Genomic DNA, 54,505 nt, shown 5'->3' with positions numbered 1-54,505 from the left:
GCACGATCCAGGCGCCGCCATTGAGCAGGCCCTTGCTCTTGTCGTTGCGCAGGCAGACCAGCTTCTCGCCGACGACCGGCACGTTCGAGCTGTGGCCCATCAATTGCCGCATCCGCGCATTGTAGTTCCGGCGGGTCTTGTTCAGGCCGACGAGCACCTGCCCGGCCGCGAGCACGATCTCGGGCGTGATCGCGTCGCGCCTGATCACGCGGCTTTCGCCGTATTCGCCGACCTCGAGCCGCCCGCCCTCGCGCACGATCATCGACATCCGCACGATCGGATTGTCGGCGGCCTGCCGATGCACCTCGGTCAGCATGATGTCGGGCTCGGCCTCGGTGAAGAAGCCTCCACCCTTGACCGGCGGCAGCTGCGCCGGATCGCCCAGCACCAGCACCGGTGTTCCGAAGGAGAGCAGGTCGCGGCCGAGCTCCTCGTCGACCATCGAGCATTCGTCGATGATGATCAGCTTGGCCTTGGCCGCAACGCTTTCGCGGTTGAGCACGAAGGTCGGGCTTTCCTCGTCGACGCCGCGCGAGCGGTAGATCAGCGAGTGGATCGTCTGCGCGCCCTCGCAACCCTTGTTGCGCAGCACGAGCGCCGCCTTGCCGGTGAAGGCGGCGAAAACGACCGTGCCCTCGACATCCTCGGCGATGTGCCGGGCGAGCGTCGTCTTGCCGGTCCCGGCATAACCGAACAGGCGGAAGAGCTGCGGCGAGCCACTCTTCAGCCAATCGGCGACGGCACGGAGCGCATCGTCCTGTTGCGGCGACCAGTTCATGATGAGGGGCGTTCTATTGCGGACATGGCGCCCAATGGCCGCGAGTCGCAGGCTTCCGGCAAGTGCCGATCACGCAGAGCGCAGGCGCCGTGCGAACTGGTTCGCCTCGACCTGCAGCGAGCCGATGCGCTCGTCCAAGAGCTTCGCGCCGCTCGCGCCCTGCTCGGCGCGGCTCACACTGAGCGAGTTGGCTTCGACGATCGTCGTCATCGCCTCGACGCCGGCGCGCGTCACCTCCGAGATGCGGGCGATGGTCTCGCCGAGATTCTGCAGCAGGCCGCTATGCGAGGCGACCATGCTGGAAATCTCCGTGCTGGTCTGCTCGACGGCGCCGACGCGCGTGACGATGCCGGAGATCGCGGTCGCCGCCTGCGACAAGGCCTCGTCGACGGCCGCGATGCGCGCCGCGACCTGCGCCGTGGCGTCCGCCGTCTGCGCCGCCAGCGCCTTGACCTCGCCCGCGACCACCGCGAAGCCGCGGCCATGCGCGCCGGCCCGCGCCGCCTCGATCGTTGCGTTCAGCGCCAGGAGGTTGGTCTGGCGCGCGATCGCCTCGATCAGGGCGACGACATCGCGGATCTGCCCGGCATTGTCGGTCAGCCGGCCGACCAGGCTCGCCGTGCCGGCAGCATCGCGCGTCGCTTCGGTCGCGGTCTGCGAGACGCGCCGGACCTCGTGGTTGATCTGCTCGACCACATCCTCGAGGCGCAGGGCGGCATCGGAGATTCGGTTCGCCTCCTCCGCCGCGTCGATCACTGCCCCGGCAGCGGCACCGCCGCTCTGCGAGATCTGCTCGGCCTGGACGGCGGAATCGCCGAGCGCCGCCCGCAGGCCTTCGCTCAACCCGGCGATATCGGCGAGCAGACGCCCAATCCGTGTCTCGAACTCCTCGGCGATCCGGTGCAGCTCGTCTGTGCGGCGCGCCTGATGCGCCTGCGCCTGCTCCGCCTCGGCATCGCGCGTCACCAGCGTGGCGCGCGCCTCGCTCAGCGTCCGCACGGTGCGGGCGAGCTCGCCGATCTCGTCGCGCCGGCGCCGATGCGGCACCTCGATGACATGGTCGCTGGCCATGGTGGCGTCGATCGCCGCCATCAGCTCGCGCAGCGGCCGGGTCAGATGGGCGCGCAGCAGGGCGATGGCGAGCGCGCCGCCGCCGAGCAGCAGGCCGACGGCGATCAGGATCACCCGCTGCCTGACCTGCTGTGCCAGCGCCTCGGCGCGCGAGGCCGCCTGCCCAGCCTGCCGGTCGAGATCATCGCGGATCGTCGCGGTGACACTGATGATCTCGCGGACATTCTCTCTCGCCGCTTCCGCCGAGGCCTCGATCAGCGCAGCCTTGGCCGAGACGCGCCGACCGATGTCGACGATATCCCGCTGGAAGTCGATGAAGGTGCGGATGCGCGCATCGAGCGTCGGATGGGCCTGCAGCAGCGCAGGCGGCAGGGCCGAGATCAGGCTGGCACGGGCAGCATCGACGAGCTCGACGGCCGCGTCGAGCGCATCGATGGCTTCCTCGACCTGTTTCGGACCGGCCCCCTCGTCGAAACGGCTGAGCAGGGAGGCCTGCGCCACCCGGCTCGACAGCAGCGAGGCGCGATTGGCGAGCTGGAGGCCGTTGAAGGCCTCGCGATCGATCTGATGCACCGAGGCGAGGCCGCCCAGCGCGCTCGCCAGTCCCAGTGCCGCCGCGATTCCGAACAGGGCGAAGAGCAAGGTGATCTTCGCCGTCAAACCGAACCGCCGCATCTCGCCTCACCGCATCGCCGATGCGGCTCTTCTCGCAGCCGCGAACGAACAGATCCTTAATGAAGCCAACTAAGTATTTGAAAGAACGATATTTTTCTAAAAATCGCGTGATCCGCGGCAGTTCATGCCATCAGGCTGTCGAGCCCACGGCGCAGGCCGATTTTCTCGCCGACGCGACGCGCCGCCAGCAAGGTGCCGCCGACATAGGGCGCCGCCGAAGTACCGGCATCATGCCGGATCACCAGCCGCTCATCGGCGAGGCCGAACACCGCCTCGCAGGAGAGCACGAAGCCGGGCATGCGCAGCGAATGCACCTGCACCGGATGCGGCGCGCCGATCGCGCCGCCGCGCGTCTCGCGCACGCCCCCGAGTTCGGCGACCGGCAGCGAGGTCGCGGCCATGCGCTCGGCTGCGAGCGTCTCTGCCAGTTCGAAACCCGTGCCCGAGGGTGTGTCGGGCTTGGAAGGCGAGGCATAGTCGATGATCTCGACATCCGGCACGTATTTCACCGCCTCGCGGGCGAAGCGCCGTAGCAGTGTCGCGGTGATCGAGAAATTGCCGGCGGCGAGCACCCCGACCCCGGCAACGCGCGCGGCTTGCTCGATCTCGGCATAGTCCTCGCCGGACATGCCGGAGGTACCGACCACGACATGACGCCCCGCGGCGATCGCTGCAAGCACATTGCCCTTAACACTGCCCGGCTTGGTGTAATCGATCAGCACATCGCTCGGCGCGCTCAGCGCCTCCGCGACCGTCGCGAAGACCGGCAGCCCGTTAGCGGGAAGATCGGCCGCCTCGCCGAGATCGCGCCCTGCCGCCTGCCGCGAAACACCGGCGACCAGTTCAAGATCGGGTGCGGCCATGATCGCGGCGACGAGCGCCTTGCCGACCCAGCCGATGCAGCCGGCAAGCGTGATGCGGATCATGAGCGTTTCCTCGCAAATCTCGAACAAGCAAGGATTAGGCGAGCGCTATGCCCAGGTCCATCGGGGCCGGCCGCGCGGGCAGCGCAGCTAGAGCACCAGCCGCAGCAGCGGCCGGCCTTCCTTGTGGCGTGCGACCTCGACGAAGCCGACGCGTCGAAAGACGCTTTCCGGCCCGACATAGAGCCCCTCGCCGCTGCGCTTCGTATCGTTCGCCATCGGTGCGGCTTCGACCAGCCGGGCGCCGCTGCGGCGCGCAAAGTCGACGCCGCCGTCGAGCAGCGCGGCGGTGACGCCCCGGCCGCGAAAGCCCTTGCGCACGAAGAAGCAGGATGCCGCCCAGTTGCGCTCGTCCTGCGCCGGCGCGTCCGCCAGCGGCGTCGAGGCGCGACGTGGATTGTTCCATTCGGGCACATGCGCGCGCGGGCCGATCTGCAGCCAGCCGACCGCAACCTCGCCGGCGAAGGCGAGCACGCCCGGCGGCGGCCCCTGCTTCACCCGTTGCTCGAACAGCCGCCGCGCGCCCTCGCCGAGAAGCGGCTTCCGAAGCTTGGGCGGCATGCGGAAATGGTTGCACCAGCAGCCATAGCAGGGCCCGTGCGGGCCGAAGAGATCCTCCAGCGCCGGCCAGTGCTCCGGCGTGAGCGGGACGACGTGAAACCCGGTGCTCGCCACGCGTCTTCTCCCCTCCCTCGACAGGCTTCCGCAAACAGGCGAGGAATGAAGCGTCGCCTCCAAGGCGGCCGCCAAGCCTCGGGAGGCTTCACCCATGTCACTCGAACTCTTCGCCGCCTATCTCGTCGCCTGCGTCGTCATCGTCATCGTGCCTGGACCGACCGTGACGCTGATCATCGCCAACAGTCTGAAGCATGGTAGCCGCGCCGGGCTTCTGAACATGGCAGGAACGCAGGCCGGGCTCGTGATCATGATCGCAATCGTCGGCATCGGCCTCAGCTCGGTCATCGCCGCCATGGGCCACTGGTTCGACTGGGTCCGGCTGGCAGGCGCGGCCTATCTGATCTGGCTGGGATGGAAGATGTACCGCAGTGCCGGCAACGGCAGCGAAGGCGCGACGCCAGCACTGCCGCCGCGCGGCGGCTTCTTCCTGCAGGGCGTGCTGGTCGCGCTCAGCAACCCGAAGACGCTGCTGTTCTTCGGCGCCTTCTTTCCGCAGTTCCTCGACCCGACCCGCGACTACGCGACCCAGATCGCGATCATGGGCGCGACTGCGATGCTGTTCGCCGCGGTCAGCGACAGCGCCTATGCCGTGCTCTCCGGCCGGGCCGGCCGCTTCCTGTCGCAGCGGCGCGTGCGCCTGCTCTCGAAGTTCAGCGGCGGCTTCCTGATCGGCGGCGGGCTCTGGCTCGCCTCGGCCCGCAGCAACTGAGATCCAGCGGCCCCGCCTACCAAGGGATCGTTTCGCCCTTCCAGGTCCGGAAGCTGTTGGTTTCCGCCATGCCGGAGGCGTCGATGGTCTCGATCAGCCCGGCGGCGCTCTCAGTCGCCGGGATATCGGCCCCGCCGCCGCCCATATCGGTCTGCACCCAGCCGGGATGGAACAGCAGCACGGCGATCTCGCTGGCACGCACCGCATTGCCGAAGGCGACCATCACCATGTTCACCGCGGTCTTCGAGGATCGGTAGGCGATTGCGCCGGACGGGTTGCCGCCGAGCGAGCCCATCCGGCTGGAGATCGTCGCGATCTTCCGTCCGCTACCCGCCTCGATATTGGGCAGGAAGGCCTGCGCCACCCGCAAGGGCGCGTAGACATTGACCTCGAAGACCTCGCGCCAGGCATCGAAATCCATTTCGAAGGCCGACTGGCGGTCGCGCGGGCCATAGAGCCCGGCATTGTTGACGAGGACATCGAGCGGCCGCCCGGCCAGCGCCCGCTTGGCAGCGGCGACGCTCTCGTCGGAGGTTACGTCGAGCTCGAGCGGCGTCAATTCCCCGACATGCACGCCCGCGAGCTCGGCCAGCGCCCCGCCCCAGGGATCGCGCGCCGCGGCGATCACATGATCGCCCCGCCGCAGCAACTCCATCGTCAGCGCGAGGCCGATGCCGCGATTGGCGCCGGTTATCATCCAGGTCTGCGACATGCTCGGTCTCCTTGGCGCCAGCGTCCTTGCGAGGAGACTTCAGTCGGCGAGGCAAGCCAAGGGGACAAGGCGCAATCCCGGATTGCTTCGCCGCACTCGCAGTGACGACAGGCGAAGAGCTATGTCTCAGTCCTTGCGCTTTCCATACCCCCCGGCCGTCGGCGTCAACACCGTCACGGCCTCGCCGGCCTGCAGGAAGGTCTGGTCGGAAGGCCTCAGCTCCTCGACCTCGCCCGAAAGCCGGCGCACCAACGTCCGCCCGAGTTCGCCGGGCTCGCCGCCCTTCATGCCGAACGGCCTGACTTTGCGATGCGAGGCGAGGATGGCGCAGTCCATGCTCTTGCGGAACCGGATGGTGCGGCTGGTGCCATCGCCGGCATTCCATTCGCCCTTGCCGCCCGAGCCGGCGCGGATGTGGAAGTCCTCGAGCACGACCGGGAAGCGCGTCTCGAGGATCTCCGGATCGGTCAGGCGCGAATTCGTCATGTGGACATGGACGCCCGACGTGCCGTTGAAGCCCGGCCCGGCCGGCGATCCCGAGCAGATCGTCTCGTAGTACTGGTACTGGTCGTTGCCGAAGGTCAGGTTGTTCATCGTGCCCTGCGAGCACGACATTGCCTCCAGCGCACCGAACAGCGTGTTGGTAACCGCTTGGCTGACCTCGACATTGCCGGCAACGACGGCGGCCGGATAGCGCGGCGCCAGCATCGAACCTTCCGGCACGGTCACCTTAATCGGCCGCAGGCACCCGGCGTTCATCGGGATCGCATCGTCGACCATGACGCGGAACACATAGAGCACGGCGGCGCGGGTTACCGGTGCCGGCGCGTTGAAATTGTCCGGACGCTGCGGCGAGGTGCCGGTGAAGTCGACGGTGGCCTCGCGCTTCTCGCGGTCGACGGTGATCTTCACCTTGATCGCGCAGCCCTGATCCATCGGATAGGTGAACTCGCAATCATGGAGTTTGGCGAGCAGCCGCGCGACGCTCTCGGCGGCATTGTCCTGGACATGGCCCATATAGGCCTGCACCACGTCGAGGCCGAAGGAGCGGATCATCTTCTTCAGCTCCGCCACGCCTTTTTCGTTGGCGGCGATCTGCGCCTTCAGGTCGTTGACGTTCTGGACGACGTTGCGCACGGGATAGCGCGCCCCGGTCAGGAGCTTGACCAGTTCCTCCTCGCAGAAGCGGCCCTGGTCGACGATCTTGAAGTTGTCGATATAGACGCCTTCTTCCTCGATATTCGTCGCCAGCGGCGACATCGAGCCCGGCGCGGTGCCGCCGACATCGGCGTGGTGGCCGCGGCTCGCCACCCAGAACAGGATGTCCTTGTCCTGCGCGTCGAAGACCGGCGTGCAGATCGTGATGTCCGGCAGGTGCGTACCGCCATTATAGGGCGCGTTCAGGCAGTAGACGTCGCCCGGCCGGATCACCGGATTGTTCGAGATCACCGTCTCGACGGAGCGGTCCATCGAACCGAGATGCACGGGCATGTGCGGCGCATTGGCGACGAGCGCGCCGGTCTGGTCGAAGACCGCACAGGAGAAGTCGAGCCGCTCCTTGATGTTCACGGAATAGGCGGTGTTCTGCAGCGTCACGCCCATCTGCTCGGCGATTGACATGAACAGGTTGTTGAAGATCTCGAGCATGACCGGGTCGGCCTTGGTGCCGATCGCCGCCTGCTGGATCAGCGCCTTGCTGCGCACGAGGACGAGATGGTCCTTGGCGGTCAGCTTGGCGCTCCAGCCCTCCTCGACCACCACGGTCTGGTTGGGCTCGATGATGATGGCCGGCCCGGCGACCGATTGTCCCGGCGCCAGCGCCTCGCGCCGCACGATCGCCGCGTCATGCCACTGCCCCTTCGAGAACAGGCGGGTACGCTCGGCGATGGCTGGCTCGCCGGCTGCCTCGCTGGCGGACGGCTCCTCGAACTTCGCGCCGCCGCCGACCGCCTCGACCTCGACCGCCTCGACAACCAGCGCCTTGGTCTCGTCGATGAAGCCGAAGCGTGCGCGATGAGCGTTCTGGAAGGCCTCCTGCATCTCGACGCGGCTGCCGAACGGCGTCGCGATCGCGGTGTCGGTGCCGGCATAGCGGATATGCGCGCGGACATGGATCGCGATGTCGTCGCCGGGCACGCCCTGGCCGGCGACCTCGGCCGTCGTCTCGGCACCGAGCCGTTCGGCGACAGCCGCGATCGCCGCCTTGGCTTCGCCGTCGAGCGGGACGTCGAGCGCCGCGGTGCGCGTCGCCCTAATCTCGGCGAGCCCCATGCCATAGGCCGAGAGCAGGCCGGAGAACGGGTGCAGCAGCACGGTCTTGATGCCGAGCGCATCGGCGACGAGGCAGGCATGCTGGCCGCCCGCGCCGCCGAAGGAGTTCAGCGCGTAGCGGGTGATGTCGTAGCCGCGCTGCACCGAGATCTTCTTGATCGCCTCGGCCATATTGGCGACGGCGATCTGGATGAAGCCGTCGGCGACCTCCTCGGGCGAGCGCCCGTCGCCGACCTGCGCCGCCAGCGTCGCGAATTTGGCGCGCACGGTCTCGACATCGAGCGGCGCATCCTGCGTCGGGCCGAAGATCGCCGGGAAATAGGACGGGATCAGCTTGCCGACCATGACGTTCGCGTCGGTCACCGCGAGCGGCCCGCCGCGGCGATAGGCGGCGGGACCGGGATTGGCGCCGGCCGAATCCGGGCCGACGCGGAATCGCGCCCCGTCGAAATGCAGGATCGAGCCGCCACCCGCGGCGACCGTATGGATCAGCATCATCGGCGCGCGCATGCGCACCCCTGCGACCTCGGTCTCGAAGGCGCGCTCGTACTCGCCGTCGAAATGGGCGACGTCGGTCGAGGTGCCGCCCATATCGAAGCCTATCACCTTGTCGAAGCCGGCCGAGCGGCCGGTCTCGGCGAGGCCGACGACGCCGCCGGCCGGGCCCGACAGGATCGCGTCCTTGCCCTGGAAGAGCTCGGCGGCGGTGAGCCCGCCCGACGACATCATGAACATCAGCCGCGCACCGGTGCGGCCGATGTCGAGCTCTTCGGAGACCTGCGCGACATAACGGCCGAGGATCGGCGAGAGATAGGCGTCGACCACGGCGGTATCGCCACGGCCGACCAGCTTGATCAGCGGCGAGACCTCGTGGCTGACCGAGACCTGGGGAAAACCGATCTCGCGGGCGATCCGCGCCGCGACCTGTTCATGGGCGGGATAGCGATAGGCGTGCATGAAGACGATCGCCACGGCGCGGAAGCCGGCATCGTATTGCGCCTGGAGGGCGGTACGGATCGTCGCCTCGTCGGGCGCCTGCTCGACGGCGCCGTCGGCCAGGACGCGCTCGTCGACCTCGACCACCGCCTCGTAGAGCTGCTCGGGCTTGATGATCTCCTTGGCGAAGATGTCGGGTCGCGCCTGGTAGCCGATGCGCAAGGCATCGCGGAAACCCTTGGTGGTGACGAGAAGCGTTCGGTCGCCCTTGCGCTCGAGCAGCGCGTTGGTTGCGACCGTGGTGCCCATCCTGACCTCGCCGACCAGCGCCTCCGGGATCGGCTCGCCGGCCTTCAGTCCGAGATGGTCGCGAATGCCCTGCACTGCCGCGTCGCGATAGGCGCCGGGATTCTCCGAGAGCAGCTTCCTGGCATGAAGCTTGCCATGAAGATCGCGGCCGATCACGTCGGTGAAGGTACCACCACGGTCGATCCAGAAATCCCAACGGCTCGCAGTCATGGCACCCTCCCAAGTGACGACAATGTCAAACCTGACTTTTCATCGATAAATCGTCGATGAAAAGTTGACAAGGCGAATTCGGCGGCTACGATCGCAATTGTGACCGGAACATGGCTGAGGGACCAGGCCGGCCGGGACAAGGGAGAGAGCAATGACGGGATCGGCCCTGGCCTTCTGGCCCGGAGAGCGCCGGCGCCTTGGCGTCGCCCGTATGATTCAGCCTGTCCCGGCGCTGCGGAGCGGCCGATGATCCGCACTGCGCTCGACAAGCTCTACCTCTTCGCAGGCTACGCGGCCGGCTGCTTCTTGATCGCCATTCTCGTCCTGATGATGGGGCTCTCGCTCGGCCGCGAGGTCGGCTTCAACATTCCCGCCGGCGACGACTTCACCTCCTGGTGCATGGCCGCGATGGCCTTTCTCGGCCTCGCCCACACCTTCAAATCAGGCGAGATGATCCGGGTCGGCCTGTTGATCGACCGTTTCAAGGGCCGCACGCGCTGGTTGTTCGAGACCTTCTCGCTGGTGCTCGGCCTCGGCTTCACCGGCTTCTTCGCCTGGCACGCCTCAGTGATGACCTGGCAGTCCTATGCCTTCAACGACGTCGCCGGCGGCGTCGTCGCCATGCCGATGTGGGTGCCGCAGCTCGGCTTTTCCGGCGGCCTCGTCATCCTGTTCATCGCCATGCTCGACGAGTTCATCCATGTCGTGCTGCGCGGCAACGAGCCGCGCTATGAGAAGCCTCCCCCGCAATCCGACGAGGAAGTCGTCGAGCGCGCCATGCAGAGCGGGGTCTGAACCATGTCCATGATCGAAATTTCCGCGCTGCTGCTCGGCCTGCTGGCGGTGTTGCTGGCAGGCGGCGTCTGGATCGCGATCTCGCTGATGGCCTGCGGCTGGGTGGCGATGCAGTTCGTCGCCGGTGGCATCCCGGCCGGCGCGGTGCTGGCGACCACGATCTGGGGCAACAGCGCTTCCTGGACGCTCGCGGCGCTGCCGCTCTTCATCTGGATGGGCGAGATCCTTTACCGCACAAGGCTCTCCGAGGAGATGTTCCGTGGCCTCGCGCCCTGGCTGAACTGGCTCCCGGGCCGGCTGATGCACGTCAACGTGCTGGCCTGCGGCATCTTCGGCTCGGTCTCCGGCTCGTCGGCAGCAACCTGCGCCACCGTCGCCAAGATCGCCCTGCCGGAACTCAAGAAGCGCGGCTATGACGAGAAGCTGGCGCTCGGCTCGCTCGCCGGTGCCGGCACGCTCGGCATTCTGATCCCGCCCTCGATCACCATGGTGGTCTATGCGGTAGCCGCCAACGTCTCGATCATCCAGGTCTTCCTCGCCGGCTTCCTGCCCGGCCTGCTCGTGATGGCGCTCTACTCCGGCTACATCGCGGTCTGGCACCTGCTGAACCCCGGCAAGGCGCCACCGCCCGAGCCGAAGATGCCGCTGCGCGAGAAGCTCAGGGAATCGGCCAATCTCATCCCCTGCATGCTGCTGATCGCGCTGGTCTTCCTGTCGCTGCTGCTCGGCTGGGCGACCGCGACGGAATGCGCCGCCTGGGGCGTGGTCGGCTCCTTCGCGATCGCCTGGTGGTCGGGTTCGCTGACGCGGGAGGCCTTCTGGGCGAGCGTGATGGGCACGACCCGGATCACCTGCATGATCATGCTGATCCTCGCCGGCGCCTCGTTCATGTCGACATCGATGGCCTATACCGGCATCCCGCTGGCGCTGGCCGCCTGGGTCGACAGCCTGCACCTATCGCCCTACGCGCTGATCGCGGCGCTGACGGTGATGTACATCGTGCTCGGCGCCGCCCTCGACGGCATCTCGATGATCGTGCTGACCACCGCGATCGTGATCCCGATGATCAAGGCCGCCGGCTTCGACCTCGTCTGGTTCGGCATCTTCCTGGTGCTGATCGTCGAAATGGCCGAGGTCTCGCCGCCGGTCGGCTTCAACCTGTTCGTGCTCCAGACCATGTCGGGCAAGGATTCGAACACGGTGGCGCTCGCCGCACTGCCCTTCTTTTTTCTGCTGGTCGCCGCCGTCGCGATCATTACGATCTTCCCCCAGATCGTGATGTATCTGCCCGAACTCGCCTTTCCGAAATGATGCGCAACGACAATCACCACCAAGAGGGAACGGAGAACAGCATGAAGCGTATCGATTTCATCAGGTGCCTGCTGGTCGCAGGCGTCGCCGCCACGAGCCTTACGCTCGCCGCTCCGGCCGCCCTGGCGCAGACCAAGTGGAACCTGCCGGCGGCCTACCCGTCCGACAACCCGCACACCGAGAACCTCGTCACCTTCGCCAAGGATGTCGAGGCGGCGACCGGCGGCAAGCTCTCCGTCACCGTCCATGCCAACGCCGCCCTGTTCAAGGCGCCCGAGATCAAGCGCGCCGTGCAGACCGGCCAGGCCCAGATGGGCGAAGTGCTGATGTCGATCCACGAGAATGAGGACCCGGTCTTCGGCATCGACGTGGTGCCCTTCCTCGCCACCTCTTTCGTGGACTCGAAGAAGCTCTACGCGGCCTCGAAGGGGGCCGTGGAGAAGAAGCTCGACAGCCAGGGCATCAAGCTCCTGTTCATGGTCCCCTGGGCGCCGCAGGGCGTCTACGCCAAGAAGGATTTGAACTCGACCGACGACATGAAGGGCCTGAAATGGCGGGCCTACAATGTCGGCACCACCCGCCTCGGCGAAATCCTCGGCATGCAGTCGGTGACGATCCAGGCGGCCGAGCTGCCGCAGGCGCTGGCGACCGGCGTCGTCAACTCCTTCATGTCCTCCGGCGGCACCGGCTATGATTCCAAGGCCTGGGAGACCCTGACGCATTTCTACGACGTCCAGGCCTGGATCCCGAAGAACGCGACCTTCGTCAACAAGGCCGCCTTCGCCGCCCTCGACAAGGCGACGCAGGACGCGATCCTCAAGGCTTCGGCCGATGCCGAGGCGCGCGGCTGGAAGCTCTGGGAAGAGAAGACCAACTGGTATCTCGACCAGCTCAAGTCGAAGGGCATGAAGGTCCAGAAGCCGAGCGAGGCGCTCGCCTCCGGCTTCAAGAAGGCCGGCGACACGCTGACCGCCGACTGGCTGAAGAAGGCTGGCGCCGACGGCCAGGCGATCATCGACGCCTACAAGAAGATGTGACGCCATGCGCCGCCGCCCGCTCGCGCGCGGGCGGCGGCGCACTCCGGCCCGCGACATGACGAGGCCCCGTTCGCAAGGGACCCCGCCCCCGAGGACAACCGCGCGATGCAAGATCCCGACGCCACCACGCCCGATGCGAAGCTCGCGGCCTCGCTGCTCGGCCCGATCGTCTCCTCCGGCCACCTGGCTTCCGGCGCGATGCCGGCCCTGTCGGAGTTCGAGTTCGCGCTCAGCATGACCGTCCACGCCTTCCATCGCTGGATGCTGCGCGGCATGACGGCGGCCGGCATCCCCGATCTGACGCCGATGGACGTGCTGGTGCTGCACAACGTCAATCACCGGGGCAAGCCCAAGCGCCTCGCCGACATCTGCCTGATCCTCAACATCGAGGACACGCATGTGGTGAACTATGCGCTGAAGAAGCTCGAGCGCCTCGGACTGATCAAGGGTGGCCGCAAGGGCAAGGAAAAGACCGCCTCGGTGACACCCGCCGGCGAGGAGGCCTGCCGGCGCTATGCCCAGGTCCGCGAGCAACTCCTGGTGAAATCAGTGCTGGCGACGGGCATCGACCCGGCGCGCCTGTCCGAGATCGCCGCCGTGATGCGCTCGCTCTCGGGCCAGTACGACCAGGCGACGCGCGCGGCGGCGAGCCTTTAGGCCTCCGTCAACAGCGTCTCACCTCGCCGGCTCGGCGTAGCGCGCTGCATACTCCGCCTCGAGCCCGTCGAGCCTCGACCAGAAGCCGCGCGGCGGCGCGTCGGTTAGCCGGTCTTCGAGAATGCCGAGATGCATGTGCCAGCCGCCGGAGACATTCGTCATCTCGGCCTTGTCGGCGAGCTTGCGATGCGTGACGACGAGCCGGACCCGCTCGCCTTCCGGCGTGAGCTCGAACGTAACCTCCGATGCCGGCTGCGCCTCGCCGGGCCAGGTGAAGGCGATCGCCCGCTGCGGTTCGTAGCGCGTCACCGTGCCATGGCTGAGCCAGCCCTTCTCGTGTACCTCGCGATAGCGCTCGGGCGGCGCCTCGTCGGTGATCTCGGAGTGCTTGAACAGCAGTTCGGCCTTGCCGCCGACCCGGGGCTCGATCTCGCCCGAGGCCAGCCAGGTCCCGCGCTTGCCGGACTCTGTGATGTAGGCCCAGACCCGCTCCAGAGGCCCCGGCAGGACGCGCTCGAAACGCACTGCACCGCTTTCCAGGACAACGCTGTACTCGTTCATCACACGACTCCCTCGTCCTTCTCAGGGTTTGCCAGTTCTTGCTCAAGCCGGCCGAGCGAAGCGTGCCAGAAGCCGCGCACCTGCCGGACCCAGGCCTCGAATGCATCGAGCCCTGCCGGATCGAGCCGGTAGATCCGGCGCTGGCCGCTGACCTCGACCGTCACCAGCCCCGCTGCCTTCAGCACCTTGAGATGCTGCGAGATCGCGGGCGCGCTGACTTCGAAGCGCGCCGTGATCTCGCCCGCCGCCAGGGCGCCTTCGCCGAGCATCTCGACGATGCGCCGGCGGGTAGGGTCAGCAAGGGCCATGAAGCGATCCATGCTTCGTATATTTCTTTATCCACTTAATTAAGTCAATGCAAAAATAAATTACACCGGCGGCCTTGTGCGGGACGCGGCCTGCCCTTGCGTCGGGCGACTTGCCTCGGCGCCTGCGACGGGCGATGGAACCGGTTCCCGCCCTGCCCAAAAGATCGCCATGCCCAGCCGCAACACCACGCTCGCCGGTATCGCCATGATGCTGCTGGGCATCCTGCTGTTCTCGGTCAACGACGTGATGGGGAAATGGCTGGTCGCAACCTACACGGTCGGCCAGGTCCTCTTGCTGCGTTCCGCCGCGGCGCTCCTGGTGATCATCCCCTTCGTGGTGAAGCAGGGCGTCGGCCGCACGCTGCGCCCCGAGCGGCCCGGCCTGCAGCTGCTGCGCGTCACGCTCGGCTCCTGCGAGGTCGCGCTGTTCTATTGGGCGGTCTCCTATCTGCCGCTTGCAGACACGATGACGCTCTGGCTGGCCGCGCCGGTCTGGGCGGTGGTGCTGGCGGCGCTGCTGCTCGGCGAGCGCGTCGATGCCGGCCGCTGGCTCGCGGTGGCTGCTGGCTTCGTCGGCGTCGCGATCGCGCTCAACCCCTCCGGGCAGAGCCTGTCCCTGCCGGCGATCATCGCGCTGGTCGGCAGCTTCTCCTTTGCCGCGATGATGATCACCGGCCGGCAATTGCGCGGCACGCCCGACGTCACTCTGGTCTTCTGGCAGACGCTCGGCGCGCTGGTGATGGGCCTCGTGCTGCTGCCCACCGGCTGGGTGACGCCGACCCTCGCCGATCTCGGCCTGCTCGGCCTGCTCGGCATCATCGCGATGGTCGCGCATCTGTGCGTGACACGCTCGCTCAAGCTCGCAGAGGCGTCCGTCGTCGTGCCCTATCAGTACACGCTGATCGTCTGGGCGCTCGTGTTCGGCTGGTTCGTCTTCGGCGATTGGCCGACGCCGACCATGCTGTTCGGCGCCGCCCTGATCATCGCCGCCGGCCTCGCCTTGCTCGTGCTCGAAAGGCGAGCAGGCAACGCGATCTCCGAAGCCGCCGCCAAGGACCGCGTCACGATCGAGCAGAACTGAACGCGCGCCGCCCATCGGCGACGGCTGTGGCCAATGCCCGGCTCGACCGTCCGGCGATCGTCCCGCTCCCTGCCGGGCTGTCCTGCGTCGAGGTCGGGGCTGCGGGGCTGGCATCGTCCGCGCGAACGCGCGACAAGTCTCCGGCCCGGCCGCAGAGCCGGGCGCAGGCGAGGAACAACGATGGCGACGATCTCCTATCTGACAACGGTCCAGTTCGGCTTTGGCGAGCTCAAGACGGTTGCCGACGGCCTCGCCCAGCTCGGCATCTCCCGTCCGCTGATCGTCACCGATCGCGGCCTCGCCGCCACCGATCTGATCGGGCGCCTGCGTGCCGTCTCGCCTGTCCTCGGCAATGCCGCGCTCTTTTCGGAAACCCCGACAAACCCGACGGAGGAAGCCGTCCTCGCCGCGCTCGCCGTCTATCGCGAGCATGATTGCGACGGGCTGATCGCCATTGGCGGCGGCTCGCCGATCGATCTCGCCAAGGGCGTCGCCCTGCTCGCCGGCCATGACGGCCCGCTCGAAACCTATGCCGCGATCCTCGGCGGCATCCCGAAGATCAGCGCCAAGGTCGCGCCGGTCATCGCGATTCCGACCACGGCCGGCACCGGCAGCGAGGTCGGGCGGGCCGCGCTGATCACGCTGAACGATGGCCGCAAGCTCGGCTTCATCTCGCCGCACCTGATTCCGAAGCTTGCCGTCTGCGATCCCGAGTTGACCCTCGGCCTGCCTTCCTGGCTTACCGCTGCGACCGGCATGGATGCGATCACCCATTGCATCGAGACCTATCTCAGTCCGCGCGACAATCCGGTCGCCGAGGCGATCGCGCTGGACGGGCTGAAGCGCGCGGTCGGCCATATCGAACGCGCCGTCGCCGACGGCTCCGACCGCGAGGCGCGCAAGGAGATGCTGATGGCGGCCCTGCAGGGCGGCCTCACCTTTCAGAAGGGACTCGGCGCCGTGCACGCCCTCTCCCACCCGCTCGGCGGCTTGAAGCAGGTCTCGCTGCATCACGGCACGCTTAACGCCGTGCTGCTTCCGGCCGTGCTTCGCTTCAACGAGCCCTCGGCAAAGGAGAAGTACGCCGAAATCCGCCGCACGCTCGGCCTCCCCGCCGGTGCTGATCTCGCAGCATGGATCGCCGGCCTCACCGCGCGCCTCGGCATGCCGGCGAGCCTTTCGGCCATGGGCGTTCCGCGCGAGGTGCTGCCCGCCATCGCCGAGGCCGCCGTGAAGGACCATTCCAGCGCCACCAACCCGCGCGCCGCCACCGCCGCCGACTACGAGGCCATGCTGGTCGCGTCCTTCGGCTGACCGGAAAGCGCGATAGGAAAGTCACAACCCGCGACGGTTTGCGGCCGAAACGCAACCGTCGCCTTGACCGGGACGGGCCTCGCCTCCATCGTAGCGCGACGGATTCAGTCCCATTTTCCGAAGGCCGCCCATGCGCCGCGTTTCCCTTTTCTCGGCCCTTGCCGCCACGCTCTGCCTCGCAGCCCTGCCGGCACAGGCGGGCGGCGACGTTTATGGCGACCCGGCCTATCGCTCGGGCGGCCGTTATGTCGACCCGGCCGACCGGGCCGAAGCGCGCATCATCCCGATGTATGGCAATTTGCCAGCCTGTGAGGACCCGGCGGTGCTCGGCGAGATCACCAGCTGGTTCAACTCGCGCGAGGCCAAGTTCTGGGGACCGCTCCAGATCGTCAGCTTCGACCGGGTCAGGCCGATCGCCTGGCGTCCCTGGGGAGCGGACTTCATTCCGCGTCGCTTCTGCACCGCGCGCGTCATGACCAATGATGGCGTCCTGCGCCGGGTCGATTATTCGGTACGCGAGAATCTCGGCCTGTTCGGCTGGACCTGGAACGTCAACTGGTGCGTCGACGGGCTCGACCGCCATCGCTCCTACGCTCCCGGCTGCCAGATGGCGCGCCCCGGCCCCGAGCGGTAACATCAAAGCATGAAGCTGTCGCGCGGCTGGCTGTCATCGCTGGCGCTGCTCGGTCTTGCTGCCTTCGGCGCTCCGGCGCAGGCGCAGCATAGCCGTGGCGGCGCGCCCGGTGATTTCGATTTCTACGTACTCGCGCTCTCTTGGTCGCCGGGATTCTGCGAGCTCGAGGATGGCGGCCGCGGGCGCTCGCGCGAGCAATGCGCGCCCGGCGCAAACCCCGGCTTCGTTGTGCACGGGCTCTGGCCACAGAACGAACGCGGTTATCCCACCGATTGCGGCCCTGCCGGACGCAGCCCGTCGCGCATGGCGATGTCGGAAGCCGAGGGCCTGTTTCCGTCCGAAGGCCTTGCCCGCCATCAATGGCGCAAGCACGGCACCTGCGCCGGCTCCAGTCCAAGCGATTATTTCGCCGATACCCGCCGCGCCCGCGAGAAGATCGTGATTCCGCCGGCACTGCGCGGCAGCGATCGCGACCAGACCTGGACGCCGATCGATCTCGAACGCGCCTTCGTCGCCGCCAACCCCGGCCTGCGCACCGACATGATGTCGGTCGCCTGCCGTCGCGGCGTACTCCAGGAGGTCCGGATCTGCTTCACCCGCGATCTGCGCGGCTTCCGCACCTGCCAGGAAGTTGACCGCTCCGGCTGCCGCGCAGCCGACTTCAGGGTCAACGCCAGCCCCTGACCGCTCCGCCTCCGCGGCCGATATCGGCCGGAGTGAAAGCAGGCTAAGACCGCAACATGAACTACCGTCACGGCTTTCACGCCGGCAACTTCGCCGACATCCTGAAGCACGTCATGCTGATGCGTATCCTCACGCATCTCAATGCCAAGGATAAGCCCTATCGTATCATCGACAGCCATGCCGGCGCCGGACGCTACGATCTCGGCTCGGATGAGGCGTTGCGCACGCATGAATGGCGCGACGGCGTGGCGCGGCTCGACCAATCCCCCCTCGCTCCGGCGGTCGAGGAGTTGCTAAGCCCCTGGCGCAAGGCCGTGGCGGCCGCGCGCGCACTCTACGGAGCCGACGCCTATCCCGGCTCCCCCTGGCTCTGCCGCCAGGCGATGCGCGCCGACGACCGGCTGATCGCCGCCGAGCTGCACGAGAACACCTATCGCAAGCTCGTTCAGACGATCGGTCGCGACTCACGTTGCAAGGCGCTCGCCATCGATGGCTGGGTGGCGCTCGGCGCGAATGTCCCGCCCAGGGAGCGGCGGGGTCTTGTCCTGATCGACCCTCCCTTCGAGGAAAAGGACGAGTTCGCGACGCTTGCCGACGCCTTCATCGCCGCTTGGCACAAATGGCCGACCGGCACCTACGCACTCTGGTATCCGATCAAGGATAAGCGCGCCGTGGACGGTCTCGTTACCGCGATATCGGAGGCCGGCATCGGCCGCCTGCTCAGGCTCGAGATCGATGTCGACAGGCCGGAGGCCGCCGGTGGCCTCGGCGCGACCGGGTTGCTGGTCGTCAACCCGCCCTGGCTGCTGGCGCAGGAAGCCGAAATCCTGCTGCCGGCCCTGTGCGAGCGCCTCGCGCAAGGCCCGCGCCCGCGCTATCGATGCGAGGCGATCCGCCCCGACGGCTGACCGCTCCGATTCGCAACGAGCTTGAAAGCCACCCCATGCTGACCTTGCGCTCCTCTCCCGCTTCGCCGTTTGGCCGCAAGGTCAAGATTTCCATGATCGAGCTCGGTCTCACCGACAAGATCGAAATCGTCGTGGCCGACACCACCAATGCCGCCGACCCGCTGCGCCAGCAGAACCCGCTCGGCAAGATCCCGACCCTGGTGCTGGAGGACGGGTCGACCCTGTTCGACTCGCGGGTCATCGTCGACTACCTCGATCATCTCGCCGGTGGCGGGAGGATCATCCCGGTCGGAGCCGAACGGTTCGCGCAATTGCGGCTGCAAGCGCTCGCCGACGGCATCTGCGACGCAGCCCTGTTGCAGGTCTACGAGGTCCGGTTCCGGGCGTCCGAGATGCGCCATGCCGGCTGGGTCGAGAACCAGCAGGGCAAGATCGACCGCGCGCTGGCCGTCCTCGAAGCCCAGCCGCCGGCCTTTGCCGAGCGCCCACGTATCGGCGAAATCGCGCTCGCCTGCGCGCTGGGTTATCTCGATCTGCGCCATGAGGGCAAATGGCGCGCTGCGCATCCGCGCCTCGTCGCCTGGCTCGATGCCTTCGCAGCCAAGGTACCGGCCTTCGAGACGACCCGCTTCAAGGGATGAGCGGGACCTCGGCCTGACGAGCACGTATCGCATCGAGCCGCTGCGTTCATCCCAACGCACGACCAGCCCGCAGTTTTGACGACAAGGCCGCCCGGAAGGGCGGCTTTTTTTATGCGAGAGCAAGGGCGGGCCGGCAGTCGCCCTACCTGCGCTCCAGACAAAGAAAAACCCGGTGGCCGAAGCCACCGGGTCTCGTTCCGTCTCCGGGAGGAGAAATCAGAACTTGTAGCTGAGGCGGGCGCGGACCACCGAGAAGTCGGTGCCGACCTTGGTGCCGGCGCCGAGGATGTTCTTCTCGCCGAGATCGACGTAGAGGTACTCGACGCCGCCGATCAGGTTGTTGGTGAAGGCGTACTCGACGCCCGCGCCGACAGTGTAACCACCGGTGTGGCTGCGGTCGGACGAGAAGGCCAGACCCGGGATCGAGGTCTTGACGTTGCCGTAGGCCCAACCACCGGTGATGTAGGGCAGGAACCGGTCGAAGGCGACGCCGACGCGAGCGCGGACGGTGCCGAAGTACTCGGTCTTGACGCTCTCACCGAAGATGCCGCGGCCGGTGCCGAGATCGGCGCCCTGGAAATCGGCTTCCGCGCCGATCACGAACTGGCCCATCTGGTAGTTGTAACCGACCTGGCCACCACCGACGAAGCCGTCGAGATCGCCGATGTTGTTGGCCCAACCGTTGAGGTTCACGTTACCCCAGCCGTAGCCGGCGTTGGCACCGACGTAGAAGCCGGTCCAGGTGAAGACGGGAACGTAGACCGGAGCCACGACCGGGCCCTTGCGGCTCGGCAGGTCGGCAGCGGAGGCAGCGCCAGCGGCGATGAGGCCGAGGGCCGCAACGCCCGAAAGCAGAAACTTCTTCATGGTATACTCCTTGGTAGTCGTCACTGGTGCCGGCGCTGGACCGACGGTGATTTCGATGACCCCGTTATAGGCATCTTTGCCGCCGGTGTCTGTTGCGGCGAGAACACAGCTAGCTTGCCAGACCGCGGCGAAAATGCGGCAGAAGGCAGAAGCATCAAGGCACATTGATCAACGCTGGTTAGTGATTGTTAACGCAATCTGAATGCTGAATCGAATACTAACGTAACGGCAGCGGGTACGTTTGAGTACGCACGAGCCACCACAGAAACGCCGCAATCCGATCTGGGTTCCCGGCGGCCTTCCGAAAGGCATCGGACCCCGGCGCTGCTTGCAGGCTTCGGCGCCTCATGCTTTAGCCCACATTCCCTCGCCACCGAGACGCTTTGCGTGCCGCCTCTCTCGATTTTCATCATAGCCCGCGACGAAGCTGACCGGATCGGCCGTACGATCGCGGCAGTGCGCTCGCTCAGCGACGACATCGTGGTGGTCGATTCCGGCTCGACCGACGGCACGCAGGCCGTTGCCGCCGAACTGGGCGCGCGCGTCATTACAAATCCCTGGCCGGGCTACGGCCCGCAAAAGCGCTTCGCCGAAGAGCAATGCCGCCATCGATGGCTGCTCAATCTCGATGCCGACGAGGTGGCACCGCCCGAACTTGTGAACGAGATTGCCGCTCTGTTCGCCACCGGCGAGCCGGCCGAAGATGCCTATAAGCTGCGTATCGCCGAGGTTTTTCCCGGCGAGGGCGCGCCACACCGCTTCGCCTACGCCCTGACGCCGGTCCGCCTGTATCGCAGCGACAAGGGACGCTACTCGCCCTCCCCTGTACATGATCGTGTCGAGCTTCAGCCCGGCGTCCGCGTCGGCCGGCTGAAGGGGACGATCCATCACTACTCCGTGCGCTCGCTCGGCGAGCAGATCGCCAAGCTCAATTCCTACAGCGACGCCCAGGCCGACGATCTCGACCAGCGTGGCGCGACGCTCTCGGCCCTGCGGCTGGCGCTGGAATTCCCAGGGAATTTCTTGAAGGCCTATATCGGCCGCCGACACGCCCTGCGCGGGGTCTACGGCTTCATGACCGCCATGAACTACGCGTTCTACCGCTATCTGCGTGTTGCCAAGCATTGGGAGCGCCGGCTCCAGCGTCGCGGCGAGCGCCACGAAGGAGGCCACGATGGCCGCTGAGGTCGCACTCGTCACCGGCGGCGCGCGACGCATCGGCCGCGCGATCGTCGAGCGCCTGGCGGAGGCGGGCTACGCGGTGGTGATCCATTGCAACCAGTCCCGCAGCGAGGCCGAGGGACTCGCCGCGCAGATTCGCGCGAAGGGTGGTCTGGCCGCCGTCGTCACCGCCGATCTGGTCGACGCCGCCGCGGTAGACGGCGTCCTGCCGGCCGCGGAAGCGGCGTTCGGCCCGGTGACCCTGCTGGTCAACAACGCCTCGAGCTTCCTGGTCGACGATCTCCGCTCGCTCGAGGTGCTGCGCTGGAATCGGCAATTCTCGATCAACCTGCGCGCTCCCTCGGTCCTCGCCGGGGCGATGGCCAATCGGCTTCCGGCAGACCGGAAGGGCGCGATCGTCAACATCATCGACCAGCGCGTCCGCAAGCTGACGCCGCAGTACTATTCCTACACGCTGACCAAGTCGGCCCTGCTGGCGGCGACGACGACCATGGCGCAGGCGCTCGCCCCGCGGATCCGCGTCAACGCCGTCGGCCCCGGCCCGACCTTCGCCAATTCCCATGGCGGCGAAGACGCCCTCGCCGCCGAGGCGGCCGGCACGCTGCTGAACCGCAAGGTCGAGCCCCGGGAGATCGCCGATGCGGTGTTCTATCTCGCTCGCGCCGAGGCGATCACCGGACAGATGATTGCGGTCGACGCCGGCCAACACCTCGGCTGGCGCACGCCTGACATCGTCGATTGACGATGCCCGCCGCTCAGGCCTTCGCCTCGGTGCTGTAGGGCGCCCTGCCGCTCGCCAGCGCGTCATCGAGCAATTCGAGCCGATCCTGGCCCCAGAACACCTCGCCGCCGAGGACATAGCTCGGCGCGCCGAAGACACCGGCTTTGACCGCCGCCTCGCTCGACGCCGCATAGCGCGCCGCCACCGCCTCCGACTCGGCCTGTCCGACCAGCGCCTGCCCGTCGAGCCCGGACGCATCGGCCATCTCGATCACCAGCCCGTGCTGGGACAGGTCGAGTTCCTGCGCCCAGACGCCGGCCAGCACCCGCTCCATGAAGGCACCGGGGTCCTTGCCGGCGAGCGTCGCCGCGATCAGCGCCCGGTCCGCGAGTGCGATGTCGAGCGGGAAATGGCGCGGGAACAGGTTGAGCGCCTTTCCACGTCGCTCGCGCCAGCGCTGCAATTCGAGGATGCGATAGCGCTGGCGGACCGGGTGGCGCTTGGGCAACGGCAGGCCGCCGGTCTCGTCGAAGACCGAGCGCAGCGGCACCGGTAGATAATTGATCGTGCAGCCATGGCGCGCAGCGATCGACAGGAAAAGCTCGTGCCCGAGATAGGTCCAGGGCGAAAGGAGGGAGAAATAGTAGTCGATCTGTCGCTGCATCGCCGGTCTCCACACAAGGCGCGCGAGATTGCCCTCCCGCGATGTGCGGCGACAAGTGGTTCCGCCGCGAATGCTCATGCGCGAATCGCGTGAACTTACGAATGGCAGCGTCAGAGCTCTCGGCGACGGGCAGCGCCTTCCAGCTTTGCGCGCCTCAGGCGGCCTTGTTCTTCACCGCGCCGATGATCGCGGTCAGGATCGCGCCGCCGGCACCACCGCTGATCAGGTTGGCGAGGATGCCGCCGATGCTGAGATTGCCGCCTGCCGCCGCCGCGGTGATCGCCGGAAGCACGATCGGGACCAGCTGGCCGAGCACGCCACCGCCAACTAGTCCGGCGATGGTGTTGCCGATGGTCCCGAGATCGAAGGTCGGCGAAGCCTTGCCTGCAGCATTGCCGCCGATCGCCCCGGCGACCAGATTCATCAGGATTTGTTCCATGTGTCCCCCGCAGCCATGTTGATGGTGGATGACCGCGGAAGGATGACTCCGCCCCGCCCCACAAGCAACAAAAGATGACGCAAGGGCAGGCAGGTTGGGATCAGGATAGCGCGATCGCCGAGATCAGCCGCCCGTAATCGGCTTCCTGGCGATGAGTCGTCCGCCGATAGCTGTAGAAACGGGCTTCGTCGCCATAGGTGCACAGCGCGAGATCGACGAAGCGGCCGATCCCAGCCTCCTGGGCGCGATGGGCGATGAAGGCCGGCAGGTCGAACATCGCATGTGCCGGGCGCTCCGAGGCGTGGAAGAAGCGCGAATAGGTCGGATTCTCAGCCTTGAAGCGCTCGATGAATTCCGGCCCGACCTCATAGGCCGTGGCGCTGATCGTCGGGCCGAGCACGGCGACGATGCGCTCGCGCCGCGCACCGAGCTTCTCCATCGCCGTCACGGTTGCGCCGACGACGCCGCCGAAAGCCCCCTTCCAGCCGGAATGGGCCGCGCCGATCACGCCAGCCTCGCTATCGGCGAACAGGATCGGCCCGCAATCGGCGCTGGAAACGCCGAGAGCGACGCCGTGGGCGACAGTCACCATCGCATCCGCCTGCGGGCGCTCGGCCGGCCAGGGCCCGGTCACCACGGCGACATCGGGAGAATGCACCTGGTAGACGCTGACGAGCTTGTCACGCTCGACACCGAGATGCGCCGCCATGCGCGCCCGATTCTCGGCGACATGGGCCTGATCGTCACGCGAGCCGACACCGCCGTTCAGCGAGGCGTAGATCCCGGTCGAGACCCCGCCCTCGCGCGTGAAGAAGGCGTGCCGGATGCCGGCTTCGCCGGCAAGATCAGGAGAGGTGATGAACATCGCTTTCCGGCTCCGATTCAGGGGACGGCCTGCTCTGGCAGGCGATGAAGGTCAAATCCGGGCAGAAGCGGCAGGCGCGGGTCGGCCAATGCCAGCACCTTGAAGAGCTGCCCCATATCGGTCTCGCTGCCGGCCTCGACCAGCCGGCTCGCGCCTGCCAGCAGCGTCGCCGCCTGCTCCGGCGTCGCCCGCCGCGACAGCGCCGCAACGCGCTGATCGAGCCCCAACGCCAGCAGGAAATCGCGTTGCGTCACCGGACCGTGCGCCGCCGCGCCGGCGGAAAGGCCAGCCTGCGCCATGCGCGCGAAATCGACATGCACAGTGAGGTCGGCATCGCCGGGGTCAGCCAATGGGGCGACGAAGCCATGCCGGCGCATCGCCTGGAGGGTGTCGCCGAAGCCGGTCTGCGCTGCGCCATAATCGATGAACAGGCCGGCACCGCCCGCTGCCGCGACATGGCGCGCGACCGTCGCGGCCATATCCAGGGCGGCCAAGGGCTGCTCGAGCAACGAACCCTGTGGGGCTGCGCGCGCGATCTTGGTTTCAGGCTCCGCCGACAATCCAAAAGCGAGCTGGCCCTCGCTGTCGAGGCCGACCAGCCGCTCGCGCCAGCCTTCCGGCGTCAGCACGAACTGGTCGAGCGGCAGCGCGTCGAGGAGTTCGTTGGCGACGATGATCGCCGGACCTGCGAGCGCGTCCCCGATCCGCTCATGCCAGAGGGGAGCCACGCCGCTCGCGGCCAGGGTTTGCTTCTGCCGCTCGCGCAGCACCGGGCTGGTCTCGACCAGATGGACGGTGAGCGCCTCGCGAAAGCCCGGCACAACCTTGCCGGCCCGCAGCATGTCCTGCATCAGCGTACCGCGGCCAGGCCCGAGCTCGACGAGACGCAACGCCGCCGGCTCGCCCATCATGCGCCAGAGCGTCGCCGCCCAGAGCCCGATCAGCTCGCCGAAGACCTGGCTGATCTCCGGCGCCGTGGTGAAGTCGCCGGCAGCGCCGAACGGGTCCTGCTTCATATAGTAGCCATGGCGCGGGTGGCCGAGGCAGAGCGCCATGTAGCGAGAGACGCTGAGCGGCCCCTCGTCGCGGATCAGCCGGACGAGTTCCTGCGCCAGCGGCGTCACGATTGCGCCTGCCCCCGCCTTGCACGCAGGACGAGGGCGAGCCCTGCCAGGAAGAGCGGGATCGACAACAGCATGCCCATGGTCAACCCGCCGCCGCCCGTGCCGGTGCCGAACAGGAAGCCGAGCTGCGGGTCGGGCTCGCGGAAGAACTCGGCGGCGATGCGCGCCACCGCATAGCCCATGCCGAACACGCCGGCGACAAGGCCCGGCCGCTTGAAGCCACCGGCCCGCACGACCAGAGCGAGCAGGATGAAGAGCACCAGACCTTCGCCGAAGGCCTCGTAGAGCTGACTCGGGTGGCGCGGCACTGGCCCGGCATGCGGGAAGATCATCGCCCAGGGCACATCCGGCGCCGGCCGGCCCCAGAGCTCGGCATTGATGAAATTGGCGATGCGGCCAAGGAAAAGCCCGATCGGCACGACCGCGGCCGAGAGATCGAAGACGCTGAGCACCGGCACGCCGCGCCGGCGCGCGAACAGGACAAGCCCGGTCGCCGCCCCGATCAGCCCGCCATGGAAGGACATGCCGCCCTGCCAGACCGCGATAATGTCCTGCGGCCGGGCGAGGTAGCGCTCGAGATCGTAGAACAGGACGAAGCCGAGGCGCCCGCCGAGCACGACGCCGAGCGCGACGAAGAGCAGCATGTCGTCGAGCTGGTCGGCGCCGGGCCGCGCCCGGCCGCCCCACAGCCCGTCGGCCATCACCAGCTTGCGGGCATACCACCAGCCGCCGAGCAACCCGGCGACATAGGCGAGCCCGTACCATTTGATCGCGAGCGGCCCGATCTGGAGCGCGACGGGATCGATCACTGGGAAGGGGATGGCGAAGACGGGCATGAGCAGGCAATCCGGGGGGCGTTGCGCGTGGTGTCGAACGCTCACAGGGTGCGGTCAAGCGGAAATGCTCACCGCTCGCCTGCCCACGGCCGCATCGGCGGACTCGGCCTGTGTTCCACTTAAGGCAGCCCGGAAGCGTCGACCCGCAATCAGCTAGTTCGGCGACGGCGAACCGGCTTCGCCTCGCTCGGCTCCGGTACCTTGGGCTTGGCTTCGGCCTCGATCGCTTCCTTGGCGAGACGCAAGGCCTTCAGGCGTTCCGTTTTCAGTCGCACCTGGAGGGCTTCGTCCTCGATCGACTGCCAGACCTGAGATGCATCGCGCTTGCGCTGCTCGGATTTCTCGAAGGCCACCTGCGCGCGCGCCTTGGCGTCTTCCAGCTTCATGTTGCGGCTCGACATGGCAACCTCTCTCCAGCCGGCTCCGGACGCGCGTCAGCTCGCCGGGCGGGGCGACATGCCGGGCCTGGGCGTTCTGGCGAGCGGCGGCTTGCGCTTCGGCGCGGGCAGCAGACCGTCGCGCTGCGCCTGCTTGCGGGCCGCCTTCCTTGCACGCCGGATGGCATCGGCGCGCTCGCGGACGCGTCGCTCCGACGGCTTTTCATAGGACCGGCGCTGCTTCATTTCCCGGAAGACGCCTTCGCGCTGCATCTTCTTCTTCAGGACGCGGAGCGCCTGATCGACGTTGTTGTCGCGCACGAGAACCTGCATCGGCATCCTCTCTTCAAAAAAGCAAAAGGGCCGGGCTTGATGTCCCGACCCCTCGATAGCCCTTGCTTCAGAGCGTTACGTGATGGCGCCAGTACATCCGTGGTCGCCTTTCAGATCGCTTCGCCCGTAGCAGCGGGCCTTCATTCGGCGCGCAGATTATCCGCCGACATCTTGCCGGAGCGCTTGTCCTGGACCAGCTCGTAGCTGATCTTCTGGCCATCGCGCAGATCGCGCATGCCAGCCCGCTCGACAGCGCTGATATGGACGAAGACGTCCTGACCGCCGTCATCCGGCTGAATGAAACCAAAACCCTTGGTGGCGTTGAACCACTTGACCGAACCCGAGCTCATGGGAGCCTCCTACAGTCGTGCTTGTTGAAGCCGCACGAAACAGTGCAGCGGCGATTTCGAACAGAGGAGGAAGATCGTCACCACGGCGCGTTCATAAGCGCCAAGGCCAAGTCGTTCGGCCTAATATCGAGACATAGATATGGAATCCAGAAACGCTTTTGTCAATTAAAAATTCAAAAAGAGATCAGATCACATCGTGGCATCCATCGCAGGTGGCCTATAAAATCTCGATCACATCAACGGAAAACGGACACTCCGCCGGCCTGAATACAGTGCAATTCAAGCGCGCGAGCGACAGGTCCACCGGCGTAAAACCGTACGCGGGTACATCGAGCAGGAACGAAGCCGCTCCTGACATGACGAAGCGCCTGCGACATCCTACATGCAGCCCATGAATCGCGAACGCCCCGATAGTCCCGAAGACGAGACCGAGCTGGAGGAGGAAACCGCCCTCCCCAAAGAGCCTGCGCTCGACCTCGGCGAAGCCGCCCCGGGTGCGCTCAAGGCCGGCATCGAAGTGATCGCCGAATTCGCAAGGCACCTGCCGAACCGGCCGGGCGTTTACCGGATGTTCGATCGCGCCGGCGAGGTGCTCTATGTCGGCAAGGCCAAGAGCCTGAAGAACCGCGTCACCGCCTATGCCCGCGGCATGGCGCATACCAATGCGGTCGCGCGGATGATCGCCGAGACCGCCAACATGGAGTTCGTCACCACCGGCACCGAGACTGAGGCCTTGCTGCTCGAATCCAACCTGATCAAGCAGCTTCGGCCGCGCTACAACGTGCTGCTGCGCGACGACAAATCCTTCCCCTACATCTTCCTCTCCGGCGACCATCCGGCGCCGCAGATCGCCAAGCACCGCGGCTCGCGCCAGCGCAAGGGCGATTATTTCGGGCCCTTTGCCTCGGTCTGGGCGGTCGAGCGCACCATCGACGCGCTGCAGAAGGCCTTCCTGCTGCGCTCCTGTTCGGACAGCTATTACGAGAACCGCACGCGGCCCTGCCTGCTCTTCCAGATCAAGCGCTGCTCCGGTCCCTGCACCGGCGAGATCTCGCATGCCGACTACCAGGCTCTCGCCGACCAGGCCCGTGCCTTCCTCTCCGGCCGCTCCTCGGCGGTGAAGCAGCTCCTGTCCGAGCGCATGCAGGCGGCGGCAGAAGACCTCGAATTCGAGAAGGCGGCGCGCTATCGCGACCGGCTGGCGGCCCTCTCGGCCGTCCAGGCCGGGCAGGACATCAACACGCAAGGGGTGGAGGAGGCCGACGTCTTCGCCATCGACGAGCAGGCCGGCCAGTTCTGCGTCGAGATATTCTTCTTCCGCAACAAGCAGAACTGGGGCAACCGCGCCCTCTTCCCGCGCGCCGACAAGAGCCTCAGCCCTGCAGAGGTGCTGGCCTCGGTCGTCACCCAGTTCTACGACGACAAGCCGCCGCCGCGGCTGGTGCTGGTCTCGCATGACCTGCCCGAGGCCGACCTCATTGCCGAAGCGCTCTGCGCCCGCGCCGGCCGCAAGGTCGAGCTCGCGGCGCCCAAGCGCGGCGAGCGGCGAGACCTCGTCGCCCATGCCCAGAAGAACGCGCATGAGGCGCTCGCCCGCAAGCTCGCCGACAATGCCGGCCAGCAGAGCCTGCTCAATGCGCTCGGTACAGCCTTCGGCATGGAGCGGGCACCGCGCCGCGTCGAGGTGTACGACAACTCGCACATCATGGGCACGAACGCGGTCGGCGGCATGGTCGTCGCCGGCAAGGACGGCTTCATGAAGAGCCATTACCGCACCTTCAACATCTCCAGCGACACCATTGCGGGCGACGATTTCGGCATGATGCGCGAGGTGCTGAAGCGGCGCTTTTCGCGATTGGCGAAGGAGAGCGGGGCGACCGAGACGCCAGAGCCAACACCGACGAATGCACGCGACCTGCCTGATGCCGTTGAGGAAGGCGTAGGGGGTTCAAGTCCCTCGCCCGCTACCATCACTGCCGAAGGCGCATCAGAACTTGTCGGATTGACGCCACCCGAATTGGCCAGCGACGACGCTCCCTTCCCCTCGCGGCCCGATCTCGTCATCGTCGACGGCGGCAAGGGACAGTTCGAGGCGGCGCGCAAGATCATGGCCGAATGCGGCGTGACCGACATCGCACTCGTCGCCATCGCCAAGGGCGAGGATCGCAACGCCATGCGCGAGACCTTCTTCATGGTGGGGCGCGAGCCGTTCAAGCTGCCGCCGCGCGACCCGGCGCTCTATTTCATCCAGCGCCTGCGCGACGAGGCCCACCGTTTCGCCATCGGCACGCACCGCGCCAAGCGCAAGCGCGACATCACCAAGAACCCGCTCGACGAGATCCCCGGCATCGGCCCCGCCCGCAAGCGCGCGCTCCTGCTACATTTCGGCACGGTCAAGGCGATCCAACGCGCCAAGCTCGACGACCTGATGCGGACGCCGGGCGTCAACGCAGCGACCGCGAAGGCCGTTCACGATCATTTTCACGAGCGCTGAAGGTCGTTGCGGCAGGTTCGTTCGCAATACCTGCGAACCTGCCCAGCACCGACCTGCCGATTTCGCAACGCAGCTTCGCCATGCAATCACCGTGTTGCGTGTTGACGCTGTCGCAAAGGCGCGGCTTGGTGTTCTTCGTGACGATTCTTCCTGATGCTATCCGGCGCCGCGGCCCCTGGTCGCTGCCAAACCTGCTGACCTATGGCCGGATCGCCGCGATCCCGGCGCTGGTGGCGTTGTTGTTCTGGCCGCGCGACGACTGGGCCCGCTGGGCGGCGCTGGCGATCTACGTCGCGGCCGCGGTCACCGACTATCTCGACGGCTGGCTCGCTCGCGCCTGGAGCCAGCAATCGGCGATCGGCCGCATGCTCGACCCGATCGCCGACAAGCTCCTCGTCTGCGCGCTCCTGCTGATGCTCGTCCATACCGACACCATTCACGGTTGGTCGATCTGGGCGGCGATCGTCATCCTCTGCCGCGAGATCCTGGTTTCCGGCCTGCGCGAATTCCTCGCCGACCTCAAGGTCAGCGTCCCCGTCAGCAAGGTCGCGAAATGGAAGACCGCGACGCAGCTCTTCGCGCTCGGCTTCCTCGTCGTCGGTCCGGCCGGCGATCAGGTCCTGCCCCACAACACCCAGATCGGCATCGTCATGCTCTGGGTCGCCGCCCTGCTGACGATCTATACCGGCTGGGACTATCTCAACGCCGGCATCAGGCATCTCGTCGCCATGGATGAGCGCGCGCCATGAACCAGCATGTAGCGACCCAGCCGCTGAAGCTCGTCTATTTCGCCTGGGTGCGCGAGCGCGTCGGCCTGTCCGACGAGATCGTCTCGCCGCCGCCCGGTACTGAGACCGTTGCCGAGCTGGTGCGCTGGTTGAAGACTCGTGGCGAGGGCTATGAGATCGCCTTCGAGAACGAGGCCATCGTGCGCGCCGCCATCGACCACACCCATGCCAAGCCGGCGGCCTCCATCGCCGGCGCCCGCGAGATCGCTTTCTTCCCGCCGATGACCGGTGGGTGAGAGTTCTTTGAGCGTGAGTGAACCTTTCTGGTCATCCCGGGCGACCGTAGGGAGACCCGGGATCCATTCCGGAACGGTTCAGGCATGGATCCCGGCTCTCCGCCTCGCTTCGGCCGGGATGACCGTTCGAGAAAAGCGGCGCTTTCTTTCGGAGCTTGCGTGATGACTCCGATCATCCGGATCCAGCGCGAGGATTTCGACCTCGGCGCCGAGGTCGCGGCGCTTGCCCGCGGCAACGCCAGTATCGGCGCCGTCGTCAGCTTCACTGGCCTTTGCCGCGACGAGAGCGGCCGGCTCGCAGCCCTTGAGCTCGAGCATTATCCGGGCATGGCCGAAGCCGAGATCGCGCGCGTCGCCGCCGAGGCTGCCGCACGCTGGCCTCTCGCCGGCCTCGTCGCGATCCATCGCTTCGGGCTGATCAGACCGGGCGAGCAGATCGTCCTGGTCATCGCCGCATCAAGCCATCGCCGCGAGGCCTTCGAGGCCGCCGATTTCCTGATGGACTATCTCAAGACCCGCGCGCCCTTCTGGAAGCGCGAGCATCTCGCTGATGGCACGCTTGGCGGCTGGGTCCAGGCCAAGGAAGACGACGACAAGGCGGCGGAACGCTGGAGCTGACGATGGGCACGGGATGGTTGGTGACGCGGCTGGTCCCGCTCTGCGGCGCGATGCTCATGGCTGCAACTATCCCAGCCGCGGCGCAAGGTCAGAGCAAGACCTTCCGCGACTGGATCGCCGGCTGCGATAACTTGCGCAGCTGCACCGCGCTTTCACTGCCCGAAGAAACTGCCGAGAGCGTAGGGTTCCTCAAGCTCGAACGGCCCGCTGGCCCTAACGGCACGGTCTCCCTCTCGCTCAAGCTGACGGGAGAGAAGCTCAAGGCCCCGCTCGCGATCGGCCTCAAGCTCAACGGCGCGCCCTTCCCGGCCGGCGGCAAGCCCTTGGCCGCCACCGTCGAAGACGCCGAGACCGCCCGCATCGTCTTTTCCGAAGCCGACACGGCAGCGTTGATCGCCGCCGCACGCAAGGCGACCAGGCTTTCGGCGTCGTTGGCCGGCAAGAGCTATGCGATCTCGCTCGCCGGCTCGGTCGCGGCCCTGCTCTGGATCGACGAGCAGCAGGGCCGCCTCAACACCACGACAGCGCTGGTCCGCAAGGGTCCGGTTGCTGCGAGCACGGTGCCGTCGCCACCGGCACTGCCGGTGATTGCCGCCAGGGCGACCGGGCCGGCGCTTGCCGAAGGCCCGGCAAAGGCACTGGGCGCGGCCCTGCGCAAGCATCTGAAGGCGAGCGATCCGGACGCCTGCGAGGAGGATGAGGACGGCGCCCGCTACAACGCGGACCGCGCGTGGCCGCTCGACGGCGGACGCAGACTGATCGGGCTGTATTGCGGCAGCGGCGCCTACAACATCCTCACCGGCTACTGGCTGGTCACGGGGGATGCGGTGGCCGGCGCACGCAAGGCCGCTTTCGCCGGCAACGACAACAACGTCCTGATCAACTCGGACTACACTCCCGAGAGCGGCCAGCTCGGCTACTTCGCCAAGGGCCGCGGCATCGGCGACTGCGGCGGTCTCGGCAACTACGCCTGGACCGGCACCGATTTCGCACTCACGACGCTCAGCGCGATGGGCGAATGCCGCCAGCTGCCGTCGGACGACTGGCTCGTGCTCTTCCGCAGCGATGTGAAGATCACGAAATGAAAAGTCCCGGGCAGCGGGGCTGCCCGGGACTGTTTCAAGCGACAATGTGAAGCAGCTTCAGGCTGCCTTGGACTTCGGGCGAACCTCGTCCGAGTAGTCTTCCATGACCACCTTGCCCATATTGCCGGTGATGAAGTTGTAGGGACCGATCTCGGAGACCAGCGTCACCTCGGCGGCGGAGCCGGTGATGAAGCACTCGGAGAAGCCTTCCAGCTCCTCCGGCCGGATCCGGCGCTCCACCACTTCGAAGCCGCGCTTCTTGCACAGCTCGATCACCGACTGGCGGGTGATGCCGTTCAGGAAGCGGTCGGCGGTCGGAGTGTGGATCACGCCGTCCTTGATGAAGAAGATGTTGGCGCCGGTGCATTCGGCGACATTGCCTTCCCAGTCGAGCATCATCGCGTCGGCATAGCCGGCGCGCTCCGCCTTGTGCTTGGAGAGCGTGGCGATCATGTAGAGGCCGGCGGCCTTGGCATGCACCGGGGCGCAAGCCGGGTCGGGCCGGCGATAGGCAGCGACGTCGAGGCGCACGCCCTTCAGCTTCTGCGCCATGTCGAACATGCTCGGCCACTCCCAGACCGCGATCGCGGTATGGATCGCGTTGTTCAGGCCGGAAACCGCCATCATCTCCGAGCCGCGCCAGGCGACCGGGCGGACATAGGCGTCGCGCAGGCCGTTTTCCTTGAGGCAGAGATACTTGGCGGCGTCGAGCTCGGCGACCGAATAGGGGATCGTGAAATCCATGATCTCGGCCGACTTGTGCAAGCGCTGCGAGTGCTCGGTGCACTTGTAGATCACGCCGTCATAGGAACGCTCGCCCTCGAAGATGCAGGATCCGTAATGCAGGCCATGGGTGAGTACGTGCACCTTGGCTTCCTTCCACGGCACGAGCTTGCCGTCAAACCAGATGACGCCGTCGCGCTGGTCGAAAGGAATGACTGACATGGTACAGATCCTCCTGATCCTTTTCTTGCGGCCGACATCGCCACAAGGCGAAACCGGGCGCAAGCGCGGTATCAAAACTACGCCGAAGCCGGCGCTTGCGACATAATCGGTCGCACCGCGTGCTTGACCGGTAATCTTACGTCTGAGATATGTCAACAAGGCTGACATAAAAAGAGATCACGAACGTGAGCACGCCCACCCCGAATCCCGTAGCCCCGACTGCCTCCGACGTGGCGAGCCAGGAGGTGCCCTACGACCTGATCGAACTGTTCTTCTTCGCCTATCGCGATTTCGTTGGCGACCCCGACCGGATCCTCGCCGACTACGGGTTCGGCCGTGCCCATCACCGGGTGCTGCACTTCGTCCAGCGCCGGCCGGGCATGACCATCGCCGAACTGCTCGACATCCTGCAGATCACCAAGCAGAGCCTGAACCGGGTGCTGAAGGAGCTGGTCGAGACCGGCTTCGTCGAGCAGCGCCCCGGCACCCGCGACAAGCGCCAGCGCAAGCTGCACGCCACCGCGGCGGGCCGCGAGCTCGCGGTGCGCCTCGCCGAGCTGCAGGCGCGCCGCATCGGCCGGGCCCTAGAAGCGGCCGGTCCCGAAACCGCCCCGATCATCACGCGCTATCTCGCCGGACTGATCGATCCGGCTGCCCGGCGCAGCGTGATGGCGCATCTGGCTGGGTCGGTCTGACGCTTCGTGCTACTCGAAAGGGGCATGAGCGGAGCTCCGACAGAATCGAGGGGACGGGGATGATGGCGCCGAGTGGCCAGCGCAAGCCGATTCCGGACGAGGCCCCGCATATCCTGGTGGTCGACGACGACCGCCGCCTGCGCGACCTGCTGGCCCGCTTCCTCGGCGATCACGGCTACCGCGTCACCACCGCTGCCAATGCGGCCGAGGCCGATACCCGGCTCGGCCATCTCGTCTTCGATGCCATGGTGCTCGACATCATGATGCCGGGCGAGAACGGCTTCGACTTCGCGCGGCGGCTGCGCGCCGGCTCGGAAATCCCGATCCTGATGCTGACGGCCCGGACCGACAGCGGCGACCGCATCAACGGGCTCGAGATCGGCGTCGACGACTATCTCGCCAAGCCGTTCGAGCCGCGCGAACTCATCCTGCGTCTCGGCAACATCCTCAAGCGCACGGCCCAGCCCGAACCGCCGCCGGCACCGCCACGGCCGGATTATGTCCGCTTCGGCCCCTTCGTCTTCGGCCTCGCCCGCGGCGAATTGCGTCAGGGCGAGGAATCGATCCGTCTGACCGAGCGCGAGCGCGAGATCCTGACCGTGCTGGCCGAGCGGGCGGGCGAGCACGTGCCGCGCGAGCAGCTCGCCAATCAGGGCTCGGCCGCCAACGACCGTACCATCGACGTCCAGATCAACCGGCTCCGCCGCAAGATCGAGCGCGACCCGGCCGATCCGCTCTATCTCCAGACCGTTCGCGGCGTCGGCTACCGCCTCGTCATCGACCGGGGCTGAAGACCATGGCCGACGCCTCGCTCCGGCGCCGCCTCCTCCCGCTCGCGGCGAGAATTGGTGCCTGGCTGCGCCCGGTGGGCACCGCTCTGACGCGCATCGGCGCCACCCTGTTCGCGCCGCTCAAGCGCCTCCAGAAGCGCCCGGCGCGGGCGATCAGCCGGATCATGCCCAAGGGCCTCTATCCGCGCGCCCTGGTGATCGTCATCGCGCCGGTCGTCCTGCTGCAATCGGTCATCGCCTATGTTTTCATGGAACGGCACTGGCAGACAGTGACGCAGCGGCTCTCCGCGGCGGTCTCGCAGGATATCGCCGCCCTGATCGACGTCTATGAGACCTACCCGCAGGACAAGGACGCGGATCAGCTCTCGCGCATCGCCCAGGAGCGGCTCGGCCTCGACGTCGACATCCTGCCCGATGCCGATCTGCCGGCGCCGGGCCCCCGCCCCTTCTTCTCGCTGCTCGACAGCGCGCTCTCGGCCGAGCTCGCCCAGCAGGTCAAGCGCCCGTTCTGGCTCGACACCGTCGGCCGCTCCAGCCTGATCGAGATCCGAATCAAGCTCGGCAAGGACGTGATGCGGGTGCTGACACGTCGCAGCCAGGCCTATGCCTCGAACAGCCACATCTTCCTGCTCTGGATGATGGGCACCTCGCTGATCCTGTTGACCATCGCGGTGCTGTTCCTGCGCAACCAGATCCGGCCGATCCTGCGTCTCGCCGACGCGGCGGAAGCCTTCGGCAAGGGCCGCGACGCCGATTTCCGCCCGCGCGGTGCACGCGAGGTCCGGCGCGCCGGCAATGCCTTCATCGAAATGAAGCGGCGCGTCGAACGCTCGATCGGCGAGCGCACCATGATGCTGAACGGCGTCAGCCACGATCTGCGCACCATCCTGACCCGCTTCAAGCTCTCCCTCGCACTTCTCGAAAGATCGCCCGACCTGGAGGCGATCGAGAAGGATGTCGACGAGATGAGCCGCATGCTCGAGGACTATCTCGCCTTCGCGCGCGGCGACGCCGGCGAGTCGCCGGTCGAGACCGATATCCGCTCGCTTCTGGAGCACCTCAAGGTCGACGCGGAGCGCCATGGCCACCAGACCGAACTCACCGTCGTCGGCGACCCGCTGGTCGTCGTCAGACCCGATGCGATCCGGCGGCTCTTGACCAACCTCGTCTCTAATGCGGCCCGTTTCGGCGACCGCATCGCGATCCGCGCCACGCATGATGCGCGCTATCTCATCGTCATGGTCGATGATGACGGGCCGGGCATCGCGCCGGAATTGCGCGAGGATGTGTTCAAGCCGTTCTTCCGCCTCGACGAGGCTCGCAATGTCGATGGCGGTGGCACAGGCCTCGGCCTCGCCATCGCCCGCGACATCGCCCGCTCGCATGGCGGCGACATCATCCTGGGTGAATCGCCGCTCGGCGGCCTGCGCGCGACGGTGCGCCTGCCGGTCTGATCGGACGAGCTCTTCAGCGCATGCGCAAGCCCCGGGCCGGGCTACGCCCATCCCGGGGACGCATAGACGTCTCGTTCTGCTGGAAGCGCCTTACTGGCGCCACGGCGCCTTGCGGGCCGACTGGTTCACCCGCTCGACATCGCTCTGCGACAAAGCGAGATCGGACAGCGCTTGGTCGTCCATGCGGTAAAGGGCGCGCGCGCTCGCCCGCATGGCGAGCCAGTCCTCGAAGCGCAGCAGCAGGCCGGCAATCCCCGCTGCGGCATGCCTCTCTGCGAGTTGGGATAGATTTTCTGTGGCGATCTTGGCCGGCATGGCGGCCTCCTGTCATGGCGATTATGCCTGAGAATCTGCGCCTTGCGGGCAGGTAGAGCAAATGAGAAGTTCTACGCTTCCGCCCAAGCTGAACTTGGCCAACCAATGTCCCGTCGCCAGCTTCCACCCCCGACCTCGCTGCGCGCCTTCGAGGCGGCGGCCCGGCATCTCAACTTCGAACGGGCGGGCGAGGAACTCGCGGTCACCGCGAGCGCGATCGGCCAGCAGGTCCGGGCGCTCGAGAGCTGGCTCCGGCGCCCCCTCTTCGTCCGGCTGCCGAGCAAGGGCGTGGCGCTGACCGCCCTCGGTGAGCGCTACGCCGCCACGATCTCGGGCCTGCTCGACCAGCTCAACGAAGCGACCGCGCAGGCGATGCGCCCCGACGCCGCCACGGTTCTGACGGTCAGCACCATGCCGAGCTTCGCCCTGAGCTGGTTGATCCCCCGGCTGGGCTCGCTGAAGGAGCGACACCCCGAGCTCGAAGTGCGCATCTCGATCTCGGTGAACCTGACCGATTTCGGCCGCGAAGACGTCGACGTCGCGATCCGCTTCGGCCAGGGCGTCTATCCCGGCCTGCGCTCGGACCTGCTGATGGAGGAGCACTTCTTTCCGGTCTGCAGCGCCGCGCTGCTCGGCAACCCGCTGCGCCCTTTGCTCGAACCGTCCGACCTTCGCCACCACACTTTGCTGCATGAAGCCGCGGAAGGCATCCCCGACTACATCACCTGGCCGCGCTGGCTCGCCCTCGCCGGCGTCGAGGATGTCGATGCCAGCCAGGGACCGCGCTTTTCCCACACCTTCCTGGCCTTGCAGGCCGCCGCCTCGGGCCAGGGCGTCGCGCTCGCGACCAGCGTCCTGATCGGCGACTATCAGGCTGCGGGCCGCCTCGTCCGGCCCTTCACCCATCAGGTCAGGAGCCCGCATCAATACTATCTGGTCTGCCCGGAAGCCTCGGCGGACCGCCCGGCGATCGCCGCGTTCCGCAGCTGGATCCGCGACGAGGCCAGGGCCCATAACGAGCAGCTCTGACAGCCGCGACCGGGTTAGCGGCCGGCCTCGGGCCGGATAACCGGCAGATGCTGGAGCTGCGCCGCCGCATGGTCGAGAAAGGCGCGAACCTTCGGCGCCAGATGCTGGCCGCCCGGGACGACGAGCTGGACCGGCGCCGCCGGCGGCTCCCATTCGCGTAACAGCCGGACCAGGCTGCCCGCCGCAAGGTCGGGCGCGACCTGGTAGGACAAGGCCCGCGCCAAGCCGCGTCCCGAACGGGCCGCGATCAGCACCGACTCAACCTCGTTGACGATCAGGCGCGGCGTGATCGTCACACTCGCCTCGCGGCCGCTGCCGGCGAAGCGCCAGAGCAGGGTCTGGCCGGCGGCGATGCTGGCGATGGTGTCGTGCCCGGCAATGTCGGACGGGCGCTGCGGGGTGCCGCGCCGCGCGAGATAATCGGGCGCGGCCACCAGCACCCGCCTGACTTCGCCGACCTTGCGGGCGACCAGCCGCGAATTCGGCAGCTCGCCGATCCGGACCGCGAGGTCGAGCCCCTCCTCGATCAGATCGAGATTGCGGTCGGACAAGGTCAGCTCGACCTGGACCTCGGGATGAAGGTCGAGGAACTCGGCAACGATCGGCGTGACATGACGCCGCCCGAAAGCAAGCGGCGCCGTGATCCGCAGGAGCCCGCGCACCGGCGCTCCGGAGACGCCGGACAGCGAGGCATCGTATTCCGAGAGGATGCGGCGCGCCGATGCCGCCAGCTCGCGGCCGGCTTCCGTCGCCATCAATTGCCGGGTCGTACGCGCGATCAGGCTGACGCCGGCACGCCTTTCGAGGGCTGCGAGGGCCCGCGTCACCGCCGGGCGCGAGCGCCGAAGCTGCCTTGCCGCTCCGGCGAGGCTGCCTGTGTCGATGATCGCAACGAAGATGGAAAGCTCGTCGAGGCGGTCCAGATCAGTTGCTCCAGATGGAATTCTGATTTGCGATAATACCGTCTTTCGACCGGAATGCGAAACAATCAGAGTGCCTCAGCAAACGCGAGGTCACCATGTCCAGCTCCCAGATTATCCTGCACGGCACCGTGCTCTCCGGCCATACGCACCGGGTCGAGCTTCTTCTGCGCGCGCTGGGGCTGGAGTTCGACTTCGTCGCGGCGCCGGCGGAAATCCGGAGGGCGGAAGCGTTTCGCACCCTCAACCCGCTCGGTCAGATCCCGGTGCTGCAGGATGGCGATCTCACCCTGGCCGACAGCAATGCCATCATGGTCTATCTGGTCAGGCGCTATGCGCCGCAAAGCATGTGGCTCCCGGACGAGCCCGTGGCGGCAGCGCAGATGCAGCGCTGGCTCTCGATCGCGGCCGGCGAGGTCATGCATGGTCCCGCCGCCGCGCGGATGATCGCCCAGTTCAATTTCCCCGACGAGCCGGTCCGGGCCGAGCGCATTGCGAGCCGCCTGCTTTCCTTCATGGATGGGCATCTCCACGATCGGAGCTTCCTCGCCGCCGAGCATCCGACATTGGCCGATCTCGCCTGCTACTCCTATGTCGCGCACGCCCCCGAAGGCGGCATCGACCTTACCCCTTATCCTGCCGTCCGCGCCTGGCTCACGCGCGTCGAAGCCCTGCCCTTCTTCAAGCCGATGCCGCGTTCGCCGCTACCGGCGAAGGGCTGACCGCGATGGACGGGCAGCCCTTCCATCGCGGCGAGCTGGCGGCGCAGGCACGCGCAGGGCTGAACTCGCGCGGGGCCGGGATCCGCAGCTTCATGCCTGACCAGCACCGGGAATTCTTCGCGCTGCTGCCTTATCTCTTTGCCGCCGGACGCGACGCCGCAGGCCACCCGATCGCGACCGTGCTGACCGGCGAGGAAGGCTTCGTCGCCAGCCCATCGCCGACCGCGCTTTCGATCGCAGCGCAGCCGCCGCCGGACGACCCCGCCATGGCGGCCTTCGCGCCCGGGGCGCCGATCGGCCTGCTCGGGCTGGATTTCCGGACGCGCCGGCGCAACCGCGCCAACGGCACGGTCACGACGCTCACCGACGCCGGCCTGACAGTCGAGGTCAGCGAGAGCTTCGGCAACTGCGCCAAATACATCCAAAGCCGCGAACCGGTGCGGGTTCCCGTCGACCCGGCTCCGGCCGAGGCGTTCGTCGGTCTCGACGCTGAGGCACGGGCCCTGATCCTGCGCGCCGACACCTTGTTCATTGCCAGCGCCGCGGCGGGTGGCGTGGACATATCGCATCGCGGCGGCCAGCCCGGCTTCGTCGCCGTCGGGGGCGACTGCCTAACCGTCCCCGATTTCGCCGGGAACAGCTATTTCAACACGCTCGGAAACCTGCTCCTCGAACCAGCCGCGAGCCTGCTCTTCATCGATTTTTCGAGCGGAGATCTCATCCAGCTGCAGGGCGAGACCGAGATCATCTGGGACGGAGCGGAGCTTACCGAGCTCGCCGGTGCGCAGCGGCTCTGGCGCTTCCACAGCCGGCGCGGCTGGCGCCGCCGCGCGGCGCTGCCGCTGCGCTGGTCGGAGCCCGAGCCGGCCCCGACGACGCTCGCGACCGGAATCTGGCAGCGGCAATAGCGGCGGCCAATTCGGCGATCAATACAGCCGGCCGCCATCCGGAACCGGCAGCCCCGGCGCGATCAGCACGACCTCACCATCGTCATCGGGAATGCCCAGCGTCAGCACTTCCGACATGAACTTGCCGATCTGACGCGGCGGAAAATTCACCACCGCCAGCACCTGCCGGCCCGGGAGGTCCTCGGGCCGGTAGTGCCTGGTGATCTGCGCCGAGGACTTCTTGCGGCCGATCGTGCCGCCGAAATCGATGACGAGCTTGATCGAAGGCTTGCGCGCCTCGGGATAGGGCTCGGCCTCGACGATAGTGCCGACCCGGATGTCGACCTTGAGGAAATCCTCAAAGCCGATCGGTGCGGCGGGCTCGGAAGACACGCTCAAAACTCCTCCCAGCCGCGATCATTGCTGGCGAGGACCGGCTTGCGCGGCGCTGCATGGCCGTTGCTCGCGACCGGGGCCGCGGCGCGCGCCGGGCGTGGCGCAGGAGCCGTCGAGGCGTTCGCGACCTGCGCCATCCTGGCGGCCATGGCCTTGAGTGCGGTCACGTCGCCGCCGAGCTTGAAGCGCGAGACCAGGGCGGCGAGGCGGTCGGCCTCCTGGGCCAGCGCCTGCGAGGCGGCGGTCGACTGCTCGGCCATCGCCGCGTTCTGCTGGGTCGCCTGGTCCATCTCGTTGACGGCGGTGTTGACCTCCTGCAGCCCTGTCGCCTGCTCCCCGGCGGCCGAGGCGATCTCGGCGACGAGCGAGGTGGCGCGGGTGATCTCGCCGGACATCCGCTCGAGCGCCTTGCCGGTCTGGCCGACCAGCGCCACGCCCTTCTCGACCTCGACCGTCGAGGCGGTAATCAGCCCCTTGATCTCCTTGGCGGCGTCGGCCGAGCGCTGGGCGAGCGCGCGCACCTCGGAGGCGACGACGGCGAAGCCCTTGCCGGCGTCGCCGGCGCGGGCCGCCTCGACGCTCGCATTGAGCGCCAGCAGATTGGTCTGGAAGGCGATCTCGTCGATCACGCCGACGATCTGCGAGATCTCCTCGGAGGACTTCTCGATGCCGCCCATGGCGGCGACCGCCTCGCGAACGATCTGGCCGGACTGCTCGGCCTCGCCCTTGACCTGCGTGGTCGCCTGGCTGGCTTGGCGAGCCCCCTCGGCGGTCTGGCGCACCGTCGCGGTGAGCTGGTCGAGCGCCGTCGCGGTCTCCTCGACCGAAGAGGCCTGCTGCTCGGTACGGCTGGCGAGGTCGTCCGCCGCCTGGCTGATCTCGCCGGCACCGGCCTTCATGCTCTCGGTGTTGGTCGCGATCTGGCGCATCGTCTCTTCGAGATGGGCGATGGCGGTGTTGAAGTCCTGCTTCAGCTTGGCGTATTCGCCGCTGAAGACGGCATCGATGCGATAGGTCAGATCGCCCGCGGTCAGGTGCTCGAGCCCGGCGCCCAGTTCTGCCACGACAACGGCCTGCTTCTGCGCCTCCTCGCTGCGCTGCGCCTCGTTGAGATTGCGCTGCGTATCGGCGGCGCGGCGCTGATCGGTCGCCTCGGCTTCGGCCTGAGCCTTCTCGGCCTCGACCTGCTGCTTCGCCAGCGCGGCATCGCGGAAGACGACCAGCGCCCGCGCCATGTTGCCGACTTCGTCCTGACGTTCCTGATGGTCGATCGCGACCCGAAGATCGCCGGCGGCGAGCGCGCCCATGTTCTCCGAGAGCCCGGCGAGCATGCGCGAGGCGCGGCGGCTCAGATAGAAGACGAGGCCGAACATCAGCAAGGCGAGCGGAACCAGCACGATGGCGACGTCCTGGACCAGCCCCGCGAAGGCCACATCGACGCTGTCGGCATGCATGCCGGTGCCGATCGCCCACTGCCATTTCGGCACGGCGGCGACATAGGAGATCTTCAGCGAGGGCTGCTTGTCGCCGCTCCTCAGCCAGAAATAGTCGACGAAGCCCGAGCCCTTGGTCTTGCCGAGCTCGACCATGTCCTTGACGAAGAAGCGGCCATTGGCGTCCTTGAACGCCATCATGTCCGTGCCGACCAGGTTCGGGCTGGCATGGGCGATGTTGACGCCGTCGAAGCGCACCACGAACAGGTAGTTGCCGTTGTCGAAACGGGCATTGGAAATGGCGTCGAGCGCCAGCTTCTGAGCCTCTGCCTCCTTGAGCTCACCCTTCTCGACCCGCGCCAGATAGGCGTTCACGGTCGAAGCGGCCGCGTCTACGATATCCTTCACCTCCGAACGCTTGAGGTCCATCATGTCGATGCGGGCCTGGTTCAGCGTCACGGCAACGCTGGCGACGCCGATGCCGGCGGCCAGAAGCGCGACCAGCCCGAACGAGCGGCCGATCGACAGGGAGGCGATCTTCTTCAGAAATGACATTGGCGAACCTCGAAGGTGAGGTCCGCACAGTTGCGAGAAATCGCTAAAGGCCGCTTAACACTGCCACGGTTTGGCCACGATCCCGGCCGCCCCGGCGCGGCGCCTCAGATCGCCGCCGCGTAGCCGTCACCATCCTCGTTGCGCAGCCGCTCGCGGCGGCTCTCGCGCGTGCCGCCGCACAGCGCCCGCGCAAGGCCGCGCAGCGGCGCCGTCAGCCGGTGCACATCCTCGACGCGCGCCATGATCCGGCCGGCGGATTTCAGCTCGCGATCGAGCTTCGCCATGGTCCGCGACAATTCCGGCTCGTCATCCTCGAGCCAGGTCTCGGCGACGCGGCTCATCAGCAGCACGGCGCCACGTACCCTGACGCCGCCAAGGCTGTCCTCGGTCCGGATGCCCGCAGAGGCCAGCATATAGCGCCAGGAGTTCACGGCGTTGCGGCCGAGCGCCGCCAGCGCCAGCGGGTCGCGCCGCAGCGCCGGCATCACGGTGCGCAGCCCGGCCTTGTAGGGCGCCAGCGCGTCGAGCCGGCGCATCACCAGATCGAAGACGCGCTCCTTGTAGCTTTCCTCCATCAGATCGTCGGAGTTCCCCGCCAGCACCGCGTCGTCGGCGATGCGCCCGAGTCCGCCGAGAATGGCGAGCTTCGAAGGGAACAGGCCGCGCATCTCGGCGAGGCTCAACCCGGCCTCGCGGGCGATATCGGGCAGCTCGATCTCGTCCCAGGAGCGATTGGCCGCGAGCCGGAACAGCGCATCGACCACGGCGCGGCGCGGATCGGGCTTCGGGGCCGCCGGTTTCGCGGCAGCCGACTCGGCTTTGGGGGAAGCGGGCTTGCGTGCCATCGGATTCTCCTGTCGCCCAGTGAAGCCTTGAATCTAGGCCTCGCTGGCGCCGGTTGAAAGGCCGCTCAGCCGGAAAGCTCTTCGGCGCGACGTTTGGCGGCAGCAACCGCGTGGCGCATCAGCAGCGGCATGCCGTCATCGGCCATCAGCACTTCGAGTGCCGCGGCAGTCGTGCCGCCGGGCGACGTCACGTTCTGGCGCAGCGTTCCCGGCGCCAGATCCGACTGGAACAGCATCTCGCCGGCGCCTTCGACTGTCGCCCGCGCAAGCCGGCCCGCCAGATCTGCCGGCAGGCCGGCAGCTGCGCCGGCAGCCGCGAGGCATTCGACGAGATGGAAGACATAGGCCGGCCCGGAGCCCGAGACCGCCGTGACGGCGTCGATCAGTCCCTCATCGGACAGCCATTCGACCTTGCCGATGCTGCCGAGCAGCGCGTCGGCCATCTCCCGCTGGGCGGCGCTGACGCCGGAGCCGGCAGCGGCGGCGGTGACGCCGCGCTGCACCGACGCCGGCAGGTTCGGCATGGCGCGCACGATCGCCCCGGCATTGGGGAGGCGCTGGGCGAGATCACCGAGCGTCTTGCCGGCGAGGATCGAGATCAGGAGCGTGCGCGGGCCGATCAGCGCCTGCACCGCAGGGGCGGCGGTGTCGAGCATCTGCGGCTTGGTCGCCAGCACCACCACGTCAGCGGCAGCAACCTTCGGCGGGTTGACCGTCATGCCCTTCTCGGCGGCGAGCGCCGACATGGCGTCGCTGATATGCGGATCGACCAAGGTGATCCCCGGCCCCTTCATACCGATCCGGAGCCAGCCTTCGAGCATGGCGCCGCCCATCTTGCCGGCGCCGACGAGCACGAGGGATTGCGGAAGCAGGCTGGACATGGGCGTCTCTCTTGTCGATGCCGCGCGTCATTCTCGGGCGCAGCGAAGCGGAGGCCCGAGAATCTCTGTCATGAGCTGGTCGGGTCAAGCCCGACCATGACGCGCATGCGGGGTGCCGGGTCAAGCCCGATCGCGGCCGCAGGCAAGCCGTTCAGGCTTCGCCGACCGTCTCCAGCAGCGCGCCCTCGAGGCCTTCGCGGGCGCTCTTCCCGGCCCAGACGACGAACTGGAACGCCTGGAAATAGCGCTCGCAGGCGTCGATCGCCGCCTTGATCATCCCGGCTGCCTGTTCTTCGGTCGGCTCCGCGCCCCCCGAGAGCAGGAGGGCATGGCGGTACATCACCACATTCTCGTTGCTCCACAGGTCGAAATGGCCGAGCCAGAGCTGCTCGTTGACCAGGCTCACCAGGTTCAGGACCTCGGACCGGCGGCGGTCCGGCACCCTCAGGTCGAAGGCACAGGCGACATGGATCGATTCGACTTCCGAGAGCCAGGTGATCGCGACGTGGTAGTCGGCCCAACCACCGGTGACGGCGACGGAGAGCTCATCGTCGCTGTCGCGATCGAAGCTCCAATGGTTGAGGGAGGCAAGGCGTTCAATCAGGTCGAGAGGATTGGAAGGCCGATCGCTCTCAGCATCCAGATCAAGGTCCATCATGCCCAGGGTCCAACTGCCGGCGCCCTGCCTATGCAGGTCCGACGCGTTTGAGAACAGGAACACGGCGACTGGGAAAAGCGTAAGGCACACAACCCGACTGAACGGCCGCAAGCGGCCGCCGGATCATCGGAAAGCTTCGCGAGACGAAGCCTGCCGACGAATCACCTCTCTTCATCGACGATAGCGCAGGCGGTCAACGTGCCCAACACGCTATCCAAGCTCGGCGGATTCGACCGCCGGCTCAATCCCCTCGCGGCGCTGTCCACAGCGCGAGCCATGCGAGGGGAGCAGCTCAGTCCTTCGCGGACTTGCCCTCGAGCGCGGCGAGGCGGGCGGCGAGCTTGTCGTTCTCCTCGCGGGCCAGCAGCGCCATTTCGCGCACCGCCTCGAATTCTTCGCGGGTGACGACGTCCATGTCGCGCAGCAGCCGCTCGATCTGGGTCTTGACCACGGTCTCCACCTCGCGGCGCACGCCCTGTGCCGCCCCGGCCGCGTCGGTTGCCAGACGGGCGATGTCGTCGAGGATGCGGTTGCTGGTGCTGACCATGGCGGCCTCCGGCGCTGCGGCGCCCTGTGCGCCCTGAACCGGAGATATGGCGAAGGAGCGCGCGGTGCGCAATCGCGCATGCACCGGCCCGGCGCTTTCCTCCAGGCCTACGCGGCTTTACCCGCGCTCGCCTCCGTGGATGGAGCGCGCTATCCCTGACGCCTCGCAACGCCGGATCGTCTTCGCCATGGCCCTGCATTTCTCGTCCGCCGAGTTCGCCCGCCGCCGTCACGCCCTGCTCGCCGCCATGGCGCGCGAGCGGCTCGACGCCGCCTTCCTGTTCCAGCAGGAATCGATGTTCTGGCTCAGCGGCTACGACACCTTCGGCTTCTGCTTCTTCCAGTGCCTCGTGGTGAAGGCCGATGGCACCATGGCACTGCTGACCCGCTCGGCCGATCTGCGCCAGGCCCAGCACACCTCCAACCTCTCGGACATCCGGATCTGGAAGGATGGCCGCGACGCCAACCCCGTTCGCGATCTGCAGGAGCTGGCGCGCGAGATGGGGCTTGCCGGCAAACGCATCGGCGTCGAATTCGAATCCTACGGCCTCGTCGCCGCCAATGGCCGCAAGCTCGAGACTGCCTTCACCGGCGTCGCCGAGCTCGTCGACGCCTCCCTGCTGGTGACGCGGCTCAGGGCGGTGAAGTCGGTAGAGGAGATCGCCCATGTCCGCCGCGCCGCGGCCTTGTCCGACGCGGCCGACAAGGCGGCGCTCGACCTGATCCGCGCTGGCGCCGACGAGGGCGAAATCCTCGCCGCCCAGCACAATGCGATCTTCTCCGGCGGCGGCGACTATCCCGGCAACGAGTTCATCATCGGCTCGGGCCGCGACGCCCTGCTCTGCCGCTACAAGAGCGGCCGCCGCAAGCTCGACGCCGACGATCAGATCACGCTCGAATTCGCCGGCACGGACCGGCACTACCATGCCGCGATCATGCGCACCGTCGTGGTCGGTAAGCCGCGCCCGTTGCACATCCGCTATCACGAGGCAGCAAAGGACGCGCTCCTTGCCTGCGAGGCGGCGCTGAAGCCCGGCAACCCCGCCGGCGACGTCTTCGCTGCGCATGCCAGCAGCTTCGACGCCCATGGCCTGTCGGACCACCGGCTCAACGCCTGCGGCTATTCGCTCGGCGCCAAGTTCACCCCGTCCTGGATGGACTGGCCGATGTTCTACGAAGGCAATGACTGGGTGCTCGAGCCCGGCATGGTGATGTTCGCTCACATGATCCTGATGGATTCGGAGAGTGAAACCGCGATGTGCCTGGGTCGGACCTATCTCGTCGGAGAAGACGGCGCCGAGGCGCTGAACCTGCCCGATCTCACGCTCGCCTTGCGTTGATCCGGGACGCGCAGGCCTTGCCGGGATCGTGAACTGCGCTTCCCGCGAGCCTGAATCGCCGGGCCGTCAAGGAGTTTGATGAAGAGCCGGTTAGTCTTGCACATCGAAAGCGCATTTCACTTTCGCACGACATGATCTAGAACGGACGCCGCAGGGAAGACCAAGCAATCCGAGCCCGACAACAAACAGGGCGGGAGGCAACATGTCGATTCGTACTTACGCACCCCTTCTGGGGTCGCTCGTTGCGCTTGCACTTGCGGGCTGCCAGGAGACCACTACCGCCGCGCGACCTCGCGTCGACGCTCCCGGCGTGCCCGTCTCGGTGCAGAGCATTTCCGGCGCGCCCGACCAGGTCACCACCGCCTTCGCCGGGCTGCTCGGCGAGGCAGCGGCCGAGCGCAGGATGGAAATCGTTCCCGGCGACAAGCCGGCTCGGTTCCGCGTCCGCGGCTACCTGACTGCGCAGCCGACCGAGGACGGCCAGACCTCGCTCGCCTTCGTCTGGGACGTCTATGACGAGACCAAGAAGCGGGCGCAGCGCGTCCAGGGCGAGAGCCTTGGTCGACGCAGCAGCGGCGGCGATCCCTGGGCCGGCATCGACCAGACCATCGTCGCCAAGGCCGCCTCGGATTCGATGGATGCGATCGCCGGCTTCCTGACCACGGCGCCGCAGGCCGAGGCCAAGCCCGACGCCAAGGGCAAGGCAGCCGAGAGCAAATCGAGGACGGCATCGGCGAGCGGTGCCAAGCGCCTCTGACAGGCGGTGGCCGGACCGGCCTGCCTGACCTATCGGCAGCCCGACCGGTCACGGCTTTTCTACGATTCTGTTGCAGTTCTGTTGCAGTGCAACGGTCGACTCACCGTCGCGCCGCTGTTAAGAGCCGTTCGAACCAAGCCGGCCCCTCGCGGCTTGGACTGCCAGTCCTCACGGTGCGCCCGGCATGAACTCTTCCATCAAAGTCGTAGCCGGTAACTCCAACCGGCCGCTGGCTGAGGCCATCTGCGCCTCGCTCGGCATCCCCCTCGCAAAAGCCTCGGTCCGGCGCTTCGCCGATATGGAGGTCTTCGTCGAGATCCAGGAGAACGTTCGCGGCCAGGATGTCTTCGTCATCCAGTCGACCTCGTTCCCGACCAACGACCACCTGATGGAGCTGCTGATCATCACCGACGCCCTGCGCCGATCCTCGGCGCGGCGCATCACGGCGGTGATTCCCTATTTCGGCTATGCCCGGCAGGACCGCCGCGCCTCGGGCCGCACGCCGATCTCGGCCAAGCTCGTCGCCAACCTGATCACCCATGCCGGCGTCGACCGCGTGCTGACGCTCGACCTGCATGCCGGCCAGATCCAGGGCTTCTTCGACATCCCGACCGACAACCTGTTCGGCGCACCGCTGATGGCGCGCGACATCAAGGACCGGCTCGAGTGGAAGAACGCCATGGTCGTCTCGCCGGACGTCGGCGGCGTCGTGCGCGCCCGCGCCCTGGCCAAGCGCATCGACGCGCCGCTCGCCATCGTCGACAAGCGCCGGGACCGGCCGGGCGAGTCGGAGGTGATGAACATCATCGGCACGGTCGAAGGCCGCTCCTGCATCCTGCTCGACGACATCGTCGATTCCGGCGGCACGCTGGTGAACGCCGCCGAGGCGCTGCTCGCGCAGGGCGCCAAGGAAGTCTACGCCTACATCACCCATGGCGTGCTCTCCGGTGGCGCAGTGGCGCGCATCGCCAACTCCAAGCTCAAGGAACTGGTGATCACCGATTCGATCATGCCGACCGAGGCGGTGAAGGTCGCACGCAATATCCGGGTCATCTCCATCGCCAACCTGATGGGCGAGGCGATCGAGCGCACCGCGAGCGAATCGAGCGTCTCCAGCCTGTTCGACTGACGGGCCCGCAATGGCGGCCCCGACGCCCGGCGGCGACCGAGCCCTCGTCCTCTTCTCGGGCGGCCAGGATTCGACCGTCGCCCTCGCCTGGGCGCTGCAGCGCTTTTCCGGCGTCGAGACGGTCGGCTTCGACTATGGCCAGCGCCATCGCGTCGAGCTCGCATGCCGCGAGGTCGTCCGCTCGAAGCTGCCGGGGCTCGCCCCCGCCTATGCCGAGCGCCTCGGCCTCGACCATCTCCTCGACCTGAAGACCCTCGGCGCCATCTCGGACACCGCCCTCACCAGCGAGAGCGAGATCGCCTTCGCCGAAAGCGGCCTGCCGACCACCTTCGTGCCCGGCCGCAACCTGATCTTCCTCTCCTTCGCCGCCGCCCTCGCCTATCGCCGCGACTGCCGCCACATCGTGCTCGGCGTCTGCGAGACAGACTATTCCGGCTATCCCGACTGCCGTGACGACACCATCAAGGCGATGCAGGTCGCGCTCGGCCTCGGCCTCGACCGCAGGCTGGTGCTGCACACACCGCTGATGTGGCGCGACAAGGCCCAGACCTTCGCCCTTGCGCGGCGGCTTGGCGGCCAGCCCCTGCTCGACCTGGTGGTCGAGGATACCCATAGCTGCTATCTCGGCGACCGGAGCAGGCGGCACGACTGGGGCTATGGCTGCGGCCACTGCCCGGCATGCGACTTGCGTTCAAGAGGTTTCGCGGCCTTCGAGGCCGCGCCAGGTGACAGCGGACCGAGTTATGACGACTGACAGGCAACAGCGCATCGAGGGCCTGATCGCCCTCGTCCTCTTCGGGTTGAGCATTCCGGCGGCCAATTGGCTGATCGGCAATGCCGGCACGGTCTGCGTGCCGAACGGCCCATGCCTCGTCCCGGTCGCCCCCGGCATCATGGCGCCGAGCGGCGTGCTGATGGTCGGGCTCGCGCTCGTGCTGCGCGACATGGTCCAGCGCCGGCTCGGCGCCAAAGCCGCCCTGATGGCGATCGCCGCGGGCGCGCTGCTCTCCGGGCTGCTCGCCCCGCCGGCAATCGTCATAGCTTCGGTGGCGGCCTTCCTGCTGTCGGAGCTCACCGACTTCGCGGTCTACACGCCGCTACAGCGCAACCATTTCGTTGCCGCGGTCGCCGCCTCCAGCGTCATGGGGCTCGTCGTCGACAGCATCGTCTTCCTGCAGCTCGCGTTCGGCAGCCTCGATTTCCTGACCGGCCAGATCATCGGCAAGGCCTGGATGGTGCTGCTGGCGCTGCCCTTAATGTTCTGGCTGCGGCGGCGCGACGAGCGCCTCGGCCTGATGCCGGCCTGAAGCGGCCATTTTCCGAACAATTCGAGACAACGGCGCAACCGTAGGTTCATGCCCTTAGGGCAGGATCGCGGAAACGTGCTTGTTGATGCCTCGAGGCTTGTTTGGACTCCGTCGAACGTCTCCAGTCCCTGCAGAACGCAACCCTGGAGGCGATCGCGCGCGGCGAGCCGCTGGCGGCGATCATGACCTCGCTGTGCCTGCGGGTCGAAGCCATCGCTCCCGAGGTCGTCTGCTCAGTCGTCGCCGTCGACGCGGAAAGCCGCCTGCAGCCGCTGGCGGCCCCGAGCCTGCCGGCGAGCTACGCTGCGGCCCTGCGCGGCGTTCCCTCCGGACCACGCGTCGGCTCCTGCGGTACCGCGATCCATCGCGGCTCCGCGGTCGAGGTGACCGACATCGCCAGCGACCCGCTCTGGCAGGGCCATGAGCATCTCGTGCTGCCGCTCGGCCTGCAGGCCTGCTGGTCGAGCCCGATCAAGGCGCGCGATGGCCGCGTGGTCGGCAGCTTCGCCTTCTATTATCGCCGCAAGCGCGGTCCCGACACGCTGGAGCGCCGCATCGTTGCCACCTGCGTCCATCTCTGCGCCATCGCGATCGAGCATGACGAGGTCAGGACGCGCAACCATCAGCTCGCCTATTTCGATGCACTGACCCGCCTGCCGAACCGGGCGCAGTTCAACGACGCCATCGCCCGCATGACCGCCAGGGCCGAGCCCTGTTTCGGCCTGCTGCTGATCGACATCGACCATCTCAAGGCGGTCAACGACACGATGGGCCACGCCACCGGCGACCGCCTGATCGAAACCGTTGCGGCACGCCTGGCGGAGGTCGCAGGCACCGGCACGGCCTTCCGGATCGGCGGCGACGAGTTCGCCGTGCTGCTGCCGGATTGCGGCCAGGCCCCGCAGCTGCGCGCAGCGGCGACCGCCATCCTGGCCGCCATGCCCGCCCCGTTCGACCATGACGGCAATACCATCATTCCGAGCGTCACGATCGGGGCTGCCCTCGCCGGAGCCGACGGCACCGACAGCGTCACCTTGCGCCAGAACGCCGATTTCGCGCTGTATCACGCCAAGGAGACCCGGCGCGGCCGCTATGTCCGCTTCAAATACGGGCTGCGCACCTCGATGATGCGGCGCGTCCAGATCGTCCAGACCGTCGACGACGCCCTCGCCGGCGGCCGGGTGCTGCCGCACTACCAGCCGATCATCCGCCTCGACACAGGCGAGCTCGCCGGCGTCGAGGCGCTGGCCCGGATGCGGCTCGACGATGGCCGCATCGTCGCCGCCGGCGAGTTCCACGAGGCGATGCTCGATCCCAAGGTCGCCTACCGAATCTCCGGCCAGATGCTCGCCGCCGTTGCCGCCGACATGGCGCAATGGCAGAGCGTCGGGCTCGAACTCCGGCATGTCGGCATCAACTTCACCACGGCCGATTTCCAGAAGGGTGATCTCGTCCAGCGCATCTCCCGGGTCTTCGAGCGCGCCCAGCTCCCACTCGAGCGCCTCGTCGTCGAGATCACCGAGCAGGTCATCATGGGTGGCCGGCGCGACGGCGTGGCCCGCACCATGGAAGCCCTGCGCGAGCGCGGCATCCAGGTCGCGCTCGATGATTTCGGCACCGGCTTCGCCTCCCTGACGCATCTGCTCGATTTTCCGGTCGACATCATCAAGATCGACCGCTCCTTCATCGGAGGCATCGAGGCCGGCGCCCGCAGCAACGTCATCGTCGAGGCGCTGGTCGGGATCGCCAACCGGCTCGGCGTCAAGATCGTCGCCGAGGGCATCGAAACCACTGAACAACTCGCGCGCCTGCGCGCCATGGGCTGCGTTTTCGGCCAGGGCTATCTCTACTCGCGCGCCATACCCGCCGCCGGCATCGCCAGCTTCATCGAGGACCTGCGCCAACGCGGCCCGGCGATGCAGCCGGACGCACGGACCGCGACCGCAGCCTGAACCGGTCGGGGTTGAGATCGGCTGATATTTCGCTTATGAGCCTGCCTGCGCTCCACTGACACCCTTGGAGGCAGGAGCGCGAACCGAGACGGCCGCCACCAGGCGGCCTTGTCATTTGAAAGCAAGGACAACACCAATGACCGCTGTGAAGCAGATCCAGGCTTCGGCGCGCGCTCAGGTCGGCAAGGGGGCCGCCCGGGCAGTTCGTCGTCAGGGCCTGACCCCCGCCGTGATCTACGGCGCCGGCGAAGCCCCGCAGGCCATCGCGCTCAACGCCAACCAGACCCGCCTGATGATCTATGCAGGCCATTTCCTGACCACGATCTTCGAGATCGACGTCGACGGCAAGAAGACCCGCGTCATCCCGCGCGACTACCAGCTCGACCCGGTCAAGGACACCCCTCTTCACGTCGACTTCCTGCGCGTCGCTGCCGGCCAGACCATCAAGGTCCAGGTGCCCGTGCACGTCGTCGGCCAGGAATCGTCGCCCGGCCTGAAGAGCGGCGGCACCATGCAGATCGTCGAGCACACTGTCGAGATCGACGTCGCTCCCGAGAGCATCCCGGAGTTCCTCGAAGTGTCGGTCGCTGGCCTTGAGGTCGGCGATACCCTGCACAGCAACGACATCAAGCTGCCGGCCGGCGTTTCGCTGACCTCGCGTGACAACCTCACGCTGGTCACGATCCTCCCGCCGACCGTCGAGGCCGAGCCGGAAGCGGCCGCCGAGCCGGAAGCCGCCAAGGCCTGATCAGGGCCCTTTCGCCATACGGGGCGACTACCGTCAGACGGCCGGGCTCGCCCGGCCGTTTTCTTTTGGCAGATGCTGGAGAGCAGGAATGCTGATCTTCGCCGGCCTCGGCAATCCGGGCACGCGCTATGCACGCAACCGCCACAATATCGGCTTCATGGCGGTCGAGGCGATCGCGCGTGCCTGCCGCGCCGCGCCCTGGCGCGTGCGCTTCCAGGGCCAGGCCTGCGAAGCGACGATCGGCAACGAGAAGGTGCTCCTGCTCAAGCCGCAGACCTATATGAACGAATCCGGCCGGGCCATCGGCGAGGCCGCGCGCTTCTACAAGGTCGCGCCCGCGGACGTGATCGTTTTCCATGACGAACTCGACCTCGCCCCGGCCAAGCTGCGGATCAAGCTCGGCGGCGGCAATGCCGGGCATAACGGGCTGCGCTCGACCACGGCCGCGATCGGCAACGAGTATCGCCGCGTGCGCATGGGCATCGGCCATCCCGGCGACAAGGCTCTCGTGCACGCCTATGTGCTGAACGATTTCGGCAAGGCCGAGGAGCCGTGGGTCGAGGACCTCTGCAGCGCCTGCGCCGACAATGCCGCCCTCCTCGCCGCCCATGACGATGCCGGCTTCCAGAACAAGGTGCACCTGTTCATGGAGGCGCGCGGCCATGGCGCGGTGAAGCGCCTCGGCGAGAAGGCGGACTGACGCCGCTCAGAGCGGCAATTGCGCGCCGGCTCTGGCAACGGTGACACGGCTGGTGGTCAGGCCGCCGTCGGGCAAGCGCTGCGCCGTCAGCGCCACCTGCGCCCCGGGGGCAAGGTCGCTCGCCTGCGCCGGCACCGCCATGATGATGTTGGCCTCGGGCGGGATCGCGATCCTCTGCTCGCCGCCGGGATAGGTCAGCGTGACGCTGCCGCCCTCGACCCGCGTGACCGTCTCGGCGACCGTGGCGTTGGTCATCGTCGCCTCCGGCAGCACCGCCCAGGGTCGATGCCCCTCGCCGGTGCCGCGCATCGCCTCGGGGAAGATGACGACCTGCACCGCCTGGAGCTCACCGCCTGACGATGCCCGCGCCCCGACGCCGATGAAGCTGCCCTTCTTGATGTCGGCCATCGACGCCTTGACGATGGCACCGACCGCATAGTTCGGCGCCAGAGCGACGGAAGCTACGCCTTCCGGCGTCTTCACGGTGAGTATCTGTCCCTCAACGCGCTCGACGCTCCCGCGGATGCGGATCTGTTGCGCGTGCGCCGCCGCGCTGATGGAAACGACGGCGGAACAGACCAGGGCAGTAACGAGGGCAAACGAAAGAAGGCGCATCGCACCGATCTCCGGTGGTGGGCAGATGGCTGAGGACGCAGTCCTGCGCCCCGCCAGTTGCGACCGCCATGCACTTTCGCGCGAGCGACTCGCGGGCGTGCCATCTTGTCTTTTGCTGCCATGCACCCAATAACGCCCCCCAAGAACCGAAATTCTGTATCGCAGCCGCCGGAGCGCGGCCGCGACCTGATGAGCGAGCGAAAATGGGCTTCAAATGCGGTATCGTCGGCCTGCCCAATGTCGGCAAGTCAACCCTGTTCAACGCGCTGACGCAGACCGCGGCGGCCCAGGCGGCGAATTATCCCTTCTGCACGATCGAGCCGAATGTCGGCGACGTCGCGGTGCCCGATGACCGGCTGGAGAAGCTCGCCGCGATCGCCGGCTCGAAGGAGATCATCCCGACCCGGCTGACCTTCGTCGACATCGCCGGACTGGTCCGCGGCGCCTCGCGCGGCGAAGGCCTCGGCAACCAGTTCCTCGCCAACATCCGCGAATGCGACGCCATCGCCCATGTCGTGCGCTGCTTCGAGGATGGCGACATCACCCATGTCGAAGGCAAGATTTCGCCGATCGACGACATCGAGACCATCGAGACCGAGTTGATGCTCGCCGATCTCGACAGCCTCGAGAAGCGCGTGCTGCCGCTGGAGAAGAAGGCGAAATCCGGCGACAAGGAGGCCAAGGAAGCGGCCGATCTGATGAA

60 protein-coding genes (2 of these 60 running past the window's edge) are annotated in these 54,505 nt (G+C 67.3%); 33 read left to right on the top strand and 27 right to left on the bottom strand.

Annotated features, from left to right (window positions below):
- The 4 genes from DK26_RS09825 to DK26_RS09810 all read right to left on the bottom strand — a co-directional run.
- A protein-coding gene (locus DK26_RS09825; protein WP_066471207.1) for an ATP-dependent RecD-like DNA helicase crosses the window boundary here: on the bottom strand, positions 1-778 show its 5' portion. Its footprint begins 314 nt before the window's first position; 778 of the gene's 1,092 nt are visible here — the first part of the coding sequence; its start codon is at positions 776-778; its stop codon lies beyond the left edge, outside the window.
- 69 nt (positions 779-847) lie between these two features.
- On the bottom strand, positions 848-2,524 hold the full coding sequence (locus DK26_RS09820; RefSeq protein ID WP_066471204.1) for a HAMP domain-containing methyl-accepting chemotaxis protein: 1,677 nt from the start codon (positions 2,522-2,524) through the stop codon (positions 848-850).
- 122 nt (positions 2,525-2,646) lie between these two features.
- A complete protein-coding gene (gene dapB / locus DK26_RS09815) occupies positions 2,647-3,450 on the bottom strand; it encodes a 4-hydroxy-tetrahydrodipicolinate reductase (protein ID WP_066471197.1) in 804 nt (267 codons plus the stop codon).
- An 87-nt stretch (positions 3,451-3,537) separates the two neighbouring features.
- A complete protein-coding gene (locus DK26_RS09810) occupies positions 3,538-4,122 on the bottom strand; it encodes a GNAT family N-acetyltransferase (RefSeq protein ID WP_066471195.1) in 585 nt (194 codons plus the stop codon).
- A 94-nt stretch (positions 4,123-4,216) separates the two neighbouring features.
- Between DK26_RS09810 and DK26_RS09805 the strand changes: the two genes are divergently transcribed.
- Positions 4,217-4,834: a LysE family translocator gene (locus DK26_RS09805; RefSeq protein ID WP_066471193.1), complete on the top strand. Its 618-nt coding sequence runs from the start codon at positions 4,217-4,219 to the stop codon at positions 4,832-4,834.
- Positions 4,835-4,850: 16 nt separating this feature from the next.
- On the opposite strand, the gene DK26_RS09800 is transcribed toward DK26_RS09805, so the two are convergent.
- Positions 4,851-5,546 (bottom strand): SDR family oxidoreductase, encoded by a 696-nt coding sequence (locus DK26_RS09800; RefSeq protein WP_066471190.1) that lies wholly within the window; start codon positions 5,544-5,546, stop codon positions 4,851-4,853.
- Positions 5,547-5,672: 126 nt separating this feature from the next.
- Entirely contained in the window at positions 5,673-9,272 is a 3,600-nt protein-coding gene (locus DK26_RS09795) for a hydantoinase B/oxoprolinase family protein (protein ID WP_066471187.1), read from the bottom strand.
- Positions 9,273-9,518: 246 nt separating this feature from the next.
- Here DK26_RS09795 and DK26_RS09790 point away from each other — a divergent pair, with 246 nt between their 5' ends.
- The 4 genes from DK26_RS09790 to DK26_RS09775 all read left to right on the top strand — a co-directional run bounded on the left by DK26_RS09790 (position 9,519) and on the right by DK26_RS09775 (position 13,072).
- Positions 9,519-10,067, top strand: coding sequence for a TRAP transporter small permease (locus tag DK26_RS09790; protein WP_066471185.1), 549 nt, complete (start codon positions 9,519-9,521; stop codon positions 10,065-10,067).
- A 3-nt stretch (positions 10,068-10,070) separates the two neighbouring features.
- A complete protein-coding gene (locus tag DK26_RS09785; RefSeq protein ID WP_066471182.1) occupies positions 10,071-11,378 on the top strand; it encodes a TRAP transporter large permease subunit in 1,308 nt (435 codons plus the stop codon).
- 41 nt (positions 11,379-11,419) lie between these two features.
- Complete coding sequence (locus DK26_RS09780; RefSeq protein ID WP_083533172.1) at positions 11,420-12,415, top strand: TRAP transporter substrate-binding protein; 996 nt, start codon at positions 11,420-11,422, stop codon at positions 12,413-12,415.
- Between the two features lie 105 nt (positions 12,416-12,520).
- The gene (locus tag DK26_RS09775; RefSeq protein ID WP_066471179.1) at positions 12,521-13,072 is read left to right on the top strand and encodes a winged helix DNA-binding protein; all 552 of its coding nucleotides are present in this window, start codon (positions 12,521-12,523) and stop codon (positions 13,070-13,072) included.
- A gap of 18 nt (positions 13,073-13,090) precedes the next feature.
- On the opposite strand, the gene DK26_RS09770 is transcribed toward DK26_RS09775, so the two are convergent.
- On the bottom strand, positions 13,091-13,633 hold the full coding sequence (locus DK26_RS09770; RefSeq protein ID WP_066471176.1) for an SRPBCC family protein: 543 nt from the start codon (positions 13,631-13,633) through the stop codon (positions 13,091-13,093).
- Positions 13,633-13,941: a metalloregulator ArsR/SmtB family transcription factor gene (locus tag DK26_RS09765; RefSeq protein WP_248309922.1), complete on the bottom strand. Its 309-nt coding sequence runs from the start codon at positions 13,939-13,941 to the stop codon at positions 13,633-13,635. The genes DK26_RS09770 and DK26_RS09765 overlap by 1 nt, the downstream gene beginning before the upstream one ends.
- A gap of 169 nt (positions 13,942-14,110) precedes the next feature.
- On the opposite strand from DK26_RS09765, the gene DK26_RS09760 reads away from it, so the two are divergent.
- The 6 genes from DK26_RS09760 (at position 14,111) to DK26_RS09735 (ending at position 19,203) form a co-directional block, all read left to right on the top strand.
- On the top strand, positions 14,111-15,022 hold the full coding sequence (locus DK26_RS09760; RefSeq protein ID WP_066471172.1) for a DMT family transporter: 912 nt from the start codon (positions 14,111-14,113) through the stop codon (positions 15,020-15,022).
- A 180-nt stretch (positions 15,023-15,202) separates the two neighbouring features.
- The gene (locus DK26_RS09755; RefSeq protein WP_066471170.1) at positions 15,203-16,336 is read left to right on the top strand and encodes an iron-containing alcohol dehydrogenase; all 1,134 of its coding nucleotides are present in this window, start codon (positions 15,203-15,205) and stop codon (positions 16,334-16,336) included.
- A gap of 130 nt (positions 16,337-16,466) precedes the next feature.
- Positions 16,467-16,970: a hypothetical protein gene (locus tag DK26_RS09750; RefSeq protein ID WP_083533118.1), complete on the top strand. Its 504-nt coding sequence runs from the start codon at positions 16,467-16,469 to the stop codon at positions 16,968-16,970.
- A 9-nt stretch (positions 16,971-16,979) separates the two neighbouring features.
- The gene (locus DK26_RS09745) at positions 16,980-17,654 is read left to right on the top strand and encodes a ribonuclease T2 (protein ID WP_066471168.1); all 675 of its coding nucleotides are present in this window, start codon (positions 16,980-16,982) and stop codon (positions 17,652-17,654) included.
- Positions 17,655-17,710: 56 nt separating this feature from the next.
- Complete coding sequence (gene rlmJ / locus DK26_RS09740; protein WP_066471166.1) at positions 17,711-18,562, top strand: 23S rRNA (adenine(2030)-N(6))-methyltransferase RlmJ; 852 nt, start codon at positions 17,711-17,713, stop codon at positions 18,560-18,562.
- Between the two features lie 35 nt (positions 18,563-18,597).
- A complete protein-coding gene (locus DK26_RS09735) occupies positions 18,598-19,203 on the top strand; it encodes a glutathione S-transferase (protein ID WP_066471163.1) in 606 nt (201 codons plus the stop codon).
- A 216-nt stretch (positions 19,204-19,419) separates the two neighbouring features.
- On the opposite strand, the gene DK26_RS09730 is transcribed toward DK26_RS09735, so the two are convergent.
- Positions 19,420-20,070: an outer membrane protein gene (locus tag DK26_RS09730; protein WP_066471160.1), complete on the bottom strand. Its 651-nt coding sequence runs from the start codon at positions 20,068-20,070 to the stop codon at positions 19,420-19,422.
- A 387-nt stretch (positions 20,071-20,457) separates the two neighbouring features.
- On the opposite strand from DK26_RS09730, the gene DK26_RS09725 reads away from it, so the two are divergent.
- The gene (locus tag DK26_RS09725) at positions 20,458-21,255 is read left to right on the top strand and encodes a glycosyltransferase family 2 protein (RefSeq protein ID WP_066471157.1); all 798 of its coding nucleotides are present in this window, start codon (positions 20,458-20,460) and stop codon (positions 21,253-21,255) included.
- Complete coding sequence (locus tag DK26_RS09720; RefSeq protein WP_066471154.1) at positions 21,245-21,994, top strand: SDR family oxidoreductase; 750 nt, start codon at positions 21,245-21,247, stop codon at positions 21,992-21,994. Before DK26_RS09725 ends, DK26_RS09720 begins: the two co-directional genes overlap by 11 nt.
- 13 nt (positions 21,995-22,007) lie before the next feature.
- On the opposite strand, the gene DK26_RS09715 is transcribed toward DK26_RS09720, so the two are convergent.
- From DK26_RS09715 to DK26_RS09680, 8 genes are all read right to left on the bottom strand, one after another.
- Positions 22,008-22,637, bottom strand: a complete 630-nt coding sequence (locus tag DK26_RS09715; protein WP_066471152.1) for a 2-hydroxychromene-2-carboxylate isomerase — start codon at positions 22,635-22,637, stop codon at positions 22,008-22,010.
- Between the two features lie 154 nt (positions 22,638-22,791).
- Positions 22,792-23,061, bottom strand: a complete 270-nt coding sequence (locus DK26_RS09710; RefSeq protein ID WP_327520715.1) for a hypothetical protein — start codon at positions 23,059-23,061, stop codon at positions 22,792-22,794.
- Positions 23,062-23,176: 115 nt separating this feature from the next.
- Entirely contained in the window at positions 23,177-23,941 is a 765-nt protein-coding gene (gene pgeF, locus DK26_RS09705; RefSeq protein WP_066471147.1) for a peptidoglycan editing factor PgeF, read from the bottom strand.
- Between the two features lie 17 nt (positions 23,942-23,958).
- Entirely contained in the window at positions 23,959-25,065 is a 1,107-nt protein-coding gene (locus DK26_RS09700) for an SAM-dependent methyltransferase (protein ID WP_066471145.1), read from the bottom strand.
- Positions 25,062-25,901 (bottom strand): prolipoprotein diacylglyceryl transferase, encoded by an 840-nt coding sequence (gene lgt, locus DK26_RS09695; protein WP_066471143.1) that lies wholly within the window; start codon positions 25,899-25,901, stop codon positions 25,062-25,064. Before lgt ends, DK26_RS09700 begins: the two co-directional genes overlap by 4 nt.
- 149 nt (positions 25,902-26,050) lie before the next feature.
- Positions 26,051-26,302 (bottom strand): hypothetical protein, encoded by a 252-nt coding sequence (locus tag DK26_RS09690; protein ID WP_066471140.1) that lies wholly within the window; start codon positions 26,300-26,302, stop codon positions 26,051-26,053.
- A 33-nt stretch (positions 26,303-26,335) separates the two neighbouring features.
- Positions 26,336-26,611: a 30S ribosomal protein S21 gene (rpsU, locus tag DK26_RS09685; RefSeq protein WP_066472563.1), complete on the bottom strand. Its 276-nt coding sequence runs from the start codon at positions 26,609-26,611 to the stop codon at positions 26,336-26,338.
- 140 nt (positions 26,612-26,751) lie between these two features.
- Complete coding sequence (locus DK26_RS09680; RefSeq protein ID WP_066471138.1) at positions 26,752-26,961, bottom strand: cold-shock protein; 210 nt, start codon at positions 26,959-26,961, stop codon at positions 26,752-26,754.
- Positions 26,962-27,352: 391 nt separating this feature from the next.
- Here DK26_RS09680 and uvrC point away from each other — a divergent pair, with 391 nt between their 5' ends.
- The 5 genes from uvrC (at position 27,353) to DK26_RS09655 (ending at position 32,182) form a co-directional block, all read left to right on the top strand.
- Positions 27,353-29,455: an excinuclease ABC subunit UvrC gene (gene uvrC, locus DK26_RS09675; protein ID WP_083533117.1), complete on the top strand. Its 2,103-nt coding sequence runs from the start codon at positions 27,353-27,355 to the stop codon at positions 29,453-29,455.
- Between the two features lie 137 nt (positions 29,456-29,592).
- Positions 29,593-30,204: a CDP-diacylglycerol--glycerol-3-phosphate 3-phosphatidyltransferase gene (gene pgsA / locus DK26_RS09670; protein WP_066472560.1), complete on the top strand. Its 612-nt coding sequence runs from the start codon at positions 29,593-29,595 to the stop codon at positions 30,202-30,204.
- 23 nt (positions 30,205-30,227) lie between these two features.
- The gene (gene moaD, locus DK26_RS09665; protein WP_066472557.1) at positions 30,228-30,479 is read left to right on the top strand and encodes a molybdopterin converting factor subunit 1; all 252 of its coding nucleotides are present in this window, start codon (positions 30,228-30,230) and stop codon (positions 30,477-30,479) included.
- A gap of 162 nt (positions 30,480-30,641) precedes the next feature.
- A complete protein-coding gene (locus DK26_RS09660; RefSeq protein ID WP_066471135.1) occupies positions 30,642-31,097 on the top strand; it encodes a molybdenum cofactor biosynthesis protein MoaE in 456 nt (151 codons plus the stop codon).
- A 2-nt stretch (positions 31,098-31,099) separates the two neighbouring features.
- Positions 31,100-32,182, top strand: coding sequence for a DUF1176 domain-containing protein (locus DK26_RS09655; protein WP_066471133.1), 1,083 nt, complete (start codon positions 31,100-31,102; stop codon positions 32,180-32,182).
- Positions 32,183-32,239: 57 nt separating this feature from the next.
- Here DK26_RS09655 and DK26_RS09650 read toward each other — a convergent pair whose 3' ends face one another.
- Positions 32,240-33,127, bottom strand: a complete 888-nt coding sequence (locus DK26_RS09650) for a branched-chain amino acid aminotransferase (RefSeq protein WP_066471131.1) — start codon at positions 33,125-33,127, stop codon at positions 32,240-32,242.
- 230 nt (positions 33,128-33,357) lie between these two features.
- Between DK26_RS09650 and DK26_RS09645 the strand changes: the two genes are divergently transcribed.
- The 3 genes from DK26_RS09645 (at position 33,358) to DK26_RS09635 (ending at position 36,067) form a co-directional block, all read left to right on the top strand.
- The gene (locus DK26_RS09645) at positions 33,358-33,822 is read left to right on the top strand and encodes a MarR family transcriptional regulator (RefSeq protein ID WP_248309947.1); all 465 of its coding nucleotides are present in this window, start codon (positions 33,358-33,360) and stop codon (positions 33,820-33,822) included.
- 62 nt (positions 33,823-33,884) lie between these two features.
- Positions 33,885-34,613 (top strand): response regulator, encoded by a 729-nt coding sequence (locus tag DK26_RS09640; protein WP_066472554.1) that lies wholly within the window; start codon positions 33,885-33,887, stop codon positions 34,611-34,613.
- Between the two features lie 53 nt (positions 34,614-34,666).
- Positions 34,667-36,067, top strand: a complete 1,401-nt coding sequence (locus DK26_RS09635) for an ATP-binding protein (protein ID WP_066472551.1) — start codon at positions 34,667-34,669, stop codon at positions 36,065-36,067.
- Positions 36,068-36,157: 90 nt separating this feature from the next.
- Here the strand turns inward: DK26_RS09635 and DK26_RS09630 are convergent, their stop codons facing one another.
- Complete coding sequence (locus DK26_RS09630; protein ID WP_066471126.1) at positions 36,158-36,382, bottom strand: DUF1127 domain-containing protein; 225 nt, start codon at positions 36,380-36,382, stop codon at positions 36,158-36,160.
- Positions 36,383-36,487: 105 nt separating this feature from the next.
- Here DK26_RS09630 and gcvA point away from each other — a divergent pair, with 105 nt between their 5' ends.
- Entirely contained in the window at positions 36,488-37,411 is a 924-nt protein-coding gene (gene gcvA / locus DK26_RS09625; protein ID WP_066471124.1) for a transcriptional regulator GcvA, read from the top strand.
- 14 nt (positions 37,412-37,425) lie between these two features.
- Here the strand turns inward: gcvA and DK26_RS09620 are convergent, their stop codons facing one another.
- Positions 37,426-38,334, bottom strand: coding sequence for a LysR family transcriptional regulator (locus DK26_RS09620; protein WP_066471115.1), 909 nt, complete (start codon positions 38,332-38,334; stop codon positions 37,426-37,428).
- Positions 38,335-38,429: 95 nt separating this feature from the next.
- Here DK26_RS09620 and DK26_RS09615 point away from each other — a divergent pair, with 95 nt between their 5' ends.
- Together DK26_RS09615 and DK26_RS09610 are read left to right on the top strand one after the other, a co-directional pair.
- The gene (locus tag DK26_RS09615; RefSeq protein WP_066471112.1) at positions 38,430-39,053 is read left to right on the top strand and encodes a glutathione S-transferase; all 624 of its coding nucleotides are present in this window, start codon (positions 38,430-38,432) and stop codon (positions 39,051-39,053) included.
- A gap of 5 nt (positions 39,054-39,058) precedes the next feature.
- Positions 39,059-39,961, top strand: a complete 903-nt coding sequence (locus DK26_RS09610) for a pyridoxamine 5'-phosphate oxidase family protein (protein WP_066471111.1) — start codon at positions 39,059-39,061, stop codon at positions 39,959-39,961.
- A gap of 18 nt (positions 39,962-39,979) precedes the next feature.
- Here DK26_RS09610 and DK26_RS09605 read toward each other — a convergent pair whose 3' ends face one another.
- The 6 genes from DK26_RS09605 to DK26_RS09580 form a co-directional block, all read right to left on the bottom strand.
- A complete protein-coding gene (locus DK26_RS09605; RefSeq protein ID WP_083533113.1) occupies positions 39,980-40,333 on the bottom strand; it encodes a tRNA-binding protein in 354 nt (117 codons plus the stop codon).
- Positions 40,334-40,335: 2 nt separating this feature from the next.
- Positions 40,336-42,324 (bottom strand): methyl-accepting chemotaxis protein, encoded by a 1,989-nt coding sequence (locus tag DK26_RS09600; RefSeq protein WP_066471106.1) that lies wholly within the window; start codon positions 42,322-42,324, stop codon positions 40,336-40,338.
- A gap of 104 nt (positions 42,325-42,428) precedes the next feature.
- Positions 42,429-43,169, bottom strand: coding sequence for a TetR family transcriptional regulator (locus DK26_RS09595; RefSeq protein WP_066471099.1), 741 nt, complete (start codon positions 43,167-43,169; stop codon positions 42,429-42,431).
- A gap of 65 nt (positions 43,170-43,234) precedes the next feature.
- Entirely contained in the window at positions 43,235-44,050 is an 816-nt protein-coding gene (gene proC / locus DK26_RS09590) for a pyrroline-5-carboxylate reductase (RefSeq protein ID WP_066471097.1), read from the bottom strand.
- A gap of 151 nt (positions 44,051-44,201) precedes the next feature.
- A complete protein-coding gene (locus DK26_RS09585) occupies positions 44,202-44,708 on the bottom strand; it encodes a YbjN domain-containing protein (protein ID WP_066471096.1) in 507 nt (168 codons plus the stop codon).
- Positions 44,709-45,000: 292 nt separating this feature from the next.
- Complete coding sequence (locus tag DK26_RS09580) at positions 45,001-45,255, bottom strand: accessory factor UbiK family protein (RefSeq protein ID WP_066472549.1); 255 nt, start codon at positions 45,253-45,255, stop codon at positions 45,001-45,003.
- Between the two features lie 187 nt (positions 45,256-45,442).
- On the opposite strand from DK26_RS09580, the gene DK26_RS09575 reads away from it, so the two are divergent.
- The 8 genes from DK26_RS09575 (at position 45,443) to pth (ending at position 53,187) form a co-directional block, all read left to right on the top strand.
- Positions 45,443-46,594, top strand: coding sequence for a Xaa-Pro peptidase family protein (locus DK26_RS09575; protein ID WP_066471093.1), 1,152 nt, complete (start codon positions 45,443-45,445; stop codon positions 46,592-46,594).
- A gap of 202 nt (positions 46,595-46,796) precedes the next feature.
- On the top strand, positions 46,797-47,351 hold the full coding sequence (locus tag DK26_RS09570) for a hypothetical protein (protein WP_157089602.1): 555 nt from the start codon (positions 46,797-46,799) through the stop codon (positions 47,349-47,351).
- 184 nt (positions 47,352-47,535) lie between these two features.
- Positions 47,536-48,480, top strand: coding sequence for a ribose-phosphate pyrophosphokinase (locus tag DK26_RS09565; protein ID WP_066471089.1), 945 nt, complete (start codon positions 47,536-47,538; stop codon positions 48,478-48,480).
- Positions 48,481-48,490: 10 nt separating this feature from the next.
- On the top strand, positions 48,491-49,234 hold the full coding sequence (gene queC / locus DK26_RS09560) for a 7-cyano-7-deazaguanine synthase QueC (protein ID WP_066471086.1): 744 nt from the start codon (positions 48,491-48,493) through the stop codon (positions 49,232-49,234).
- Positions 49,224-49,787: a VUT family protein gene (locus DK26_RS09555; protein ID WP_066471085.1), complete on the top strand. Its 564-nt coding sequence runs from the start codon at positions 49,224-49,226 to the stop codon at positions 49,785-49,787. The genes queC and DK26_RS09555 overlap by 11 nt, the downstream gene beginning before the upstream one ends.
- Positions 49,788-49,888: 101 nt before the next feature.
- Complete coding sequence (locus tag DK26_RS09550; protein ID WP_157089601.1) at positions 49,889-51,739, top strand: EAL domain-containing protein; 1,851 nt, start codon at positions 49,889-49,891, stop codon at positions 51,737-51,739.
- 136 nt (positions 51,740-51,875) lie between these two features.
- Positions 51,876-52,487, top strand: a complete 612-nt coding sequence (locus DK26_RS09545) for a 50S ribosomal protein L25/general stress protein Ctc (RefSeq protein WP_066471083.1) — start codon at positions 51,876-51,878, stop codon at positions 52,485-52,487.
- 88 nt (positions 52,488-52,575) lie between these two features.
- Positions 52,576-53,187, top strand: a complete 612-nt coding sequence (pth, locus tag DK26_RS09540; RefSeq protein WP_066471080.1) for an aminoacyl-tRNA hydrolase — start codon at positions 52,576-52,578, stop codon at positions 53,185-53,187.
- 6 nt (positions 53,188-53,193) lie between these two features.
- Here pth and DK26_RS09535 read toward each other — a convergent pair whose 3' ends face one another.
- Positions 53,194-53,802 (bottom strand): hypothetical protein, encoded by a 609-nt coding sequence (locus DK26_RS09535; protein WP_066471078.1) that lies wholly within the window; start codon positions 53,800-53,802, stop codon positions 53,194-53,196.
- Between the two features lie 203 nt (positions 53,803-54,005).
- Here DK26_RS09535 and ychF point away from each other — a divergent pair, with 203 nt between their 5' ends.
- Positions 54,006-54,505, top strand: partial view of a redox-regulated ATPase YchF gene (ychF, locus tag DK26_RS09530; RefSeq protein WP_066471076.1) — the start only. Its footprint extends 598 nt past the window's final position; the window shows 500 of its 1,098 coding nt (coding positions 1-500); it begins with the start codon at positions 54,006-54,008; the stop codon falls past the right edge of the window.

The sequence above is a fragment of the Allobosea sp. WAO genome (genome assembly GCF_001509835.1).
In the GTDB taxonomy this organism is placed as follows: domain Bacteria; phylum Pseudomonadota; class Alphaproteobacteria; order Rhizobiales; family Beijerinckiaceae; genus Allobosea.
This window is presented reverse-complemented; position numbering and strand designations above follow the sequence as displayed.

What these genes read in the sequence shown, in the direction of transcription:
- DK26_RS09820 (WP_066471204.1), bottom strand. Translation starts at nt 2,524, where the DNA reads ATGCGGCGGTTCGGTTTGACGGCGAAGATCACCTTGCTCTTCGCCCTG.
- dapB (WP_066471197.1), bottom strand. Translation starts at nt 3,450, where the DNA reads ATGATCCGCATCACGCTTGCCGGCTGCATCGGCTGGGTCGGCAAGGCG.
- DK26_RS09805 (WP_066471193.1), top strand. Translation starts at nt 4,217, where the DNA reads ATGTCACTCGAACTCTTCGCCGCCTATCTCGTCGCCTGCGTCGTCATC.
- DK26_RS09800 (WP_066471190.1), bottom strand. Translation starts at nt 5,546, where the DNA reads ATGTCGCAGACCTGGATGATAACCGGCGCCAATCGCGGCATCGGCCTC.
- DK26_RS09795 (WP_066471187.1), bottom strand. Translation starts at nt 9,272, where the DNA reads ATGACTGCGAGCCGTTGGGATTTCTGGATCGACCGTGGTGGTACCTTC.
- DK26_RS09790 (WP_066471185.1), top strand. Translation starts at nt 9,519, where the DNA reads ATGATCCGCACTGCGCTCGACAAGCTCTACCTCTTCGCAGGCTACGCG.
- DK26_RS09785 (WP_066471182.1), top strand. Translation starts at nt 10,071, where the DNA reads ATGTCCATGATCGAAATTTCCGCGCTGCTGCTCGGCCTGCTGGCGGTG.
- DK26_RS09780 (WP_083533172.1), top strand. Translation starts at nt 11,420, where the DNA reads ATGAAGCGTATCGATTTCATCAGGTGCCTGCTGGTCGCAGGCGTCGCC.
- DK26_RS09775 (WP_066471179.1), top strand. Translation starts at nt 12,521, where the DNA reads ATGCAAGATCCCGACGCCACCACGCCCGATGCGAAGCTCGCGGCCTCG.
- DK26_RS09770 (WP_066471176.1), bottom strand. Translation starts at nt 13,633, where the DNA reads ATGAACGAGTACAGCGTTGTCCTGGAAAGCGGTGCAGTGCGTTTCGAG.
- DK26_RS09765 (WP_248309922.1), bottom strand. Translation starts at nt 13,941, where the DNA reads ATGGCCCTTGCTGACCCTACCCGCCGGCGCATCGTCGAGATGCTCGGC.
- DK26_RS09760 (WP_066471172.1), top strand. Translation starts at nt 14,111, where the DNA reads ATGCCCAGCCGCAACACCACGCTCGCCGGTATCGCCATGATGCTGCTG.
- DK26_RS09755 (WP_066471170.1), top strand. Translation starts at nt 15,203, where the DNA reads ATGGCGACGATCTCCTATCTGACAACGGTCCAGTTCGGCTTTGGCGAG.
- DK26_RS09750 (WP_083533118.1), top strand. Translation starts at nt 16,467, where the DNA reads ATGCGCCGCGTTTCCCTTTTCTCGGCCCTTGCCGCCACGCTCTGCCTC.
- DK26_RS09745 (WP_066471168.1), top strand. Translation starts at nt 16,980, where the DNA reads ATGAAGCTGTCGCGCGGCTGGCTGTCATCGCTGGCGCTGCTCGGTCTT.
- rlmJ (WP_066471166.1), top strand. Translation starts at nt 17,711, where the DNA reads ATGAACTACCGTCACGGCTTTCACGCCGGCAACTTCGCCGACATCCTG.
- DK26_RS09735 (WP_066471163.1), top strand. Translation starts at nt 18,598, where the DNA reads ATGCTGACCTTGCGCTCCTCTCCCGCTTCGCCGTTTGGCCGCAAGGTC.
- DK26_RS09730 (WP_066471160.1), bottom strand. Translation starts at nt 20,070, where the DNA reads ATGAAGAAGTTTCTGCTTTCGGGCGTTGCGGCCCTCGGCCTCATCGCC.
- DK26_RS09720 (WP_066471154.1), top strand. Translation starts at nt 21,245, where the DNA reads ATGGCCGCTGAGGTCGCACTCGTCACCGGCGGCGCGCGACGCATCGGC.
- DK26_RS09715 (WP_066471152.1), bottom strand. Translation starts at nt 22,637, where the DNA reads ATGCAGCGACAGATCGACTACTATTTCTCCCTCCTTTCGCCCTGGACC.
- DK26_RS09710 (WP_327520715.1), bottom strand. Translation starts at nt 23,061, where the DNA reads ATGAATCTGGTCGCCGGGGCGATCGGCGGCAATGCTGCAGGCAAGGCT.
- pgeF (WP_066471147.1), bottom strand. Translation starts at nt 23,941, where the DNA reads ATGTTCATCACCTCTCCTGATCTTGCCGGCGAAGCCGGCATCCGGCAC.
- lgt (WP_066471143.1), bottom strand. Translation starts at nt 25,901, where the DNA reads ATGCCCGTCTTCGCCATCCCCTTCCCAGTGATCGATCCCGTCGCGCTC.
- DK26_RS09690 (WP_066471140.1), bottom strand. Translation starts at nt 26,302, where the DNA reads ATGTCGAGCCGCAACATGAAGCTGGAAGACGCCAAGGCGCGCGCGCAG.
- rpsU (WP_066472563.1), bottom strand. Translation starts at nt 26,611, where the DNA reads ATGCAGGTTCTCGTGCGCGACAACAACGTCGATCAGGCGCTCCGCGTC.
- DK26_RS09680 (WP_066471138.1), bottom strand. Translation starts at nt 26,961, where the DNA reads ATGAGCTCGGGTTCGGTCAAGTGGTTCAACGCCACCAAGGGTTTTGGT.
- uvrC (WP_083533117.1), top strand. Translation starts at nt 27,353, where the DNA reads ATGAATCGCGAACGCCCCGATAGTCCCGAAGACGAGACCGAGCTGGAG.
- DK26_RS09660 (WP_066471135.1), top strand. Translation starts at nt 30,642, where the DNA reads ATGACTCCGATCATCCGGATCCAGCGCGAGGATTTCGACCTCGGCGCC.
- DK26_RS09655 (WP_066471133.1), top strand. Translation starts at nt 31,100, where the DNA reads ATGGGCACGGGATGGTTGGTGACGCGGCTGGTCCCGCTCTGCGGCGCG.
- DK26_RS09650 (WP_066471131.1), bottom strand. Translation starts at nt 33,127, where the DNA reads ATGTCAGTCATTCCTTTCGACCAGCGCGACGGCGTCATCTGGTTTGAC.
- DK26_RS09640 (WP_066472554.1), top strand. Translation starts at nt 33,885, where the DNA reads ATGGCGCCGAGTGGCCAGCGCAAGCCGATTCCGGACGAGGCCCCGCAT.
- DK26_RS09630 (WP_066471126.1), bottom strand. Translation starts at nt 36,382, where the DNA reads ATGCCGGCCAAGATCGCCACAGAAAATCTATCCCAACTCGCAGAGAGG.
- gcvA (WP_066471124.1), top strand. Translation starts at nt 36,488, where the DNA reads ATGTCCCGTCGCCAGCTTCCACCCCCGACCTCGCTGCGCGCCTTCGAG.
- DK26_RS09615 (WP_066471112.1), top strand. Translation starts at nt 38,430, where the DNA reads ATGTCCAGCTCCCAGATTATCCTGCACGGCACCGTGCTCTCCGGCCAT.
- DK26_RS09610 (WP_066471111.1), top strand. Translation starts at nt 39,059, where the DNA reads ATGGACGGGCAGCCCTTCCATCGCGGCGAGCTGGCGGCGCAGGCACGC.
- DK26_RS09600 (WP_066471106.1), bottom strand. Translation starts at nt 42,324, where the DNA reads ATGTCATTTCTGAAGAAGATCGCCTCCCTGTCGATCGGCCGCTCGTTC.
- DK26_RS09595 (WP_066471099.1), bottom strand. Translation starts at nt 43,169, where the DNA reads ATGGCACGCAAGCCCGCTTCCCCCAAAGCCGAGTCGGCTGCCGCGAAA.
- proC (WP_066471097.1), bottom strand. Translation starts at nt 44,050, where the DNA reads ATGTCCAGCCTGCTTCCGCAATCCCTCGTGCTCGTCGGCGCCGGCAAG.
- DK26_RS09585 (WP_066471096.1), bottom strand. Translation starts at nt 44,708, where the DNA reads ATGATGGACCTTGATCTGGATGCTGAGAGCGATCGGCCTTCCAATCCT.
- DK26_RS09580 (WP_066472549.1), bottom strand. Translation starts at nt 45,255, where the DNA reads ATGGTCAGCACCAGCAACCGCATCCTCGACGACATCGCCCGTCTGGCA.
- DK26_RS09575 (WP_066471093.1), top strand. Translation starts at nt 45,443, where the DNA reads ATGGCCCTGCATTTCTCGTCCGCCGAGTTCGCCCGCCGCCGTCACGCC.
- DK26_RS09570 (WP_157089602.1), top strand. Translation starts at nt 46,797, where the DNA reads ATGTCGATTCGTACTTACGCACCCCTTCTGGGGTCGCTCGTTGCGCTT.
- DK26_RS09565 (WP_066471089.1), top strand. Translation starts at nt 47,536, where the DNA reads ATGAACTCTTCCATCAAAGTCGTAGCCGGTAACTCCAACCGGCCGCTG.
- queC (WP_066471086.1), top strand. Translation starts at nt 48,491, where the DNA reads ATGGCGGCCCCGACGCCCGGCGGCGACCGAGCCCTCGTCCTCTTCTCG.
- DK26_RS09555 (WP_066471085.1), top strand. Translation starts at nt 49,224, where the DNA reads ATGACGACTGACAGGCAACAGCGCATCGAGGGCCTGATCGCCCTCGTC.
- DK26_RS09545 (WP_066471083.1), top strand. Translation starts at nt 51,876, where the DNA reads ATGACCGCTGTGAAGCAGATCCAGGCTTCGGCGCGCGCTCAGGTCGGC.
- pth (WP_066471080.1), top strand. Translation starts at nt 52,576, where the DNA reads ATGCTGATCTTCGCCGGCCTCGGCAATCCGGGCACGCGCTATGCACGC.
- DK26_RS09535 (WP_066471078.1), bottom strand. Translation starts at nt 53,802, where the DNA reads ATGCGCCTTCTTTCGTTTGCCCTCGTTACTGCCCTGGTCTGTTCCGCC.